The 55,929-nt window shown below is 62.9% G+C and carries 53 protein-coding genes (1 of these 53 cut by a window edge); 24 read left to right on the top strand and 29 right to left on the bottom strand.

Features of this window, described 5'->3' with window-relative positions; genetic code table 11:
- Positions 1-205: transposase family protein (locus BOO71_RS26950; protein WP_139322884.1), on the bottom strand; the 205-nt coding region annotated here is incomplete at its 3' end.
- A gap of 310 nt (positions 206-515) precedes the next feature.
- A complete protein-coding gene (locus tag BOO71_RS10850) occupies positions 516-1,667 on the bottom strand; it encodes a PQQ-dependent sugar dehydrogenase (RefSeq protein WP_083653337.1) in 1,152 nt (383 codons plus the stop codon).
- Between the two features lie 292 nt (positions 1,668-1,959).
- Here BOO71_RS10850 and BOO71_RS10845 point away from each other — a divergent pair, with 292 nt between their 5' ends.
- Complete coding sequence (locus tag BOO71_RS10845) at positions 1,960-2,175, top strand: hypothetical protein (protein WP_075832228.1); 216 nt, start codon at positions 1,960-1,962, stop codon at positions 2,173-2,175.
- Between the two features lie 88 nt (positions 2,176-2,263).
- Positions 2,264-2,680 carry an OsmC family protein gene (locus tag BOO71_RS10840; protein ID WP_075832189.1) on the top strand — a complete coding sequence of 139 codons (417 nt, stop codon included), beginning with the start codon at positions 2,264-2,266 and terminating at the stop codon, positions 2,678-2,680.
- Between the two features lie 7 nt (positions 2,681-2,687).
- Here the strand turns inward: BOO71_RS10840 and rdgB are convergent, their stop codons facing one another.
- The 5 genes from rdgB to BOO71_RS10820 all read right to left on the bottom strand — a co-directional run bounded on the left by rdgB (position 2,688) and on the right by BOO71_RS10820 (position 6,116).
- Entirely contained in the window at positions 2,688-3,272 is a 585-nt protein-coding gene (gene rdgB, locus BOO71_RS10835; protein ID WP_254843117.1) for an RdgB/HAM1 family non-canonical purine NTP pyrophosphatase, read from the bottom strand.
- 92 nt (positions 3,273-3,364) lie between these two features.
- Positions 3,365-4,054, bottom strand: a complete 690-nt coding sequence (locus BOO71_RS10830) for a hypothetical protein (protein ID WP_075832223.1) — start codon at positions 4,052-4,054, stop codon at positions 3,365-3,367.
- A 100-nt stretch (positions 4,055-4,154) separates the two neighbouring features.
- A complete protein-coding gene (locus tag BOO71_RS10825) occupies positions 4,155-4,862 on the bottom strand; it encodes a hypothetical protein (protein ID WP_075832187.1) in 708 nt (235 codons plus the stop codon).
- A 37-nt stretch (positions 4,863-4,899) separates the two neighbouring features.
- The gene (locus BOO71_RS26945) at positions 4,900-5,241 is read right to left on the bottom strand and encodes a hypothetical protein (protein WP_139322883.1); all 342 of its coding nucleotides are present in this window, start codon (positions 5,239-5,241) and stop codon (positions 4,900-4,902) included.
- Positions 5,238-6,116, bottom strand: a complete 879-nt coding sequence (locus BOO71_RS10820) for a hypothetical protein (RefSeq protein WP_075832185.1) — start codon at positions 6,114-6,116, stop codon at positions 5,238-5,240. The genes BOO71_RS26945 and BOO71_RS10820 overlap by 4 nt, the downstream gene beginning before the upstream one ends.
- Positions 6,117-6,356: 240 nt before the next feature.
- Between BOO71_RS10820 and BOO71_RS10815 the strand changes: the two genes are divergently transcribed.
- The 9 genes from BOO71_RS10815 to BOO71_RS10775 all read left to right on the top strand — a co-directional run bounded on the left by BOO71_RS10815 (position 6,357) and on the right by BOO71_RS10775 (position 15,059).
- Positions 6,357-7,739, top strand: a complete 1,383-nt coding sequence (locus tag BOO71_RS10815; RefSeq protein WP_075832221.1) for an RNB domain-containing ribonuclease — start codon at positions 6,357-6,359, stop codon at positions 7,737-7,739.
- 148 nt (positions 7,740-7,887) lie between these two features.
- Positions 7,888-8,250, top strand: a complete 363-nt coding sequence (locus BOO71_RS10810) for a MerR family transcriptional regulator (RefSeq protein WP_075832183.1) — start codon at positions 7,888-7,890, stop codon at positions 8,248-8,250.
- Between the two features lie 32 nt (positions 8,251-8,282).
- Positions 8,283-9,023 (top strand): MBL fold metallo-hydrolase, encoded by a 741-nt coding sequence (locus tag BOO71_RS10805; protein WP_075832181.1) that lies wholly within the window; start codon positions 8,283-8,285, stop codon positions 9,021-9,023.
- Between the two features lie 239 nt (positions 9,024-9,262).
- Positions 9,263-9,538, top strand: coding sequence for a hypothetical protein (locus BOO71_RS10800; RefSeq protein ID WP_075832219.1), 276 nt, complete (start codon positions 9,263-9,265; stop codon positions 9,536-9,538).
- A gap of 32 nt (positions 9,539-9,570) precedes the next feature.
- Positions 9,571-9,906, top strand: coding sequence for a hypothetical protein (locus tag BOO71_RS10795; RefSeq protein WP_075832179.1), 336 nt, complete (start codon positions 9,571-9,573; stop codon positions 9,904-9,906).
- An 84-nt stretch (positions 9,907-9,990) separates the two neighbouring features.
- On the top strand, positions 9,991-11,424 hold the full coding sequence (gene thrC / locus BOO71_RS10790; protein WP_075832177.1) for a threonine synthase: 1,434 nt from the start codon (positions 9,991-9,993) through the stop codon (positions 11,422-11,424).
- A 22-nt stretch (positions 11,425-11,446) separates the two neighbouring features.
- Complete coding sequence (locus tag BOO71_RS10785) at positions 11,447-12,505, top strand: agmatine deiminase family protein (RefSeq protein ID WP_075832175.1); 1,059 nt, start codon at positions 11,447-11,449, stop codon at positions 12,503-12,505.
- Between the two features lie 240 nt (positions 12,506-12,745).
- Positions 12,746-13,684: a glycosyltransferase family 2 protein gene (locus tag BOO71_RS10780; protein WP_083653336.1), complete on the top strand. Its 939-nt coding sequence runs from the start codon at positions 12,746-12,748 to the stop codon at positions 13,682-13,684.
- 217 nt (positions 13,685-13,901) lie between these two features.
- The gene (locus BOO71_RS10775) at positions 13,902-15,059 is read left to right on the top strand and encodes a GNAT family N-acetyltransferase (RefSeq protein WP_075832171.1); all 1,158 of its coding nucleotides are present in this window, start codon (positions 13,902-13,904) and stop codon (positions 15,057-15,059) included.
- 42 nt (positions 15,060-15,101) lie between these two features.
- Here the strand turns inward: BOO71_RS10775 and BOO71_RS10770 are convergent, their stop codons facing one another.
- Both BOO71_RS10770 and BOO71_RS10765 read right to left on the bottom strand, forming a co-directional pair.
- Positions 15,102-15,743: a DsbA family protein gene (locus BOO71_RS10770; RefSeq protein WP_075832169.1), complete on the bottom strand. Its 642-nt coding sequence runs from the start codon at positions 15,741-15,743 to the stop codon at positions 15,102-15,104.
- 60 nt (positions 15,744-15,803) lie between these two features.
- Positions 15,804-16,412, bottom strand: coding sequence for a carboxymuconolactone decarboxylase family protein (locus tag BOO71_RS10765; RefSeq protein ID WP_075832167.1), 609 nt, complete (start codon positions 16,410-16,412; stop codon positions 15,804-15,806).
- 41 nt (positions 16,413-16,453) lie between these two features.
- Here BOO71_RS10765 and BOO71_RS10760 point away from each other — a divergent pair, with 41 nt between their 5' ends.
- Together BOO71_RS10760 and BOO71_RS10755 are read left to right on the top strand one after the other, a co-directional pair.
- The gene (locus tag BOO71_RS10760; protein WP_075832165.1) at positions 16,454-17,263 is read left to right on the top strand and encodes a methyltransferase domain-containing protein; all 810 of its coding nucleotides are present in this window, start codon (positions 16,454-16,456) and stop codon (positions 17,261-17,263) included.
- Between the two features lie 59 nt (positions 17,264-17,322).
- Complete coding sequence (locus BOO71_RS10755; RefSeq protein ID WP_075832163.1) at positions 17,323-18,051, top strand: TM2 domain-containing protein; 729 nt, start codon at positions 17,323-17,325, stop codon at positions 18,049-18,051.
- Between the two features lie 36 nt (positions 18,052-18,087).
- On the opposite strand, the gene BOO71_RS10750 is transcribed toward BOO71_RS10755, so the two are convergent.
- Both BOO71_RS10750 and mscL read right to left on the bottom strand, forming a co-directional pair.
- On the bottom strand, positions 18,088-19,374 hold the full coding sequence (locus tag BOO71_RS10750; protein ID WP_075832161.1) for an aminotransferase class V-fold PLP-dependent enzyme: 1,287 nt from the start codon (positions 19,372-19,374) through the stop codon (positions 18,088-18,090).
- A gap of 113 nt (positions 19,375-19,487) precedes the next feature.
- On the bottom strand, positions 19,488-19,895 hold the full coding sequence (gene mscL / locus BOO71_RS10745) for a large conductance mechanosensitive channel protein MscL (RefSeq protein ID WP_075832159.1): 408 nt from the start codon (positions 19,893-19,895) through the stop codon (positions 19,488-19,490).
- Positions 19,896-20,034: 139 nt separating this feature from the next.
- Between mscL and BOO71_RS10740 the strand changes: the two genes are divergently transcribed.
- Entirely contained in the window at positions 20,035-20,454 is a 420-nt protein-coding gene (locus BOO71_RS10740; protein WP_075832157.1) for an isochorismatase, read from the top strand.
- Between the two features lie 97 nt (positions 20,455-20,551).
- The gene (locus tag BOO71_RS10735; protein ID WP_075832155.1) at positions 20,552-20,968 is read left to right on the top strand and encodes a pyridoxamine 5'-phosphate oxidase family protein; all 417 of its coding nucleotides are present in this window, start codon (positions 20,552-20,554) and stop codon (positions 20,966-20,968) included.
- A 60-nt stretch (positions 20,969-21,028) separates the two neighbouring features.
- Here the strand turns inward: BOO71_RS10735 and BOO71_RS10730 are convergent, their stop codons facing one another.
- Positions 21,029-22,732, bottom strand: a complete 1,704-nt coding sequence (locus BOO71_RS10730; RefSeq protein ID WP_439823024.1) for a copper amine oxidase N-terminal domain-containing protein — start codon at positions 22,730-22,732, stop codon at positions 21,029-21,031.
- 412 nt (positions 22,733-23,144) lie between these two features.
- Between BOO71_RS10730 and ftsH the strand changes: the two genes are divergently transcribed.
- Positions 23,145-25,019, top strand: a complete 1,875-nt coding sequence (gene ftsH / locus BOO71_RS10725; RefSeq protein WP_075832153.1) for an ATP-dependent zinc metalloprotease FtsH — start codon at positions 23,145-23,147, stop codon at positions 25,017-25,019.
- Positions 25,020-25,112: 93 nt separating this feature from the next.
- Here the strand turns inward: ftsH and BOO71_RS10720 are convergent, their stop codons facing one another.
- The 5 genes from BOO71_RS10720 to BOO71_RS10700 all read right to left on the bottom strand — a co-directional run bounded on the left by BOO71_RS10720 (position 25,113) and on the right by BOO71_RS10700 (position 28,363).
- The gene (locus BOO71_RS10720) at positions 25,113-25,757 is read right to left on the bottom strand and encodes a hypothetical protein (protein WP_075832151.1); all 645 of its coding nucleotides are present in this window, start codon (positions 25,755-25,757) and stop codon (positions 25,113-25,115) included.
- Positions 25,754-26,323 (bottom strand): GNAT family N-acetyltransferase, encoded by a 570-nt coding sequence (locus BOO71_RS10715; RefSeq protein WP_075832215.1) that lies wholly within the window; start codon positions 26,321-26,323, stop codon positions 25,754-25,756. Before BOO71_RS10715 ends, BOO71_RS10720 begins: the two co-directional genes overlap by 4 nt.
- Positions 26,324-26,420: 97 nt before the next feature.
- On the bottom strand, positions 26,421-26,807 hold the full coding sequence (locus BOO71_RS10710) for a diacylglycerol kinase (RefSeq protein ID WP_075832149.1): 387 nt from the start codon (positions 26,805-26,807) through the stop codon (positions 26,421-26,423).
- A gap of 2 nt (positions 26,808-26,809) precedes the next feature.
- Positions 26,810-27,277, bottom strand: a complete 468-nt coding sequence (ybeY, locus tag BOO71_RS10705) for an rRNA maturation RNase YbeY (protein ID WP_075832147.1) — start codon at positions 27,275-27,277, stop codon at positions 26,810-26,812.
- A gap of 81 nt (positions 27,278-27,358) precedes the next feature.
- On the bottom strand, positions 27,359-28,363 hold the full coding sequence (locus tag BOO71_RS10700; RefSeq protein ID WP_254843122.1) for a PhoH family protein: 1,005 nt from the start codon (positions 28,361-28,363) through the stop codon (positions 27,359-27,361).
- Between the two features lie 436 nt (positions 28,364-28,799).
- On the opposite strand from BOO71_RS10700, the gene aroE reads away from it, so the two are divergent.
- Genes aroE through BOO71_RS10685 form a run of 3 tightly spaced genes read left to right on the top strand, consistent with a single transcriptional unit; the run spans position 28,800 to position 34,626 of the window.
- Positions 28,800-29,654, top strand: a complete 855-nt coding sequence (gene aroE, locus BOO71_RS10695; RefSeq protein ID WP_075832143.1) for a shikimate dehydrogenase — start codon at positions 28,800-28,802, stop codon at positions 29,652-29,654.
- Complete coding sequence (locus BOO71_RS10690) at positions 29,651-33,391, top strand: CHASE domain-containing protein (protein WP_075832141.1); 3,741 nt, start codon at positions 29,651-29,653, stop codon at positions 33,389-33,391. The genes aroE and BOO71_RS10690 overlap by 4 nt, the downstream gene beginning before the upstream one ends.
- Positions 33,388-34,626, top strand: a complete 1,239-nt coding sequence (locus BOO71_RS10685) for a hybrid sensor histidine kinase/response regulator (RefSeq protein ID WP_083653334.1) — start codon at positions 33,388-33,390, stop codon at positions 34,624-34,626. Before BOO71_RS10690 ends, BOO71_RS10685 begins: the two co-directional genes overlap by 4 nt.
- A gap of 98 nt (positions 34,627-34,724) precedes the next feature.
- Here BOO71_RS10685 and BOO71_RS10680 read toward each other — a convergent pair whose 3' ends face one another.
- Complete coding sequence (locus BOO71_RS10680) at positions 34,725-36,095, bottom strand: serine hydrolase domain-containing protein (protein ID WP_075832139.1); 1,371 nt, start codon at positions 36,093-36,095, stop codon at positions 34,725-34,727.
- Positions 36,096-36,112: 17 nt separating this feature from the next.
- Between BOO71_RS10680 and BOO71_RS10675 the strand changes: the two genes are divergently transcribed.
- From BOO71_RS10675 to BOO71_RS10665, 3 genes are read left to right on the top strand one after another with little or no spacing between them, the layout of a single operon-like run.
- Positions 36,113-36,448, top strand: a complete 336-nt coding sequence (locus tag BOO71_RS10675) for a hypothetical protein (RefSeq protein ID WP_139322882.1) — start codon at positions 36,113-36,115, stop codon at positions 36,446-36,448.
- Positions 36,449-36,488: 40 nt separating this feature from the next.
- Positions 36,489-36,719, top strand: coding sequence for an antitoxin (locus BOO71_RS10670; RefSeq protein ID WP_075832135.1), 231 nt, complete (start codon positions 36,489-36,491; stop codon positions 36,717-36,719).
- A complete protein-coding gene (locus BOO71_RS10665) occupies positions 36,716-37,135 on the top strand; it encodes a type II toxin-antitoxin system VapC family toxin (RefSeq protein WP_083653333.1) in 420 nt (139 codons plus the stop codon). Before BOO71_RS10670 ends, BOO71_RS10665 begins: the two co-directional genes overlap by 4 nt.
- 219 nt (positions 37,136-37,354) lie before the next feature.
- Here BOO71_RS10665 and BOO71_RS26940 read toward each other — a convergent pair whose 3' ends face one another.
- Genes BOO71_RS26940 through BOO71_RS10655 form a run of 6 tightly spaced genes read right to left on the bottom strand, consistent with a single transcriptional unit; the run spans position 37,355 to position 46,766 of the window.
- Positions 37,355-38,425, bottom strand: a complete 1,071-nt coding sequence (locus BOO71_RS26940; RefSeq protein WP_139322881.1) for an N-6 DNA methylase — start codon at positions 38,423-38,425, stop codon at positions 37,355-37,357.
- Complete coding sequence (locus BOO71_RS26935; RefSeq protein ID WP_139322880.1) at positions 38,415-39,221, bottom strand: hypothetical protein; 807 nt, start codon at positions 39,219-39,221, stop codon at positions 38,415-38,417. Before BOO71_RS26935 ends, BOO71_RS26940 begins: the two co-directional genes overlap by 11 nt.
- Before the next feature lie 25 nt (positions 39,222-39,246).
- Complete coding sequence (locus tag BOO71_RS26930; protein ID WP_139322879.1) at positions 39,247-41,079, bottom strand: ORC-CDC6 family AAA ATPase; 1,833 nt, start codon at positions 41,077-41,079, stop codon at positions 39,247-39,249.
- On the bottom strand, positions 41,076-42,029 hold the full coding sequence (locus tag BOO71_RS26925; protein WP_139322878.1) for a phosphoribosyltransferase-like protein: 954 nt from the start codon (positions 42,027-42,029) through the stop codon (positions 41,076-41,078). The genes BOO71_RS26930 and BOO71_RS26925 overlap by 4 nt, the downstream gene beginning before the upstream one ends.
- Positions 41,987-46,003 carry a DNA polymerase III subunit alpha gene (gene dnaE, locus BOO71_RS10660; RefSeq protein ID WP_075832133.1) on the bottom strand — a complete coding sequence of 1,339 codons (4,017 nt, stop codon included), beginning with the start codon at positions 46,001-46,003 and terminating at the stop codon, positions 41,987-41,989. Before dnaE ends, BOO71_RS26925 begins: the two co-directional genes overlap by 43 nt.
- A gap of 58 nt (positions 46,004-46,061) precedes the next feature.
- Positions 46,062-46,766, bottom strand: coding sequence for an HNH endonuclease (locus tag BOO71_RS10655; protein ID WP_075832131.1), 705 nt, complete (start codon positions 46,764-46,766; stop codon positions 46,062-46,064).
- Positions 46,767-46,826: 60 nt separating this feature from the next.
- Between BOO71_RS10655 and BOO71_RS10650 the strand changes: the two genes are divergently transcribed.
- Together BOO71_RS10650 and BOO71_RS10645 are read left to right on the top strand one after the other, a co-directional pair.
- A complete protein-coding gene (locus BOO71_RS10650) occupies positions 46,827-47,810 on the top strand; it encodes an aldo/keto reductase (RefSeq protein ID WP_075832129.1) in 984 nt (327 codons plus the stop codon).
- 77 nt (positions 47,811-47,887) lie between these two features.
- Complete coding sequence (locus BOO71_RS10645) at positions 47,888-49,033, top strand: DUF2399 domain-containing protein (protein WP_075832127.1); 1,146 nt, start codon at positions 47,888-47,890, stop codon at positions 49,031-49,033.
- A 308-nt stretch (positions 49,034-49,341) separates the two neighbouring features.
- On the opposite strand, the gene BOO71_RS10635 is transcribed toward BOO71_RS10645, so the two are convergent.
- The 5 genes from BOO71_RS10635 to BOO71_RS10615 all read right to left on the bottom strand — a co-directional run.
- A complete protein-coding gene (locus tag BOO71_RS10635) occupies positions 49,342-53,346 on the bottom strand; it encodes an SbcC/MukB-like Walker B domain-containing protein (RefSeq protein WP_075832123.1) in 4,005 nt (1,334 codons plus the stop codon).
- A gap of 245 nt (positions 53,347-53,591) precedes the next feature.
- On the bottom strand, positions 53,592-54,737 hold the full coding sequence (locus BOO71_RS10630; protein ID WP_075832121.1) for a DNA cytosine methyltransferase: 1,146 nt from the start codon (positions 54,735-54,737) through the stop codon (positions 53,592-53,594).
- Between the two features lie 36 nt (positions 54,738-54,773).
- The gene (locus BOO71_RS10625; RefSeq protein ID WP_075832119.1) at positions 54,774-54,977 is read right to left on the bottom strand and encodes a helix-turn-helix domain-containing protein; all 204 of its coding nucleotides are present in this window, start codon (positions 54,975-54,977) and stop codon (positions 54,774-54,776) included.
- Positions 54,970-55,719, bottom strand: a complete 750-nt coding sequence (locus BOO71_RS10620; protein WP_075832117.1) for an Eco29kI family restriction endonuclease — start codon at positions 55,717-55,719, stop codon at positions 54,970-54,972. The genes BOO71_RS10625 and BOO71_RS10620 overlap by 8 nt, the downstream gene beginning before the upstream one ends.
- Before the next feature lie 6 nt (positions 55,720-55,725).
- Positions 55,726-55,929, bottom strand: the 3' portion of a protein-coding gene (locus BOO71_RS10615) for a DUF2398 family protein (protein ID WP_075832115.1). It continues 975 nt past the right edge of the window; 204 of the gene's 1,179 nt are visible here — the last part of the coding sequence; the start codon falls outside the window, past its right edge — the gene reads right to left on this strand; it ends in the stop codon at positions 55,726-55,728.

The raw sequence follows: 55,929 nt of genomic DNA, 5'->3' as shown, positions 1-55,929 counted from the left end.
TACCGGGCAAGCTGAGCCGCTGACACAGCGGCTCACGGTACATAGAGAGCCAGGAAGCGAGCGCCAGGATGTTCTCAGGGCCACTGAGTAGACCCGTGAGAATGAGCGCCCAGAGCGCATCCCAGGAATAAGTAATGCGGTTGGGATCGCGCCAGTCTGGAATTTGAGTTAGAAAGGGCAGTGGGCTGATCGGTTTTGGTTTCACACCTCAATGCTGATCGGCCCCGATCTTTTTTTGTACTCGCTTGAGATAAAAGCCTGGCCATGTACGGCAATGCTTCGGCCACACCCCGATGAATCCCCGCGCCGGGGCTGGGATCAATGCCCTCTCCCCGCCCCGCTGAGCGCCGCCGCCACTCCTGCACCAGCGCCCCCTTCCCCGCGCCGATGTCCAGCAGATCGGCATGTGGGGGAAGGTGCAGCACTTCCAGCAAAGGCTGATGCGGCCAGCCCACGGCAGTCAGGCGGGAAAGCAGGGCGTCTCGCCGCGCCAGCCTGGATTCAGCAGACACGGCTCAGGGCTGCTTGTACGTCACCCGGTACATCACGCCGTTGCCGTCGTCGGTGACAAACAGTGCGCCGTCCGGGGCCACCTGCACGTCGGCGGGCCGCCCGGAAGTGGACAGGCCCAGCGCCCCCAGAAATCCGGTCATGAAGTCCTTCGTCGCGCCCGTCTTGGGGTCCACGGTGATCACGCTGTAACCGCTCTTTTGCGGGCGGTTCCACGAGCCGTGCAGGGCCACGAACATCTTGCCCTGGTACTCGGCGGGGAACGCCTTGCCGGTATAGAACGCCATGCCCAGCGGCGCGGCGTGGGCGGTGGTGGTGGCAAAGGACGGCTGGGCCGCCTCGCAGACTGCCGGGGTTTTCTTCCCGAAGTCCTTGTCCCAGACCTGGGGTTCACCGGCGACCACCGGGTAGCAGTAGGGCCAGCCGTAGTTCTTGCCGTCCATCACGCGGAAGAAGGATTCGGGCGGGTTGTCGCTTCCGGCCATGTCGCGCCCGTTGGCAGTGGCGTACAGGGTGTCGCCGGACCATTCCAGACCCACGGCGTTTCGCAGGCCCGTGGCGAAGGGGCGCCCGTTCTTGCCATCGGCGTCGTAGACCCAGACGGTGGCGCGCTGGGCGTTTTCTTCCTCGCAGACGTTGCAGGTGCTGCCCATCGCCACGTACAGCTTGCCGTCCGGCCCGAAGACGATGGTGCGCGAATGGTGCCGCCCCCCGGCTTCTAGACTGATGATCTTCTCGGGCGCGGCCCCCGGCTTCAGATCGCCGTCCTTGTACGGCATGCGGATCACGCCGTCCGTGTTGGCGACGTACAGGTAGCCGCCGTGAAAGGCCAGACTGTTGGGCTGGTCCAGCGCCGAAAGATACGTCTGTGCGCCGTCCAGAACGCCGTTTTTATCGCGGTCCGACAACACCAGCACACGCCCGGTGCCGGGGTCCTTGCCCTCGTCGGCCACGAACAGATCGCCGTTGGGGGCAAAGGCCATCAGGCGCGGCTTGCCCAGGTCCTGGGCGTACAGGTCCGCCTGGAAGCCTGCCGGGAGGGTCAGTCCCGCGTTGGGTCTGGTGGTGTCAGGGCGCTGGACCACCGCGCAGGAGCCGAGGGCGAGGGTCAGCAGACCGCCCAGCAGGGCCGCGCGTCGTGTGTTGGGGGAGAGCATGCCCCATGAGACATGGGCGACATGAAAAAGGGGGGTCACTTGGTTAAACCGTGGCTGAGACTGCCTCCGGGCTTACGTTGTTGGCACGGATGCATCGGCAGAGAAGGACGTAGGAAGGATGGGCGGTAGACGGGGAGAAATTACAGCGCGAAACGTCATTCGAGGCCAGATCGCCAGCACCTGCTAGGACGACGTGGGGATATTCATAGAACGCTGGAACAACCTCAATCCAGCGCTGAGATTTGATGAAACCCCACGATTGATCCGTGGCAGGCAGGACACAGTGACCGCCATGAAGACTTCCAATGTGCTGTACATCCTCGGTTACGCCTCGATCATTCTCTCGGCCACCAACTTCCTGCGCGGCAAGACCAAGGACGGCCAGGAGCAGGACATCAAGGAGCGCGACGGCCTGTTCCTGGGCCACTGGGCACCCACCTTCTTCATTCTGGGCAAGGTGGCCGAGGACCGCGAGAAGGACGGGCGCAGCCTGCTGGACTTCAGCTAAACGCCATAAACTCAATTCACAGAGACCGCCGAGGCAGGTGCTTCCGGCGGTTTCATTTGGCCTGCCGCCGATGCTCTAGCCTTCTGGCATGACCTCTACCTCGAAAAAAACCCTGAATGTCACGTGGCTGGGCGAGCAGCGCTATCTGGGCGTCAGCGAGAGCGGGCACCAGCTTCTGATCGACAACAGCGCCACCAAAATCGGCGTTTCCCCGATGGAGGCGCTGCTGGGCGCGCTGGCGACCTGCACGGCCTACGACGTGGTGGAGGTGATGAAAAAACGCCGCACGCCGCTGGCCAGTTACCGCATCGAGGTAGAGGGCACGCGGGCCGACACGGACCCCAAACGCTACACCCACATCATCGTGCGCCACATCGCGGGCGGCGAGGGCATTACCGCCGAGGCGCTGGAGCGGGCCGCGCACCTGAGCCACGAGAAATACTGCTCGGTGGCCTCCAGCCTGAACAGCGAGATCAGCGTGGAAACGCGGGTAGAGACGGCTTAACCCGGCCTCAGCCCCTGCGTTTCGCTGCCTTGAGGGCCGCGAGCGCCTTGCCCCGGTGGCTGATGGCCTGCTTCTCGGCCACGCTCATCTCGGCCAGGGTGCGGGTCTGGCCGTCGGGAACGAACAGGGGATCATAGCCGAAGCCGCCGTCGCCGCGCGGGCCTTCCAGCAGGGTGCCGGACAGCTCGCCCCGGTACGATTCCACCTGCCCGTTGGGATGGGCCAGGACCAGCACCGAGACGAACCTGGCGCGTCGGTTGGCCTGCCCGCGCAGTTTTTCCAGCAGGTACACATTGCGTTCCAGATCGCTGTCGCGGCCCCCAAAACGGGCGCTGTACACGCCGGGTTCGCCGTTCAGCGCCTCTACCTCGATGCCGCTGTCGTCGGCCAGCGCCGTGGTGCGGGTCATCAGCGCCACCGTGCAGGCTTTCAGGGCGGCGTTCTCGGCGTAGGTGGCCCCGGTTTCCTCGGGCATGGGCACGCCCTGCACCGGCTGCAAGTCCCAGTTCAGATCGGCCAGCGCCGCCTCGATCTCGCGCACTTTTCCGGCGTTTCCCGTCGCCACCGTTACTCGCATCAGGCCATTGCTCATCACACTCCAGAGTGTACGGGGAAATGCACAGCAGCAGGTGCGGAAATCCGGTCCCTCCCCCCACCAGTCCCCCCCAACACCAGCCCCCGGCCTCAGTCGCCCAGCGGCAATTCGGCGCGCACCCGCCAGCGTTCCTGGCCCTCCGGTTTCTCGAACAGGGTCAGAGAGGTGTAATTCTGCGTGGTGAAGGGCTGAACACACGCCTCCAGTTCGCGGCGCAACTCCTGCGGGTCATTGCCCCTATAGGGCTGGACCAGCGTGAAATGCGGCTCCCAGGTATCCAGCCCGCGCGGCGTGTGCAGCAGCGACATGCGCGCGCCCTCGAACGGTCTGGCATACAACCCCTGGGCCACCTGCTCAGCAAAGGGTGAGGCGGTCACGAAGCGGGCGAGGCGGGCCAGCAGCAACGTGTGCGCCACCAGCAAGGCCGGGGAAGGGTCCAGGCGCAGCACCCACGTTTCGCCGTCGTCCCACACATCGATGCGCCCGTTGCTCAGCGAAAGGTCCGCGTCGGGCGAGAGGCAGGCCACGCAGGCGCGCGCCTCGGCCTCGATGGCGGGCCACCACGCCGGATCGGTGGAAAAGCCCTCCACCACCGTCAGATGAAAGCCGAACGGCCCCGCGTCGGTTTGCCACTCGGGACGCAGGAAGGTGGGCAGGGGGACGGGCTGGCCTGCACGCACATCGAAACCCAGCAGTTCGGACCCCATCTGGTACAGCGCCGATCCAGCGGGCGGACACAGGTAGACGGCGAAACGCGTTCCGGCGGTGGGGTCAGGCATGGCGCGATTGTGGCAGATGGCCGGGCGTGGACTGGGTGCCACAGACAGAAAGGTGGACGCAAAGGCTCTCTGCACCCCCACGCCCACAGTTCCAGCCCGTTCACTTCAGAGAAATCCGAACCTCGTTGCCCGCGCTGTCCTCGGCGCTGATCAGTTCGCCAGGGGGCGGATCGGCCTCGATCAGCAGTTGCAGGGTGTCCAGGCTGAATCCGGCACTCTCCAGCGCGCGGATGCCGTGCGGCGGAATCAGCTTGTGCAGGTGCGGCGCGAGGCTGACGGGCAGGTTGGCGCTGTACTCGTCGCCCGCCGAGGACTCCACCCGGATTTGCAGGATGCGGGCCGAGCCGGAGCGCGAGTTGCTATACTGATACTGGTAGTCGTACTGGGGTGTCTTGCCCTCGAACACGCCCTCGACAGCGCGTTCCACGGTATCGGTGATGCGGTCTACCATGCCCTCTATTCCTCCTCTGCCCGCGCGGGGGCGGCTGCCGGGGTCCCAGGCCCATTGCGGGCCGCGTTCGTCCTCTGTACGCGGGTTGCCGAAGCCTCCGGGGGGCTGGTTTCCAGGGAATGGGGGCGGACGGGGCGGCGGGGGCGGCACATCACGCACGCCGCGCAGCAGCAGCAGGTGTTCGGCCACCTGTCCGGTGTCCAGCTCGTCGCGCTTGAGGAGCGAGTCGATCAGTTCGCGGTCACTGTCGGTCAGGGCCAGTTTGGCGCTCAGGGCGGCCAGCAGCGGCCCGGCGTCCTCCAGGCTCAGGCGGCCCGCGCGGACCAGGTCGAGAAGACGTTTGACTTTCTCTTTCATGGGGTCCTCCCGTGGGCGGGCAGTCTCATCTGGATGGTCATGGCAGGTCACCCTGCGGAGGGCGGCGGCTGGACCCCGGCAGCTCCGGGGAGAACACCAGCAGGGCACGCTCGCCGGACATCACGGCCCTGCCGCACAGATCGCCCCCGTCCGAACCCGTCTGCCGGGCCAACTGATAGATATGCCACTGCTCAGGGGTGACGTGCAGCATGGCTTGCAGACGCTGCCAGAGCCTTCCGAGAGGGCTGGAGCGGGGCACTTCGACGGCAGCTTGCCGGACCCGGCGAATCACGCGGTAGCCCTTGCCGGAGCGGCCTATGGGGTGAGAAGAAACAGTGCGGGAGGAAGAAACAGTGTGGGGGGAAGAAGAGGCGCTCATCTCACATCCTCCGTGAGCAGCTTGACCTGTCCGGCGGCCACCTTGCACGACAGGTAAGCCGCGCCACTGCCCAGTTCCCCGGCGTGCTGCGTATTCATGAAGCCGCCGCTCTTACGGGTGGGAAAGTCGGCCTTGAACGCGCCCACGGTCACGTCGGCGTCCACGCGCAGGCTGCTGCCCGGAAGCAGATGCAGGGTGGCGTTTCCAGCGTTGACTTCCAACCGGTGATCGCCGCCCGCCAGCACCCCAGCCCATTTGAGGTTGCCGCCATTGACGCTGGCGTTCAGGCTGTGCGCGCCGCTCAGGGTCAGGTTGCCGCCATTGACGTTCAGATGCGTGGGGCCGTCCACCTCGGCGGCGGTCAGGTTGCCGCCGTTGACCTCGGCCTTCAGCGACGCGGCGCGGCCCATGCGGACGTTGCCACCGTTGACGTCCGCCCACAGCTCGCCGCCCAGATCGGGCAGGGTCAGGTTGCCGCCCTCCACCGAGGCACGTACATGCCGGGGCACGAAAGGCACCGAGAGGATGGCCTTGACATTGCCCCAGTGGCCTCTGGCGTGATCCACACGCTGAACCTGCCAGCCCTTCGGCGTGCCGGTCAGGCGCAACACGCCGTCCTCGTTGGCGCTCAGGTGCGGCGTGTCCAGCGAGGTGTCGTGCAGCACGGTCAGGGTGTAGCCGCTGACCCTGAGTGTCAGGTCGGCGGGAATATCGCTGACACTGCCCTGCTGGGCGGCGGGCATCACGGCTTCCGGCTCGTCGGCGGGCGTGCCTTCCAGCAGCCCGGCGGCTTCCTCGGCGGTGAGTTTGCCCTCGGCCACCAGACGCTGCACCTGCGAACGGAAGTCCTCTGCGGGCGATTGCTTTTCATTCATATCCGTCTCCTTGAGAGAATAGAAACATAGATTTATCAGAATGTCAATACAGAGCTTAGTGTCTGATTCTTGCGAATAGGACTTTTACTGTCCTGCACACGAATTGAGATATGAGTCTCGCCCGCCCTTGACGCCTATAGCAATCTCGATCTTCTATTCGCTCATTCCCGCTGCGATCATCCTGCTGCAAATCAGGCCGTCTGCCGCACCCGTCCTTCCCTCTCCCCTATGCTTGACGCCATGACATTGCCCGAACTCACCCCTGCTCAGCGCACCGATGTGGAACTGCTGGCGCGCGGCAAGGCGGAAAAGAGCCGCACCCTGCGCGAGATGAACCTGCCCGAGACGCCGGAATCCGCCCACACGCTGCTGCTGCGCCTGGGCATCTGGAACGAGGCCAAAACGCCCTACGCGGACCGTCTGGGCGCAACATTGACCCACCTGACACTGGACGTGCCGGATTTTGCCGACGAGGACCGGCTGGACCTGACCCACCTGCCCGCCTACGCCATCGACGACGAGGGCAACCGTGACCCGGACGACGCGATAGGCATTGAGGCGCTGGAGGGCGGCCTGATCCGTCTGTGGGTGCATGTGGCGGACGTGGCCGCGCTGGTGCCGCCCGAGAGCGAACTGGACCTGGAGGCCCGCGCACGCGGCGCGACCCTGTACCTGCCGGACCAGACGATTGGCATGCTGCCCGACGCCCTGATCGAGAAGACCGGGCTGGGCCTGCACGACACCATGCCCGCGCTCTCGATCTCGCTGGATCTGGACGCCGACGGCAACGCCGACGCCGTGGATGTGGCCCTGACCACCGTGCGGATCACGCGCCTGACCTACATGGGCGCACAGGCCAAGCTGGAAGCGGGCGAGGAACCCTTCGTGACGCTGGCAAGACTGGCCCACGCCAGCAAGGAACTGCGCGACTCCGAGGGTGCGCTGAGCATCGAACTGCCCGAAGTGAAGATCAGTGCCGACGAGAACGGCGCGTCCGTGACGCCGCTGCCCAAGCCGGAAATGCGCTTCGTGGTGCAGGAATGCATGACGCTGGCGGGCTGGGCCACCGCCATCTACGCCGACGATCACGACATTCCCCTGCCGTTCGCCACCCAGGCCGATCCCAGCCGTGAGGTGCGGGGAGAGGGGCTGGGCGTGCAGTGGGCGCGGCGCAGGACGCTGGCCCGCACGCGCTTTCAGCCGTCGCCGGGGCCGCATTCCGGCATGGGGCTGGATCTGTACGCGCAGGCCACCAGCCCCATGCGGCGTTACCTGGATCTGGTGGTGCATCAGCAACTGCGCGCCGCGCTGACGGGCCGCGAACCGCAAGGCGGCAAGGTGGTGGCCGCCCACATTGCCCAGGCCACCCTGAACGCCGACGCCACCCGGCAGGCCGAGCGCCTGAGCCGCAAGCACCACACCCTGCGTTACGCCGCCGCCCAGCCGGACCGCGAGTGGGAGGCCGTGGTGGTGGACCGCCGGGGACCGCAGGCCACCCTGCTGATTCCCGAACTGGCCTACGATCTGCCCTTCAGCACGCCCGCGCCCGTGGGAACGGTGCTGCGGGTGCGGCTGGTAGACATCAACCTGCCCGCGCTGAGCATGCGGGCGCGTTTGGTGTGAACCGACGCTGAAAGTTGACGGTTGATGGTTGATGGAAAACAGACCGCGCTCCATCTTTTTGCAGCCATCACTTTCCACTCACCAAACCGCCTGTGGGCTTGACTCTGCCACAGATGTCAGGGTTTAGAGTCTGGAGGCGGGGGGCCACATGCGAATCGGCGAACTTTCCCGCTTAACCGGGGTCAGCGTGCGGGCCATTCGGCACTACGACGGCCTGGGCCTGCTGATTTCCCGGCGCGAGGACAACCGTTACCGCGTCTTTGGGCCGGACGATGTGGAGCGGGTGCGCCTGATTCAACTGTTTCTGAGCGTGGGCTTTCGGCTGGAAGAAATCCGCGAATATGGCCCGTGCTGGCAGGGCGACGCCTCCGTGACCCAGACCATTCCGGCGGATCAGGTGGCCGCCTTCTATGGGCGCAAGGTGGCCCAGATAGACCGCCAACTGGCCGCGCTGCACACCCTCCGCACCCAGCTTAAAGAACAGATGGACCGCCTGCCCAACGCGGATTAACCCCCTTCAACACGCCCCAGACAGGAGAATCCATGCAGCTTCAACTGATCAGAAATGCCACCCTTCGTCTTGAGTACGCCGGACACACGCTGCTGATAGACCCCTTTCTGGCAGAAAAACATAGTCTGCCACCGTTCGCGGGCCTGGAGAACAACCCCACCACCGGGCTGCCCGTTACGCCTTCTGCCGTGCTGGACGGCGTGGAGCTGACCCTGATTTCCCACCTGCATGCCGATCATTTTGACCCGGCAGCGCAGGAGCTGTTGCCCAAGGACATGCCCATTTTCTGCCAGTCGGGTGATGAAACTGCGATTCAGGGCTTCGGCTTTCAGCAGGTCACGCCGCTGGCGGGCGAAGTCCAGTGGAAGAACATCACGCTGCGGCCCACGCCCGGACAGCACGGCTCCGGCCCGATTCTGGAACAGATGGGTTCGGTGATAGGTCTTGTTTTGCAGGGTGAAGGCGAACCGACGGTGTACTGGCTGGGCGACACCATCCTGACGCCAGAAGTGCAGGGCGTCTTGCAGGAGGTTCAGCCCAATGTAGTGATCGTCCATGCAGGGGGCGCAACGCTGGGCGGCACAGTGCTGATCATGGACGCCGGGCAGACGCTGGAGGTGTGCCGGGCCGCTTCTGGGGCGACGGTGGTTGCCACGCACCTGGAATCGCTGGACCACTGCACCGTCAGCCGTGCGGCCCTGAAAGCCGCCGCGCAGGACGCAGGCATCCAGAATCTGCGGGTTCCCGAAGACGGCGAAACGCTGAAGCTGTAGCCCTCAACCGAAAATTCAGGATACGACTCGGCCAGTGTGGACCCGTCACGCTGGCCGTTCGTACCGCACTCCAATGGAGGCACGCCCTGTCTGTACTCAGTTCAGTACATCTACAGCGGAAATGTACTCGGGACATTTAACCCACAGCCGAAAAACAACGTTGAACACGCACATTTCGTGCAGCCAAACCTGCTTCATCTTTCATTCATATGCCCCCCTCTCTGCTTAAACTGCCAGACATGACCGCCGTGAGCCGGGTATTGAACGACATCGTGTCACTGCGAATGAACCATTGCCGAGCTGAGCAGGCCGCGCAGGCCGCGCAGTATCACCTGGCCGTGCAGAACTACCGCGCGTGCCTGGAAGCCGCCGAATGCCGCGAGGATTGCCAGGCGGTGCAGTTCTTCGCCCTGAAACTGTCGGGCTGCTACGAGCAGATGCACCTGCACGACAAGGCCGCCCAGTTCCGCGCCCTGGCAGACGTGGAAAACGAGTTGCCGGGCCTGCTGGGCTGAAACTCAGAGCGCCTGCGAACCGTACTGGCAGCATGTTGAAGCTGCTGCTCTTGACTGCCGTGCTGGCCCTGCCCGTCGCCTCTGCGGCTTCCGTGACGTTGGGAGCCGGACAGACGGTCATGGTGGACGGCGCAAAAATCACGCTGCTGCGCTTCACCGACAGCCGCTGCCCCGAAAAGGCCATCTGCGTGATGGCGGGCAATGTGAAGGCCAGTCTCTTTGTGGTTCGGGGAAAATCCGCGCGCCTGCACACGGTCTACCTGCCGGGTATACCTGTTTCGACGGCTGCCGGAGAGTTGAGCTTGAAGGCGGCGACGCGGCGGGAGGGCAGCGGGGCGCAGAAACTGACGTTCGTGGTGGAAAAATAGGTGGCTGCGGCGGGAGGCTTGCGCGCACCAATCCCCCTAGCCCCCACCGCCCACCCCTCAACCACACTCGCTAGAGTGACCCCCATGAAGTACGTGTCTACCCGTGGCCTGCGTGATCTGGGGGGTTTTTCGGATGTTCTGCTGATGGGGCTGGCCCCGGACGGCGGCCTCGCCATGCCCGAGCGCATCCCGACTTTTGGCCCGGACGAGCTGGAGGGGCTGCGCGGCCTGGAGTACTCAGCGCTGGCCTACGCGGTCATGCGCCCGTTCATCGACGACATTCCCGAGGCTGACCTGCGCCAGATGTTGCGTGCCACTTACCACCCAGACGTGTTCCACAGCGCCGAGATCACCCCGCTGGTCCGGCTGGGCGACTCCGATCTGTACCTGCTGGAACTGTCCAATGGCCCCTCGCTGGCCTTCAAAGACATCGCCATGCAGTTTCTGGGTCACGTTTTTGAATACGTGCTGGAGTGGCGGGGCGAGCATCTGAACATTCTGGGCGCGACCTCGGGCGACACCGGATCGGCGGCGGAATACGCCATGCTGGGCAAGGCCCGCGTGAACGTGTTCATGCTCTCGCCGCACGGGCGCATGAGCGCTTTTCAGCAGGCACAGATGTTCAGCATCGACGAGCCGAATATCTTTAATATCACCGTGGACGGCGTGTTCGACGACTGCCAGGATCTGGTCAAGGAGGTCAATGCCGACGCCGAATTCAAGGCCAGATACACCATCGGGGCCGTCAACTCGATCAACTGGGCGCGGGTGCTGGCGCAGGCGGTGTATTACTTCAAGGCGTATTTTGCGCTGAACCTTCCTACTGGGCAGACGGCGGATTTCAGCGTGCCGTCCGGCAATTTCGGCAACGTGTTCGCCGGGTATCTGGCTAAACGCATGGGCCTACCGATTGGACAACTGGTGGTGGCGAGCAACGAGAACGACGTATTGCACGAGTTCTTTTCCACCGGGGTCTACCACGTCCGGCGGGCGGCGCAGGTGGCGCAGACCTCCAGCCCCAGCATGGACATCGGCAAGGCGTCCAACTTCGAGCGGTATCTGTATCTGGTGGCCGGGGCGGACGGCGTGCAGACCCGCGCGTGGTGGGACGAGGTGGGCGGCTCCAGACCCGTCGACCTGCGCGATTCGGGCCACTGGGACGCCGTGAAGGCCAGCGGTTTTGTCGGCGGACGCAGCAGCCATCAGGACCGGTTGGACACCATTCGCCGCGCCGATGGGGAGTTTGGACGCTTGATCGATCCGCACACCGCCGACGGCCTGCTCGTGGGTGAGCGGTACGCGCGGCCCGGCGTGCCGATGGTCTGCCTGGAAACCGCCCTGCCTGCCAAATTCGAGAGAACGGTGGAGGAAGCCGTGAACCGCATCCCACCGCGCCCCGAACGCTTTGAGGGCATCGAGAAGCTGCCGCGCTATTTCACAGTGATGGACAACGACGCGGCGGCGTTGAAGGCGTTTGTAGTAAAGAAGTTAGAGGCGACTCTAAAAGCAGCGCCCTGAACCCCGCACTAAACTCCGGGGCATGAAGCACCTCTCCGCCACCGATGCCACGCCGCGCAGCCTGGGCTTTGCCATGCCTCCGGAATGGGAGAGACACGCCGCCACCTGGATGAGCTGGCCCGCTGACGACGAGTTGTGGTTCGGCCATCTGGAGGCCGTGCGCGCCGAATTCGCTGAGCTGGTCCGCACGATTGCCCGCTTCGAGCCGGTGCAGTTGCTGACCCGCGATGCCCACAGCCGTCAGGACGCCGCCGAGCGTCTGGCCGGGGCCGACGTGACCTTCCACGACGTGCCACTGAACGACGTGTGGATCCGCGACAACGGCCCGCTGTTCGTTACTCGCGCCTCCGGCGAGGTTTCCCTGGTCAACTGGCGCTTCAACGCCTGGGGCGGCAAATTCGACTCCGCCGAGGATGACCGCGTGCCGGAAGCTGTGACCCACATTCTGGACGCCTCTCACTGGGATGTCCCGGTGGTGCTGGAGGGCGGCGCACTGGAAATCGGCGGCGCGGGCGTGGCGCTGACCACCCGCTCGTGCCTGCTGACCGATACGCGCAATCTTGGCCTGGACGCGGGCAAATACGCCGACTGGCTGCGCGAATACCTGGGCGTCAGCAAGCTGCTGTGGCTGGGCGCGGGGCTGGAGAATGACCACACCGACGGCCACATCGACACCATCACCCGCTTTACCGATGAGCGGACGATTGTGACCAGCGTGGAGGCAGATGAGACGGACCCCAACCACGCGGTCATGTCGGCCAATCTGGCGGCGCTGCGGGAGATGACGGACGCGGACGGCCAGCCTTTCCGTATCGTGGAATTGCCGCTGCCCGCCGAGTATCTGGAAGGCGCAGAGGGAAGATTGCCGCCCACCTACGCCAACTTCTACATCGGCAACGGCTTCGTGGTGGTGCCGCAGTACGGCGATCCCAACGACGCCCGCGCCCTGGACATTCTGGCTCCCCTCTTTCCAGGGCGAGAGGTCATCGGCCTGAGTAGCCGGGCGATCATCGAGGGCGGCGGCTCGTTTCACTGCATCACTCAACAGCAGCCAGCGGGGGCAGTGTGGACGGGCGAGTAGAATCGTGATCCCGATTAAAAGGTTCTATGCGAATTTATGATATTTTAGATCTATAAACGTAGATAAATCATATCTACAAGCTATAAAAAATATTTCTACATGCTCTAAGACGTCGGTCAGCGTTTTAACTATCTAATCCCTATTCTCAAAGCTATATCTCCATCTGATACACAGCCCAATAAAAGATATTTTTGCTTTTTAGATCCCTATTGAGGAATATAAAGAGGAAGTCTCGAATTTATGAAAAAAAATTCTATGGACTGCGAAATCGTTCTGGCAACTTTCAACGGTGATAGATATCTCAAAGATCAGTTAGATAGCCTAGAAGCACAAACAGTCAGGTGTAATATCCTATGCCATGATGATGGTTCTAGCGATAACACGCTAGTGCTGTTAAAAGAACATGCGCTGAATAATAATCATCTTCATATCATTTCTGGTCCTCCTTCAGGAAGTGCGGGTCAGAATTTCTCTTTCTTACTTGAAAATACAACAGCCAATTACGTTTTCTGTGCAGACCAAGATGATGTATGGCTACCGGATAAAGTCGCGCATGGATTGAAAATCATTCAATTTTATGAACAGGTCTATGGTTCCGATATGCCGTTGATTGTGCATAGCGATATGACGCTCATTGATGAACATGGCAAAAATATTGCCAGCTCAATGTGGGAATATCAAAATATAGACCCCGATTGGGGAAGTCAATTTAACTTACTTTTGACACAGAATGTAATTGCCGGCTGTTCGATGGTCGTCAATCGGGCATTGCTCAATTTAGCTTTGCCTGTACCAGCGACGGCAATCATGCACGATTGGTGGCTTGCCCTGGTTGCCTGCGCCTTTGGCAAAGTTATATGGGAAGCAGAGAGTAAAATACTTTACAGGCAGCACACGAAAAACGTGATGGGGGCAGAAAAATATGACGAACGATTTCTACTCCTGAAGCTGATCTCCTTCGGTCATTCCGGCAAGGTGGCGTACCGCAACGACTGTCGATTACGCGACGCAAAACAGGCCGAGGCTTTTGTTGAGCGATTTCCGACATCCTCATATGCAGTTCAGGCCAGTCTCTTTGCACAACTTCCACAAATGCACACATGGCAACGTCGTCACATGATCCTGCAACAAAGATTTTTTAAGATCAGTATAATGCGTAATATAGGCTGGCTTATCTAGATGCAAGCCGTATTTACACAGCTTCTATGATTCGGCGTGGTGCAGCAAAATTTTCATTTGTTGGGCACCATCCGCCACGGACGCTTCCGACGCGGCAGGTCAGGACGCATGACTTCATTGGGGCCTTGCCACACGACTCTCACACCGATATCTGGCAAAGCGGCGTCCAACCGTCTGACTGGTATAGAAGAGGCTCCGGGCATGCTTGAATGCCAGGATGTCCGTTTTTGATCTCGGCGGCGGCTACAGTGCCCGGCCCATCCCGCTGGAAACCTACCGCGACGCCTGCATCCGATTGGGAGGCCAAATTTTCGGCGGCACTTCGCTGTATGCCTTCGGGGCTGACACCAAAGCGCCACCCCCACTGGGCGAGACTTTTACCTGGGGCATCTACGCGGCTGAGGAATTGATCGGCTGGAGCTTCGCCTATCAGCAGAGTGAACGCGCGGTGTACATGGCCGACACGGGAATCCTGCCCGAACATCAGGGGCGCGGGTTGTACACCCGACTGCTGCCGCACCTGCTGGCCACCTTCCGGGCGGCGGGCTACACGCTGGTGCAAAGCCACCACCGCGCCACCAACAACGCCGTGATTCTTCCCAAACTGCGCGCCGGGTTCTTCATCCAGGGCCTGAATCTGTACGAAGGCGGAATGAGCGTTCCCATGACGCTGAGCTTAGACGACACGTATCGGGACGCCATGCACGTCCGCAGCGGTTTTCAGGCAGCAAGGGGGGAGCTTGCGCGGCGGCTGGGATTGCCGTCCGCACCTCAAGCCGAGAGCGTCCCTTTTGAGGCCGTCCCCATGCCAGAAGCTCAGGGCGACGACACCGATTTAGGCGGCGGCTACGTCCTGCGCCCCGTCGCCTACGAAACCTATTACGACATCTATAGCCAGCTAGAGGACGCCGTGTACAGCAGCGTGTCGCTAAACTGGCCCGCGCCTGCCCGCCCCGAACCCGTGGAACACCCGCGTTACGCCTGGCTGATCGGTCACCAGAACGAGGTGGTGGGCTGGCACTATTCCCGCCAGTGGGACGCCCGCACGGCCTACATGGTCAACACCGCGCTGCTGCCCGCACACCGGGGCCGGGGCCTGTACCCACGCGTGCTGCCGCCTGTGTTGAGGACGCTGCAAACCCAGGGCTACGATCTGGTCCGCAGCCACCACCACGCCACCAACAACGCCGTGCTGGTTCCCAAACTGCGCGCGGGCTTTCGCTTGCAGGGTCTTCAGGTAGACGATCACGGCGTCATGGCGGTGCTGATGCTCAGTTTTGGCACGCTGTACCGCGACTACATGGACGTTCGCAGCGGTCTGAAGCAGCCGGGGGGCGAGGTGGCGCGGGCGCTGGGCATGAATTGGAAGCCATAGAAAAAGCCCTCTCCGTGAAGGAAAGGGCCGATTGAACGAACTTTACGCCTTCTTCGCCGGACGGTTCTTCGCGCGCTTGATCGTGGCTATGCCCGCGCCAGAGTGCAGCACCTCGCCGTACAGCTTCCACCACTGACGGGCCGTTTCCAGATCGCGGGTCAGGTTCTCGAAGCGGTAGTAGGCGGCTTCCCCGCCGGGCAGGACGAAGGTAGGCGTGCCGAACACACCAATCTCGGCGGATTCGGCCAGATCGCTGCGGAGGCTGGCGCGCAGGGCGTCCTCGTCCTTGCGGTCAGCGGCGAACCCGTCCAGGTCCAGATTGGCGGCCTTCGCTGCGGCCATCACGGCGTCCTCGTCCAGCGATTTCTTGTCCTCGTGGACCGCGCGGAACAGGGCCAGACTGAACTCCCAACTGGCTTCCTCGCCCTGCCTCGCCGCCGCCACCGCCGCCAGAAAGGCCAGCAGACTGGATTTCTGGAAACGCTCGCCCGCGTCGCCCGGCTGATCGGTCAGCCACCAGACGGGTTCCTTCTGGCCCGCGTTGTCGGGGTGGTTGCCCTGCACCAGCGAGAAGTGTTTCAGGGTGAACTGCTGCTCGCCCGCCTTTCGCAGCACCTGCGCCAGTTCCAGGCCGCGCCAGGCGTAGGGGCAGACAAAATCGAAGAAAATGGTGTTGGAAGTCATGGCGGGACGCTAGCACGCGCCCTGAACGGGGACTGTCAGCTTTCTAGCCCCCAAGCCCCATTACGAATGGTTCCAGTTCCCAGTATCGTCCGAGTCGCCGGGCGAGAGGCCCAGCACGTCTCCGTCTATGGAGCAGCCCAGCCCCAGCACCGTGCGGTTGGCGTAGGCGAAGTAGGCCGTGACCTGATTGATCTCCAGAATCTCGCCGTCGGTGAAGCCAGCGCTTCGCAGGGCCGCCACATCCGACTCGGCAACAGTAGACGGATTGACCGTCAGCTTCTCGGCATAGCGCATGGCCTGTTTCTGGGCATCGGTCAGCGGGGCGGCGTCGGGATCACGCGCTTCTATCGCGCGGCGAATCGCGTCGGCCCGCGCGTCGTCTTTGAGCAGCCGCCTCAGCCCGGCAAAGTGGTGTTCCACGCAATAGTCGCAGGCATTGAGCGCACTGACCCAGACGCCCAGCGTTTCCAGCAGCCATTTGGGCAGCGTGTTGCCGCTGTGGTGCAGCGCGGCCTTGTACAGCGCCATGTGCCCCTCCATGCTGTGGGGCCGCAGCGAGTGCATCGCCATGATGTTGTCCACGGCATTGCCCGGCCCCTTCACCCGGTCATACAGGGTTTTCAGGCGGCCTGTGGCGTCGGCGTAGGGAACGGTTTCAATCCAGGGCATAGGGCAGTCTAGGCTGCCGGGAGGATTAAGCTGAACCCACCATGAACCCAGACGAGCGCGCGGCACAGAATGTCCGGCTGTTCGACACCCTCTCGGCCCACTATGACCGCATGGGCTTTTTACCCTTGACGGCGCTGTATCTGGCGCAGAGGTTTAACGCGCAGCCGGGCGAGACCGTGCTGGACGTGATGTGCGGCACCGGCACGCTGGCGCTGGCCCTGGCCGACGCGGTGGGCGCGGGCGGGCGGGTGGTGGGCGCGGACCTGTCGCCGGGAATGCTGGCGGTGGCGCGGAACAAGGCGGCGGGACAACCCCAGGTGTCCTTTGTGGAGGCGGACGCGACGGCCCTGCCCCTGGCAGACGCGGAATTTGACGGCGTGGCCTGCGCCTCGGGCCTGTTCTTCGTGCCGGAGATGGACGCGGCCCTGCGCGAGTGGCGGCGGGTGGTGCGGCCCGGCGGGCGCGTGGTCTTCAGCTCGTTCGGCAAGGGCCTGATGGGCGACCTGCCGGGGCGCTGGCGCGCGGCGCTAGAAGGGGTGGGCTTCCATCCGGGCTTTCCACCGCTGGGCCGCCTGCCCTCGCCAGACGCGGCGGCTCAGCTCCTGCGGGAAGCGGGTTTCGAGGAGGTCACGGTGGACCTTCAGGAACTGCCCTACCCCCTGCCCACGCCACAGGACCGCTGGGACGACATCGAGGCAGGCATGGAAGGTGCGCCGCTGGCCGCCCTTCCGCCCGAGGTCCGCCGCCAGCTTCAGACCGAGCATCTGGCCGAGCTGGAACTTCTGTTCGCCGGGCAACCGCTGACCGTGCCCGTTCCCGTGCTGGTGGCGACAGGTGTGAAGCCGGGGTAAACGCGGCTGCCCCTTTTGACGGACGCAACCCAGGTCATGTTTGGGGCGTAATGTGAACCATGACGAATCCTGACGATCAGAAGACCCCGGCGGCAGGCAGGCCACAGGGCAACGGCAACGCCCCGTCGTGGGTGGACGACGTGCTGGGCAGCCCAGGTGGCAGCGCACAGACGCGCACCCCGGATTCAACCCGGCCCAACCTCAGCAAGACGCCTTCATCGGCGGGCGATCTGCGGATTCCTGAACCCGCACGCGCCGCCCCGGCCCCGGCAGCAGAAACGGACGACTGGATTTCCCGCGTGACCGGCAGCCCGCCTCCGGCCCGCGCCAACGCGCCGCACAGCGTCCCCCAGCCCAGCAGTCCCCGCCCCACTGCCCCGGATCTGGATGCCTGGGGCGAACCGCAGCGGCCCACCATGCCCATAGCCGACGAACGGCCCGTCACGCCCTATACGCCAGTCCCCACCTACGCGGGCGATGTGGCCCAGAAACGCCTGATCGCTGGCCTGCTCGCCATTTTCCTGGGCAGCCTGGGCGTCCACAAGTTCTATCTGGGCATGAACACTCAGGGCATCATGATCCTGGGGGCCAATATCGGCGTCTGGATTCTGGCGCTGCTGATCGGTGTCGTGACGCTGGGCTTCGGCCTGATTATCACCCTGCCGCTGGCTGGGCTGGTCAGCGCGGCGCTGGGCCTGCTGGGACTGGTGGAGGGCATCCTGTACCTGACCAAATCCGACGCGGACTTTGGGCGCGACTATCTGGTGGGCAAGAAGCCCTGGCTGTAACGAGTCTTCTGACCGCCTCTTCCACCTTACTTACTCTTACAGTGCCGCCGCAATATCCGCCTTCAGGTCCGCCACCCCTTCCACGCCCACGCTCATGCGGATGGTCTGGGGCGTGACCCCGGCGGCGTGGCGGGCGGCCTCGGGGACGCGTCCGTGGGTGGTGGTCCAGGGGTGGACGACCAGGGTGCGCACGTCTCCCAGGTTGGGGGCCACGCGCAGCACCCGCAGGCGCGACAGGAAGGCGGCGGGGTCCGGCACCTCGAAGGCCAGCACCGCGCCGGAGCCGTTGCCCAGGTAGCGCTGCGCCTGCGCGTGGAAGGGATGGTCCGCAAGGCCCGGATAGCTGACGTGGCCCACCCTGGGATGTGCCTGGAGCCACTGCGCCAGCTCCAGCGCGGTCTCGCACTCGCGGGCCATCCGCAGCGCCAGCGTTTCCAGGCCCTGCGCGATCAGAAAGGCGCTGTGGGGGGCCAGGGTCATGCCCAGTTGACTGGCCCCCAGCCAGCGCTGCCGCCACGCCAGAGCGTTGTCGCCACGCACCTTTAGCACACTGTTCTCGCCGCCCTCGGTGTAGATGGGATTGCGGGTCAGATCGTGCCGCGTGCCCACAGTGACGCTGCCGCCCATCACGCTGCCGTGGCCGCCGGCCCACTTGGTCAGCGACTGCGCCACCATATCCGCGCCGTGGTCCAACGGACGGCACAGGTAGCCCACGCCGCCGCAGGTGTTGTCGATAGCCAGCAGCGCGCCGCGCTCATGTGCGGTCTCCGCGAACGGCCCGATGTCGGCGATGTCCCCGGCGGGGTTGCTGATCATCTCGGCCCAGACCAGCCGGGTGTTGTCCTGCATGGCGGCGCGTACGGCGTCAGGGGTGTTGTCTACCAGCGTGGCGGAAATGCCCATCAGCGGCAGGATGTTGTTCAGCATCCCGGTGGTCCCCCCGAACAGGCTGGAGGCCGACACCACATGGTCCCCGGCGCGGCACACGCTCAGGATGGCGGTCAATGTGGCGGCCTGTCCGCTGGCGAGGGCCACCGTGTCTGCCCCGCCTTCCAGCGCCGTGATCCGGGCTTCCAGCGCGCGGGTGGTGGGGTTCTGGATACGGGCGTAACTGAGGCCGGTGTTGTTCTGGAACTCGCTCTGCGCCTGCTCCAGCGTGTCGAACTGGAAGGCGGCGGCGGCGTGGATGGGAAAGCCAATCGTCTGGCCCAGCCCGCGCGGAATGCCGGACTGGACGGCGGCGGTCTCATAGCCCCAATCGGCATCGGTCCAGTCGGGACCGGGCGCAGCGTCGTTCATGGGGCCAGCAGCAGAATCGCTCATCCACCCACGCTACGCGCCCCCGCGCCCGAACGTGCGGGACATGTCCGCATGACAGGACAGCAACAAGGCGCGGTCCCTAACTGGAAACCGCGCCTCACCTTCAAACAGATGCTCTAGAGCCTGGGTGGCACGCTGCCCACAGACTGGGCCTTGAGGGCGTCGCGAATCTCGGCCAGCAGCTTTTCCTCGTTGCTGGGTTCGGCCACAGGCGGCTTCTCCTCACGCTTGAACCGTTCCATCAGGTGATTGAAGGGAATGATCACGAAGAAGTAGATGATGGCCGCCGTCAGCAGGAAGCTGAGCGCATTGGTCAGGAACAGGCCATATTTGAAGACGCTGCCGTTGATGGCAAAGGTCAACGCCGAGAAGTCCGGCACCCCGCCGAAAATGCCGATGATCGGCAGAATCAGACCGCTGGTAAAGGAATCCACCACCTTGCCGAAGGCGGCCCCGATCAGGACACCGACCGCCAGATCGATGAGATTGCCACGCAATAGGAACTTCTGAAATCCGCTGACCATCTGTGAATTTTTACACTGAATGGATAGGAATGCCAACCTGGATACTTTTCACTGTCTAGACAGACTCTCCGGCCCCTTCTAGGGTCTGCGTCCCTCCCTGTGAGACTGCCGTGAACCCGACTCCGCTATGCTCCGGGCCATGTCCCTGACGCCCACGGCCCTGATGCTTCTCGGCGTGCAGCGCTGCCGACTGGAAGGTCACCCACACGAGCGGGAACTGGCGCGGCAGTGGGCGCACGCGGTAGATGAGGCCCGTGCCGTGGGCCAGTTGATCGTGCTGATGCAGTGGGACGGCCTGCCGGACACGCCCGGCGAGACTTTCGGCAAGGGCTGGACCCTGCACCCGGATTTCCGCGTGGAGGCGGGGGATCTGCCCGTGCGCGCCGGGCTGCCGGACGCCTTCTGGCACACCGATCTGGCCGCCGAACTGCATGCCCGCGCCGTCCACGAGGTGGTCCTGCTGGCCCTGCCCGACGTGCCCGAACTGGCTGCCACAGCCCAGGCCGCGCAGGAAGCCGGATTCACCGTGCGCGTGCTGGATGCCCTGATGCCAGCCTGAACTGAGCGCCGAACGGCAACAGGTTTCGGCCCGGAACTTAAAACGGCGTTAAGCCAACTTGAACTCAGTGCGGCCCCTGCACTCCCAGACTGGCGGCATGGCTGACAAAACACTGGCGGACCTTTCCGAAAACATGCGCGAGATCGACATTGCCATGCTCTCCACACACAGCAAGGGCGGCAATATCGCCGGGCGGCCCATGAGCAACAACGGCGAGGTGGAGTATGACGGCACCTCGTATTACTTCACCTACGAGGCCGCCCATACCGTGGGCGAAATCGAGGCGGACCCCAAAGTCTCGCTGGCCTTCATGGGCCAGAAGGGCTTCTCTGTGGCCGTGGAAGGTAAGGCCAGGCTGAGCCGCGACAAGGCGCAGATGAAAGACCACTGGTCCAAAGACCTGGACAAATGGTTCAAGAACGGCATCGACACGCCGGACATCGTGATGATTCAGGTGGACGCCACCCGCGTGCATTACTGGGACGGCGAGGACGAGGGCGAAGTCAAGCTGTAAATCCACACCAAGAAAGCCAGCGGAGGAATCTCCTCGCGCTGGCTTTTTCTATTTCCGCACTTACGGCTGGTACGTTTTCAAGCCGTCCATCACGCCGCCCATTCCCGTTTGCCCGGCGCGGTAAAAGACCAGACTGATCGGCAGGTTGCTGCCACTGGCCGGAATGAAATCGATGTTGAGGCGGTCCGATCCCGCGCGCCACAGCAGCACGGGTTCCTGCGGCTTGATGGCGTTGCCGGTTTTGGGCAGCTTGATGGTCTGGCTGATCGGGCCGTCCTGCACGTTCATGGCCCCCCGGTACAACCCCCCGCGCGGGCTGAGGGCCACCGCCGTGCCCGCCGCACCGTTGACCTCCAGATCGTACAGGACGCCGTAATTGCCACTCAGGCGAACGGGCTTGTTGGTCAGTTTGTCGATGCCGTCGATGGCCGGATCGAGCTGCCCATCCCCGATCACGATGCGGGCGGGCAGCGTGCCCAGATTGACGCGCAGGTGGCGCACAGCATTGGGAAAGGTGCCGCGCACATGCTTGCCGTCTGGCTCCAAATAGGGCAACTGCTGAGACACCTGCGCGCTGGGCGGCAGACCGTCCTCCAGCATCAGAAAGGTCAGTTCCACGCGGCCTGCGGCGGTCAGGTCCTGCATCATGTTCGCGCCGCTGCCTGGGCTGAGGGTAGGGCTGGCGTAGACGGCGGCGGCCTGACCGGGGGCCAGGGTCAGCGTGGGGCCGCCCGTGCTGGCGAAGTAATCCAGCAGCGTGACCTGTCCCAGCAGGCCCTCGACGCGGGTGGGCGCGGTCTCGCCCTGCCGCAGCGTGCGGACCTCTACCGGACGTTCCTCGGTGTTGCGGGCCAGCACGTACAGCCGCGCGGGTTTGCCCAGGCCGTTCAGGTGATAGCCCAGCAGGCGTACTGGCCCCGAAACCGTGTCCTGATACAGCACGCCGCTCTGGGTGGGCACTTCCGGGCTGTCACTGAAGATCAGCGGGAAAGAGGGTCCGGCCACCGGCACCGCCGCCACCGACGGGTAATTCAGCACCTGCAAGTCGGGAAAACGGTCACCGGGAGCGGCGTACTTGAGGGCATAGGTGAGCGGGCTGTCCAGCGGCGCGCCCTGCACGGTGATGGTGCGGTTAAACGGCTTGCTGCTCAGGCCCCGGCTGTTGGTGACGCCCAGGCCCACCGTGTACGTGCCGGGTTGAAAGAAGGCGTCCTGGCGGCCTGCCCATTTGCGAGACGTGATGTCCGCGCCGTCCGGGTCATAGGCATATTCGGTGTACACCACGCGCTCACCGGGGGCGTAGACCAGTTTGTCGGTGGAAAAACGCGCCTGTGGGGCCAGCGGATTGCCACCGTCGCGCAGGGCCGTCAGGGTCAGCGTGCGGCCCGTGTCGTCGGCGGAACTGAGATTGGCGTCCAACGCGTCGGCCAGCGTGCGGGCGCTGAGGTAAGCAACACCGTCGATGATCAGCGCCGTGCCCGCAGGCTGCGGCACCCCGGCCAGCGAGGCGTTGCCGTCGGCGGTGACCACCACGCGCCCCACGCCCAGTTGCCCGGCACTGCCCACCTGCACGGGGCGGCCCAGCAGCGCCGCCGTCTCGCGCAGCGGCAGCAGCGTGCGCCCGCCGATCAGCCGGGGCGCGGCCTGCCAGCGCGCGGCGTCGCCGTTCACGTTCAGGTCCGGGGCGTCCACCGTGAAGGTGAGTTGCACCGATCCGGCAGTCACCGTGGCGGCCAGCGCGGGGACGCCTGCCGTGGACAGCAGGGCGCTCAGGACGAGAGAGGCGGGATTTGGACGTTTCAGGCGCAGGGCATGACCCCGGAGCAACAACGGAAGGAAGAAGGGGGCAACACGCACCGTGGGAGTATGCCCGCCGCGTCTGACCCGAATCTGTGCGGATTGTCCCCCCAGCCATTCATGAACACTACGGTGAGGGCCGTGTAAGACGCATTTCTATCGGTCTGCCCTTTGATCTGCACTTCGACTGGAGAATCAGGATCACAACAAAGGGCACATGCGGGGCCAAAAACCTGGCCGGGCACAGCCTTCATTAACGGTTTCAGCCGCCTGCCGAGCGCCGTCAATGTCCGCTTTCATTCCAAACTTTTTGAGTTCCAGCGGACTAGACTGAGTTCATGTCGTCACGCGCAAAATTCAACGTCGCCAGCAGGCCCGCATGAAGAAATTGCCGTGGGGCTGGGGCCTGCTGGCCAGCGTGCTGCTGGTGCTGGTGGTCATCAGCCTGACCCTGCCCAGGGGCAACAGCAACGAGATGACCCTGACCGATTTTGCCGCTGGCGTGCGCGGGGGGCAGGTGCAGAGCGCCAACATCACCTATCAGAACGGTACCGCGCTGGTCAGCGGTCAACTCAGAGACGGCCAGACGTTCCGAACCCGCACCCTGGCCAACGATCCGCTGATCGATCTGACCCGCCTGCAAGACCGGGGCGTCACGGTGGCCTACACCGCGCCCTCCCGCCTGAGTGTGTTCGGCGTGCTGAGCGTGCTGCTGACCCTGGCCCTGATCGTGGGTCTGGTGATCCTGCTGATGCGCAGCCGCCAGAACTCGGGCACCGACGCCGCTGGCGCTTTTGGCAAATCGAAGGCTGCCGTGATTGCCGAGGGCCAGATCAAGACCAACTTCACCGATGTCGCCGGCTGTGACGAGGCCAAGCAGGATTTGCAGGAAGTGGTGGATTTCCTCCGCCAGCCCGAGAAATACCACCAGCTCGGTGCCCGCATTCCCCACGGCGTTTTGCTTGTCGGTCCTCCCGGTTCCGGCAAGACCCTGCTGGCTAAAGCGGTGGCTGGAGAGGCCAAAGTTCCGTACTTCTCCATCAGCGGCTCTGACTTCGTGGAAATGTTCGTGGGTGTGGGTGCTGCCCGTGTGCGTGACCTGTTCGAGCAGGCCCGCAAGAGTGCGCCGTGCATCGTCTTTATCGACGAGATCGACGCCGTGGGCCGCAAACGTGGTGTCAGCATGCAGGGCGGCAACGATGAGCGCGAACAGACCCTCAACCAGTTGCTTGTCGAGATGGATGGCTTCGGCAGTGGGCAGGAAGTGATCATTCTGGCGGCCACCAACCGCCCGGACGTTTTAGATGCGGCACTCTTGCGTCCAGGCCGTTTTGACCGTCAGGTGGTGGTGGACGCCCCAGACGTGCGCGGACGCGAACACATTCTCAAGATCCATGCCCGCAAGAAGCCGCTAGATGTGAGCGTGGACCTGAGCGTGATCGCGCGGCGCACGGCGGGGATGGTGGGGGCGGACCTCGAAAACCTGCTGAACGAGGCGGCGCTCATGGCGGCAAGAGATGGCCGGAATCGCATCACTGGTAAAGATGTGGATGAAGCCAGGGACCGGGTCTTGATGGGACCGGAGCGGCGCAGCATGGTGGTGCGCGAGGCGGATAAGAAGGTGACGGCATACCACGAAGTCGGGCACGCTTTGGCCGCACAACTGTTGCCGCACGCTGACAAGGCGCACAAGCTGACCATCGTGCCGCGTGGACGCAGCCTGGGATCGGCGCTGTACACCCCGGAAGACCGCATGCACTACACCACGGGCGCGCTGCTGGACCGCATCTGTGTGGCGCTGGCCGGGCACGCCGCCGAGCAGGTGGCCACCGGGCAGGTCACCACGGGCGCGGCCAACGACTTCCAGCAGGCCACGGGCATCGCCCGCCGGATGGTCACCGAATGGGGCATGAGCGAGGTGGGCCAACTGGCGCTGGCGCAGGAAAGCAGCGCCTACCTGGGCTACGGCCCCCAGCAGGGCGTCTACAGCGATCACACCGCCCAGCAGATCGACCACGAGCTGAGCCGCATCCTGAACGGGCAATTTGACCGGGCGGTGGACCTGCTGACCGAACACGTTCATGTGCTGCACCGCCTGACCGACGAACTGATCGCCCGCGAGAGCCTCAGCGGCGAGGACGTGCAGGCCGTGCTGGCGGGAGGCACCTTGCCACCGCTGGAGCTGCCGGGGCCGCCCATGCCCGCCAGCGACGATCCGGCGACAACGGGTGGGCTGAAACCCGGTCCAGCCTGAGCCGACGGCTTTCCACGCAAAGACAACGCCTCACTTTCAACAGTGAGGCGTTCTGCTGCCGATGCCGAAACCACCAGCAGATCATTCCGGCCATCACTCCCAGTCCCACTCGCGCCAGTCGCTGACCTTTGCCTTGCCTTTTTTAGGTTTGGAGTCGGCCTCTTCCTTCGGGGCGTTCTTCGGGGCGTTCGGGTCTGGATACCACGCGTAGGCGGCGGCCAGCGCCTCGTCCAGCCGTTCGCGCAACAACTCGCCCAGGCGGGCGTCCTCTTTGACAGTCAGTTTCTCGATCTCGCGCCGCAAACGGTCCAGCGCAGACTCCAGGCCCTCCAGATACGGCTCGCGGGCCTTCTTGACCGCGCCTTTTCGGAGTGGCTCCGGGTGGATGGCGGGCGTGTACGATTGCGCCGCCGCCTGCAACAGCGCCTCCCGTTTGGCCTCACGGACGGCGCGGTTGCGTTCGGCGCGTTCGCGGGCGTCGGCGGCGCGGGCCTGGGCCGCCAGAAAGGTGTCGTCACGCTCTACCTCATGCACGCGGGCCTCGGCGTACAGCTTGACGGGTGGCAGACGGCGGCGGCCCATCTTGAGGCCGTTGGGGCGGGTCTGGTCATGCTCGCCCAGATAGCGCCCGATCAGCGTGGGCGTCCAGCCCCGGTCCTTGAGGTCCTGCGTCGCCAGGAAGCCGGGGGGATTCAGCGGCGGCTTGTCCTTGCGGCTCATGGACTCTGCGCGGCTCATGAACTCTGCGGCGACTCCTGCAAACTGGTCCACTCGCGGCGCAGCAGGTCCAGGCGCACACTGTCGTGCCGCTGGCCGTCCACCATTCGGGCCTCACGGATGCGGGCCGCCTCCCGGAAGCCCAGTCTCTGCGCGGCGTGGATCATGCGTTCGTTGCCGCCCCAGGTGGTGAAGGTCAGGACGTGGGCGTCGGTCTCATTGAAGGTGGCCGTGACCCACAGAGAGAGCGCCCGCGTGCCGATGCCCTGATTCCAGTGGGCCGGGTCATAGATCAGGATGCCCAGGTCCCACCAGCCGCCCCCCGCTGGTTCCTCCTGGCTGCGGTTGACCATGCCCACGCACTCGCCGTCCACGTCGATCACACGTTCGTCGGAGCGGGTGGGCGTGCGTTCCAGCCGCTCCACGTAGGCTTGCAGCGTGGCGGTGGTGGACGCCGCATGGAAATACGGCGCGTCCCACTTGCGCCACTCGGCCAGTGGATCGGCCAGCCAGCGCCGCAGCACCGGCAGGTCGCGGGGCCGCCGTCCGCGCAGGGTCACGGTTTGGGCGTAGGGAAGGGAAGTCATGGGATCAATCATCTCAGACGGGGCGAGGATACGGTGAGAGGGGGGATTCAGTTGGGGCGGCGAGTTGGAAGGAAGCCGAGAACCGTCGGACTCCGCGTTATCCCCAGCCACCCACCCACGCCCACAGCGGCGGCAGCAGCACCACCAGACCCACCACCAGCGCTCCGGCGGAGGCGATCAGCACGGCCCCGGCGGCGGCATCCTTGGCAACCTTCGCCAGCGGGTGCAGTTCAGGACTCGCCAGATCCACCACCGCTTCCAGCGCGGTATTGACCAGTTCCAGCCCCAGCACCAGCGCGCAGGCCAGGGCAACCGGGGCCAGCGGAGCGCGCAGCAGCGCCGCCACCACCAGCGCCAGCACCCCCGCCCAGACCTCGATGCGGAAATTGGCCTGGGAACGGTAAGCGTGCCGGATTCCGGCCCAGGCAAAGCCCGCCGAACGCCACCAGCGGCGCAGATTCAGGGCCGAGCCGTCCGAGCGCATAGTTAGATGCCAGCAGGCAGGGCGGACTCGGCAGCCTTCCAGGCCGCGTGAAACACGTCCCATTCGGGGCCAGTCGCGCCTTCCTCGTAGCCCAGGCCATCCGCGTGGGGGTGATCGTGGCCCACCAGATGGGTCAGGCCGTGGCTGGCAAGCAACGTGACCTCGCGGGTCAGGCTGTGGCCGCGCGCCGCCGCCTGCCGCCCCGCCGTATCCAAGCTGATGATGATGTCGCCCAGATGCGGCGGCATGAAGGGATCGCCCGGCTCCCAGGTGGGAAAACTCAGGACATCGGTGGCGGCGTCCTCGCCCCAGTGTTCAAGCTTGAGCTGCCGGATGGTCCGGTCCCCCACCAGCACCAGCGTCAGCTCGCGGTCCTGCACGCCGAAATGGGCCATCGCCGCCTCCAGGCCCATGCGTAACGTGGGGCGCAGGCCAGGGGGCGGGGTCTTGCGGGCCAGGAGGTCGATCATTGGGGCACAGCGTAATACAGGAGTGGGCAAAAAGAGAGGACTGACGCGACTTTCACGCGCCAGCCCTCCTGGTTGGGGTGTTCAGCCCTGCGGCTGCGGATCGCCCTCGCCCTCGGGGATGCTGGCAAACTCGCCCCGGCGGGCCGAACGCTTGTCGTCCTCGGCGTTCTCGGCTTGCTCATAGGCCCGGATGATCTTGCCCACCAGCGGGTGACGCACCACGTCCACATCGGTAAATTCGTGCCACGCGATGCCCTCGATCTGGCTCAGCACGCGCTTGGCCACCGCCAGACCGCTGGTGATGTGGCGCGGCAGATCGATCTGGGTCACGTCCCCGGTGATGACCACGCGGCTGGAAAAGCCCATGCGGGTCAGGAACATCTTCATCTGCTCGCCCGTGGTGTTCTGCGCCTCGTCCAGGATGATGAAAGCGTCATTCAGGGTGCGACCCCTCATGAACGCCAGCGGCGCAATCTCGATCACCCCACTGGTCAGGTACGCCTCGAACTTGTCCTGATCCAGCATGTCCTGCAACGCGTCGTACAGCGGGCGCAGGTACGGATCGATCTTGGCCTGGAGGTCACCGGGCAGGAAGCCCAGCTTTTCCCCGGCCTCCACTGCCGGGCGGGTCAGGATGATGCGTTTGACCGTCTTGGTCTTGAGGGCCTGAATCGCCATCGCCACGGCCATGTATGTCTTGCCCGTCCCGGCTGGCCCGACGCCGAAGGTGATGTCGGAGGCGGCGATCCGCTCCAGATAGAGCTTTTGCCCCGGCGTCTTGGGCTTTAATCCGCGTGGCAGGCTCAGGCCCGGCATCTGGGTCTCGGCGGCCAGACTGCGGCCCTCGCCGCTCATGCGGGCGCTTCGCAGCAGGCTCTCGGGGGTCAGTTCGCCACCGCCGCGCACCACGTCCAGCGCGTCGCGGACCATGCGCTCGGCCTGCTGAACCTCGGCTTCGGTGCCGGTAATGGTCACGGTCTCGCCGCGCGCCACCAGTTTGGCGCGGGTCAGCTCGCGCATGCGGCGCAGGTTGGCGTCGCCCGTGCCCAGCAGGCCCAGGGCCTCGCGCTGGTCTTTCAGGGCAATGACAGCGCTGGCGGCGGGAGAGACGGCATGGGTCTGGCTCTGGTCTTGCTGTTGCGGGTCCTGCTGTTGCGGGTCAGTCACTCGGCTCCTGTGGTGGGATCAACGCAGTCCGGCGTGGCGTCCACGCGCGGCGCAGCCTGCCCCAGAAACAACTCTGGCGGCGGGAAAAGAGGAAGGGTCATTCGGATGCCCCCATTGTCGGCAGTGTGCCGGAAGTGTGGCGTGGTCTGCGGCACATTCCGCCCGCCGCGAACCTGAACGCAGCCCGATCCCCGGACCCTGGTCGATCCTTCAGTCTTGATGACCGTCTGCACAGCAAAACCGCCCCGTCCGCCCGGATCGCCTGCTTAAAGTTGACAGGGAGGTGAGGAAACCCCCAACCCGCCCTGTACGCCACGCAAGAGTTCCGTCACGGCGCGCGGCTACACTGGGAGCTGTGAACGTGCCGGACCATCCCCAGACCCCTGCCCAGCACGCCTTTCTTTTTGCAGACCCGGCGGCCCATTCTCTGTCGCCCCTCATGCACCGCGCCGCCTTCGCGTATGCCGGAATCGACGGCGACTACGCCGCCCGGCGCGTGCTGGCCCCCGATCTGCCAGATGCGGTCGCCGGATTGCGGGCCTCCGGCATCCTGGGGGCCAACCTCAGCCTGCCGCACAAGGAAAGCGTGCTGGCGCTGCTGGACGAACTGACCCCAGCGGCGCGGGCCATCGGAGCGGTCAACACCATCGTCCACAAGGGCGGCAGACTGCACGGCGACAACACCGACGCGCCCGGTTTTCTGGCGGCCCTGGCCGACGCAGAAGCGCCGAAAGGTGGCCTGAGCGTGGTGCTGGGCGCGGGCGGCGCGGCGCGGGCGGCGGTCTACGCGCTGAAACAGGCAGGTCATGAAGTCCTGATCGTCAACCGCACCCACGCCCGCGCACAGGCGCTGGCTGCCGAACTGGGCGGGCGGGCGGCGTGGCCCGAAACTGCGCCGTGGTCCGCCGTGACCCTGCTGGTCAATGCCAGCAGCGCCGGTCTGGACGCGCCAGAGGACTCTCCCCTGTCTGTCTTTCCGCCGCTGGACCCCTCGGCCCTGGTCTACGACATGGTCTACCGCCCCGCCGAGACCCGGCTGCTGCGGGACGCCCGCGCGGCGGGCCTACGCACACAGAACGGGCTGGGCATGCTGGCGCATCAGGCGCGGCTGGCCTTCGCGGCGTGGACCGGGGTGGACGTGCCGGTGTCGGTGTTTCTGGAGGCGCTGAATCCCCCGGCTGGCGATCTGGCTGGAGCCGCCGCGCCGTGACCGTGCCCGCCGCCCCAGCCCCGGTGGCTGACCGCGCCTCGCGGCGTGCGCCGCTGCTGGTGCTGGGGTTGATCCTGCTGCTGTCGCTGACTGCCGCGCTGGTCATTTCCGGCTTCGTGCAGGCGCAGCAGCGCGGGCGCTTCGAGCGCGAGACGCTGGCCTACACCCTGGCCCTCAAGGACCGGGTCAACGACTATGACCGCCTGCTGCGGACGGCGCGGGCGGCGTGGCAGGTCCATCCCGATCTGCTCAACGAGACCGAATTCGTGCGCTTCGTGGACGGCATCGACCTGATGCGGCGCTATCCCGGTGTGCAGGCGCTGGCCTTTGGGGTCTGGCTGCCTGACGGCGATACCGCTGCCCTGACCGCGCGGCTTCGGCGCACCGTGCAACCTGATTACACCGTTCGCCCGGATGACACGGTGCGTCCAGGTTCCAGCCTGGGTGGGGGCGCATCGGCGCGGGTCGCCCGCGTGCCGGTTTCGGTAATCGCCCCGGCCAGCGCCGAGAACCTGGGGGCGCTGGGTTTCGATCTCTACAGCGAGCCAGTGCGCCGCGCCGCCCTGGATGGGGCCAGGCAGCGCGCAGATCTCCAGGTCAGCGGGCGCACCGAACTGGTGCAAAAAGATGATCTGGGGCGGCCCCTACCCGGCTTCCTCCTGGCGTTGCCGGTGTGGCGGACCGCCCAGGCAGGGCCGCCGGAGGGCTTTCTGATCCTGGCGGTGCGCGCCGACGAATTTCTGAGCAACCTGGGACCGGCAGGGCTGGAAAATCGCCTGTCGGTCAGTGTCCGGCTGGACGATCAGCCGCTGACAGGGGCCATTCAACCCGGTTACTTTCAGGACAGCACCACCCTCATGCTCGCCGGGCGGCCGTGGACCCTGGCCTACGCCGCCCCGCGCAGTTTTGGGCAGGACGCCGCCGCTGGCGTGCCGGTGCTGGTCATGCTGGCGGGCCTGCTGGTGGCCGGGCTGGCCTACCTGCTGGTGGGTTCGCAGGTGCTGGCCCGCCGCCGCGCCGAGACCCTGAACGTCTCGCTGGGCCAGGCGCAGGCGCAACAGGAGCAGGCCCGCGCCGAGTTCGAGTCGATCTTCCAGTCCATGCAGGACGCCGCCGCCTTTACTGATCCGCAGGGGCAGATCCGGCTGGTCAACCGCGCCCTGGAGCGGCAGTTTGGGCACCCGGCCTCTGCGCTGATCGGCCAGCCGCTCTCGGCGCTGCATCTGGACACGCGGCTGGAGGAACGCCAGACCTTTCAGGCCCTGACCACGCCGTACCGCCGCGCCGACGGCAGCGTCTTTTCCGGCGAGGCCCAGCGCAGCGCCGTGCAGGACGCGGGTGGCGAGCGCCTGGGCCTGCTGGAAGTGGTGCGCGACGTCAGCGAGCGCGTGAGTGCCGAACAGGCCGTCGCGCGCGGTGAGCGGCGCTACCGGGGCGTGCTGGACGCCATCCCACACATCTTGCAGGTCAGCGACGGCGTGGGCCGGGTCACCTATGTCAACACCCAGCACCGTGACCTGCTGGGCGGCCAGGACCTGAGCGCCCGCATGACGCCCGAGGGCCGCGCCGCCTTCGAACATCTGTGGCAGGAAGTGCGTGAACGCGGCGCAGTGGGCCAGTACGCGGCCAGCGCCGAGGTCCAGCTTCAGGTGGGCGGCAGTGAGGTAGGTGGAGAGCCGGAAAGCGCTGGAAGCCGCCGCTGGTTCACGGTGCGCCTCTCCCCCATCCGTATCGGCGACAGCGCCGAGGGCAGCGTCGGGCAGGGCCAGGACGGAACGGAGGGGGGCGAAGCAGACCAGACCGAGGAATGGATCACCTCGGCCACCGACATTCATGACCGTCTGATCGCCGAACGCCGGGCGCAGCGGGGCGAGGAACGCCACCGCAGCGTGCTGGAGGGCCTGCCGCAGATCGTCTGGCAGGCCGATCCACAGGGCGATTCGCTGTCCTTCAACCGCCGCTGGGAGCAGTACGTGGGGCCGGAGCGGGCATCTGGCGGCTTCCTGGGGCTGCTGCACCCCGAGGACCGCGCCGACTACCAGCGCGGCTGGGCGGCGGCCATCCGCAGCGGGCGGCCCTTCGAAGCCGAACACCGCCTGCTGTCGGCGGGGGGGCGCTACCGCAACTTCGTGACGCGCGGCCTGCCCGTGCTGGACCCGGCGGGCGCGGTGCTGGAATGGGTGGGCACCAGCACCGACGTGGACGACTCGGTCTACGAGGAAAACGCCGCCCGCCTGCTGGCCGACGTGGCCGGAGATCTGGCCACCCGCCGCCCCGAGATCAGACCCACCACCAGCCGCCCACACGTCATGGCCCCGCTGCTGATGCCACCGTACCTGACGGCCCCCAGCCGCCCGGCGGTCTACCGCGCCGCGCTGGGCCGCCTGACTGCGCGTTTCGCGGAGGGCGCGGCACTGTGGTCCATTCGGGACGGGTCTATCCGGGATGGGTCCATTCGGGACGGGTCAGCCCAGGAAAGGGCTGCCCAGACCACGCTGCCCGAACTGCTGGCCTCGGCCTCACTGCATTCGGCGTGGCAGACCGGGCACATGCGCGCCTTTCTGGACGGCCTGCTGGAACAGGTGATCCGCAGCGAGGACCCGCTGTTCATTCCGTCGCATCCGCTGCTGCACGGGGTCAACGCCACCGGGGCGCTGCTGTACCCGCTGCTGGGTGCGGGCGGGCGGCTGTGCGGCGTGCTGGGGCTGTTCTACCGTCAGGAACTGACCGGGCGCGACCACGATCTGGCCCAAGAGATCAGCGGACGTTTTGCCGCCGCGCTGGACAACGACGCGCTTCAGGAACGGGTGGCCGGGGCGCAGCGCGAGTTGCAGGCCCTCAACCTGTCCCTGGAAGACCGCGTGCAGCGCCGCACCGAGGAACTGGAACACGCCAATCAGGAGCTGGAAGCCTTCAGCTACAGCGTCTCGCACGATCTGCGGACGCCGCTGCGGCACATCGTGGGCTTTGGTGACCTGCTGGGCAAGGAACTGCTGAACCAGCAGACCCGCAGCGAACAGGAGGGCGCGGCAGGGGGCGGTGGCCTGAGCGCCAAGGGCCAGCGTTACCTGAGCATCATCACCGAGTCGGCGGGGCGCATGAGCCAGCTTATCGACGATCTGCTGGAGTTCTCGCGCATGGGCCGCCAGGAACTGCGCCGCGAACGGGTGGACTTATTGACCCTGCTGAAGACCGGCTGGGAGCAACTGGAACCGGACCGCGAGGGCCGCCACATCACCTTCACGCTGCCCGACACGCTGCCCGCTGTGCCCGGCGACGCGGGGCTGCTGGGGCTGGTGGTCACCAACCTGCTGAGCAACGCCATCAAGTACACCCGCACCCGTGACCACGCCACCGTGGACGTGAGCGCGCAGGTGGACGCCGGGGCAGGCCGGGGAGGGGCCATCACGTTAACGGTTCGTGACAACGGTGTGGGCTTTAATCCCGAATACCTGGATAAACTGTTCGGCGTGTTTCAACGTCTGCACCGCGCCGATGAATTCGAGGGCATTGGCATCGGCCTCGCCAATGTCCGGCGCATCGTGACCCGCCACGGGGGCCGTGTGGGGGCCGACGCCCGCCCGGACGAGTGGGCCGAATTCTGGATCACCCTGCCGCTGGATGCCGGGACGCTCGATGCCGGGACGCTTGATGTAGGTGCGCTGGCCGGGTCACCCGACACTGCCAGCACCGCCAACACCGAGACCGCAGGCCAGACCAACGTGGAGCGCGCATGACCGATACAGAAGTGAAACCGGCGGCGCTGGACGCCGCGCCGCCCGTACCCCAGCGCAGCTACCGCTTCCCCGGCCCTGGTGAGGCCCTGAACGTCCTGCATCTGGAAGACAGCGAACTGGACCATGAGCTGGTGGTGATGCATCTGGACGGCGAGTTGCCGTGGCAGTTGCGGGTGCGCCGGGTGGAGGACGAGGCCGGATTCCTGGCCGCCCTCGACAACGATCCGCCCCACCTGATCCTCAGCGATTACGCGCTGCCCAGCTACGACGGCCTCAGCGCCTACCGCGCCGCCAGCGCCCGGCTGCCCGAGGTGCCGTTCATCATCGTGACCGGCGCGCTGGGCGAGGAAGTCGCCGTGGACACGCTGCGGCAGGGCGTCACCGATTACATCCTCAAGCAGCGCCTGGACCGGCTGGCCCCCACCATCCGCCGCGCCGTGGCCGAGGTGGAGGCCCGCGCCAGCCGGGAGCGCGCCGAGCAGGAAGTGCTGAGCCTCAACAGCAGTCTCCAGGCCCGCCTGATTGAGGTGGAGCGGCTGCGGAACACCGCCGAGCGCCAGAGCCAGCGCCTGGAAATTCAGGCCAGGCAGCTTGAAGAAGCGCTGAACATGCAAAAGACCTTCCTGGCGGAGACCAGCCATGAGCTGCGGACCCCCCTGACCGCCCTGCACGGCTACCTGCGCCGCGCCGAACGTGAGGCAGGCGGCTCCCAGACGCTGCTGGACGCCCAGCGCGTGGCCGAGAACATGACCCGGCTGGTCAACGATCTGCTGCAACTCTCGCGCGGGGAATTGGTGCAGGGGATAGAAATGCACTTCATGAACCTGGGCAAGGTCATCTCGCAGGTGGGGCGCGACTACGGCGTCAGGGCCACGCCCGAGAACATCGAGATCGTGGGCGATCCGGTGCGGCTGAGTCAGGTGTTCATGAATCTGGTGACCAACGCCATCCGTGTCAGCGGTTCGCCGGAGCTGGTGCATCTGGAAAGCAGCCTGCGCCCCGGCGAGGTGGAGGTGCGCGTGGTGGACCGGGGTCCCGGCGTGCCAGACGCCATCAAGCCGCGCATCTTCGACAAGTTTTTCCGGGGCAAGGAGGCCGGTTCGGCGGGCCTGGGCCTGACCATTGCCCAGCAGGTGGTGACCTCGCACGGCGGCACGCTGGACGTGACCGACACCCCCGGCGGCGGGGCCACCTTCCGCGTGCGCCTGCCGCTGCCCGACGAGGAAGACGAGTAGAGGGGAATTAGCACTCGCTGGATTGCCCCCTCACCCTTCCGTCGCTGCGCTCCCGCCTCTCCCGCAGATGGAGAGGCAAAAAGTAGGTCAGCCCAGCTTCAGTCCAATCCTGCACCCGCCTGGTAAGCCTCCAGGGGCCAGCTCCGCCCGCCGCCCTGACGCACCCACTGGATTTCGCCGTTCTCCGCGCGCTGGAAGTGATACGGCTCGCCCACGGAGCCGAAGCCGCCTTCGGGTTCCGGGCACAGGGTAGTGGCGTCCTGCACGGTCAGCTCTACCGCGCTGGCGGACGGATCGCCCAGTGGGGTCAGGGCCACCAGCCGCCCACCCAAGTTCACGATGTCGAACAGGCCCCAGGCATTGGCGAAGCGTCCGGTGAAGGAGTCCAGATCGTGCGCGGTGTCCGCCGTCTTCCCCGCGTTCTTGTGCGCCAGATCGATCAGGCGGATCAGGTTGTTCGCCCATTCGGTGGCCGGGCCGCCCAGGGTGTTGGTCAGCACCGAGATGGACAGTCCGGTTTTGGGGTCCAGCCACGACTGCGTGATGTGGCCGGGAAAACCGCCGGAGTGGCCCACCAGCCCACGCCCGCCGATCTCGTCCAGAATCAGGCCCAGGCCGTAGCCGCGCCGGGTGGGCTTGGTGATCTCGGATTCGCGGCGCGCCATCAGGCGTTTGGAGGCGTCGGAGATCAGGCCGTCGCGGCCCAGGGCGTGCCGTGCCCAGTAGGCGGTCAGGGCCTCGGCGGTGCCGTAGAAGCCGGTGGCCGCCGCCAGCGCGCGGGTGTCGGAGGACGGCAGCGTGCGGCGGACATCGTTGCCGTAAAGGCGTGCGCCGTGGCCGGTTGCCAGCTCGGCCTCGCGTTCCGGGGGCAGTTCCGCGCCCAGGTCCGTCAGCTTCAGCGGGCCGGTGATGTGCGCCTGAATGTAGTCGCCGTAGCCCTCGCCCGCCACCGCCTCCACGATCAGGCCCAGCAGGCCGTAGCCGATGTTGGAATATTTGAAGTGCTGGTTCTGCGGGAACACGGCCTCGGCGCGGGCAAAGTCCAGCAGGGTCTGCCGATCCGGGAAGGCGTGCATCTGCTGCCAGTAATCGCTGTCGGCCCCGTCGCGGTTGATGCCGGACTGGTGGCCCAGCAGCGCCCGCACGGTCATGTCGGCGGCGGGCGAGCCTTCCAGCTCCGGCAGCCAGTGGCCCGCCGTGTCGTCCAGACGCAGCTTTCCGGCCTCGATCAGTTGAAAGACGGCGGTGGCCGTAAAGGTCTTGGAATGCGAGGCGATGCGGAACAGGTGCCGGGTGGTCAGCGCCTCGCCCGTGTCCTCGTTGGCTTTGCCCAGCGCGAACGACGCCGCCAGTTCGTCGCCCACACGCACGGCCACCTGCACGCCGGGAATGCGCTGGTAGTCGCGCCCGTATTCCAGCCAGCGTTCCAGGTAGGGGGCGATGTGCCGGACGGTCTCCAGAAGGCTCATGCCCCAGACTCTAGAGCGTGGGAGTGGTGGGGGTTGCCGGTGCCGGGGCGTTAAGCTGGCCCATGAACCCAGATGACATGAGGAAGCAGGATGGTGGGGCGATATTTGCCGCCCTGACCGCCTTTGAAGGCATTCCTGAGCGCGAGCAGCCGGAAAATCAGGAGCGGGAACCTTTGTCGGATGAGGCGGAACCTGGCACGCCGAACGCCGAGCCAAAGAAAGCTCTGACGCAGGCCGAGCGGGAAGCCTTGATTCGCTCCGTCATGGGAAGTCTGGCGCGGGATGACGGGCGGGACATGACGCAGGAGCTGCTGGACGAGCAGCGCGCGGAGGCGGAAAGCAAAGGTTGGTAAACGGGTATATACGGTATATACTCAAATCTGAGGTGACCATATGACCCGTTCCAAGACATTCAAGAGTGGCAACAGTCAGGCCGTCCGCATTCCGCAGGAATTTCAACTGCCTTACGGGGAAGTTGAGATCACTCGGCGGGGTCTGGAACTGGTTATCACGCCGATCATCAAGCAGGATGGTGGGGCTATTTTTGACGCCCTGGCCGCTGTCGAAGGCCCGATCTACCGGGAACAGCCCACAGGAGAGCAGGAACGGGAACCCATTTTGTGACTCGCCCAAGCCTGTTTTTGCTGGACACCAACACCTGTATTTACATCATGAACAGTGAGCCTCAAGCCGTCCGCGAACGGATGCTAGAAACCACGCGGGCCGGAAACGCACTGGGGGTTTCCAGCATTACGCGCCACGAGTTGTGGTTTGGCGTGTGGCGCAGCGCCCGCCATGCCACCAATGCAAAGCGTGTAAGCGAGTTTCTTGACGCTATCCACACTTTCCCATTTGGGGACAGCGCCGCCGAAGCCTCCGCAGAGGTTCGGGCCAGTCTTGCCAGCACGGGTCAGCCCATCGGCCATTACGATGTGCTGATCGCGGGCCACACCCTGAGCCTAAACGCCGTGCTGGTCACCAACAACACGGGCGAGTTCAGCCGCGTGGCAGGCTTGAACTACGAGGACTGGACAAAATAGCCTGATGCCGCCTGCCTGGGAAGCGCCGAAGCCTACGGCCTGAGCATCCTGACGGCAGAGAAGAACTGGGCGAAGTTGCCAGAGTTGAGAATGGGTGTGGAACTGATTCGGTGGGCCAGCCGCCGCACGCCTCCACATTATAATAATGCAGCATATGATTTTTATAATGCATTCAAAACTATTAATTAGTCGCAGATCATATGATTAATGCTTATAATTCTATATTTTATTCAGATTCTCATATTCTAAAATCAAATTGTTGATCCGTGTCAGAGTTGTGTATTTCGCACAATGACCGGAGAACAAGGATTTCACTCTTTCGTAGTCTTCCCGCATCATTTTTAAGAGGGAATCCACTTCATTCCCCGTTATAACTATAATACAATCAGATACTATAAATCTATCATATTCTACTAATACTAATTTCTCTATTGATAGAGTTCCAACTCTAGGCATTAAAATACATTTACCTGAGAATACGCGATGAACTATATTTTGTTTAATATAGTGTAATTTTTTACCAGTCATGTTTGTAGTATGGATGAATCTTACTCTATTTTTACCTTCATATTCGTGTAGTGAACCATCTAATTTATGTATGCTAACATTTCCTCTTTCGACAGTAAACTTCGACGGAATTTTCTTCTCAAAATTTGCAGAAACTTCTTCACCTAATAATTTAAAGAAAGCAGATTCGTCGTAATTTTTTATGCGTATCAGGACAGTTTCTACGCTAGCTGACGTAAAATGACCTCTACCAAATTTTTCGATCTTATCTATTGTTGCCGCTGCGCTTAAAGCTCTTATTGACCTTTGGTCAGTTTCGGACGAAAATATATTTGTCGGGACAATACAGTATATAACCCCTTCGCGTGAGATCAAACTCAGAGATTGAAGTATATGCTTCAAGACTCTACTCGATTTTATTATTAGATCACCAATTTGTGTAGTATATCGCTTATTTCCTCTAATACTATAAGGTGGATTTATAATGATTAAGTTATAACCCTCGGTTTGGTGTAATTCTTGGGCAGATAAATCATTCTCAAAATCTAAATTGTATGCCTCAAGATTCTCTTGTAGGAATAAATCATAATCTATGACTTCTCCATCTATATCGTTGAGTACAATTTTTGTAAATTCGACATGATCTATAATCTTTCTCATTAGTCTACCGCTTGCGCAAGAGAAGTCTGCGGCTATTCCACCGCGTAGGTCATCATTTTGTGATATATCATTTACTATATAATTTGCTATGGTATCTGGTGTTAAATGGCGATCAATTTTCATTAAGTGCCTCGAATTTTATTTGGAATTTTTTTCTTTTGACTATTTCTCTTGTGGTATGGGTTTCAGGATGGTCATAAATCAGCTCAAACTTCTCTGGCAGTTTTGACGCACATACGACAGCAGCTAGACACTGTATTCTCGGCCCTAAAAGACCAATTCTAATTTTACATTGTGGAAATCTAGTGGATAAATTCTGCAAATATGCCAAAGTATCTGAATAACCAAATACATAAACATGTTTGATCTGCCTGTATATGCTGTCTCTCATTAAAAATATACGGTTAGATATTAGTGCGTCCTGATAATGTAACGGCCTAATTCCTGGAAGTGTAATGATTGGGAATGTGTAAGCGGGTTTTGACTCTATAGCGTTGTATAAATATAATGCTCTACTACCTTGAAATCCAAGAATTGGTACGAATATTTGTGGCATTTCTGAGGAAAAAATTGGCCCAAAACCGTGTATAGGCTCTATCCTTGTGCTTATTTTGGATTTTACTTCTTGCTCTTTGTCATTCAAAGGGAGTACATCCCAATAATATGTTGGGGCACTGTATTCGATATCGATCTTTATGTCTCCTAAAATACATGCACGAATTATAGGCGCCCATATTGCAAGGGGAATATTCGTAATATCTAGCAAGAACCGAGAATTATGCCCTGCTAAAAATTGCTGTATCTCAGTTTCATCAAAAAGGGCGATACTGTGCGTGGTTCCGTTAAAAAGTACCGTCAGCGTTCCGCTTAATTGATCGAGATCTCCAATATAAATAGTACATTCATCTTCAAGAAACATGAGATCGACTATAAGTCTTTTAATGTTAATCAAAGAGACCACTCTGTTCGTTTTTGCCCTTGCTATCGTGGATCATTGCCTTAACGCCCGCTTCAGGAGCATCTATTAATTTATTAAATGTCTCAGTAGTAATATTAAATTTCCTACCCTTTCTACTACTAAAGCTAAATTTAGGAGCAAATATAGGATGCAATGAATAGTCGTATTCGCTAACCTCATCTCTTTTTGTCTGCTTAGTTTCTCTAGCTTCCAATAAGACATAGTGCATGACGCAGCTTCTTATAAAGTCTTCAGTAGATTCGTTCGTAGCAAGGTCTTCTATGTTGAATTGGTTTAGCTCTGGAGTTTTCTTTATGATTGAGCTTGCGAAATATCCAAATAATTTCCCAAATGCCAATACAACATTCTGATATTGTGGGCCATCATAAGAAAGACCTGCAACTTCATCAAACACCGACTGAGCTACAGATTTGCAGGACTTAGTTTGAGTATCCGCATCTATTACGGCAGGTAGCCTTCCATCGTTATTTTTTACCGATCTCAACAGCGTACTTTCCAAAAGCATTAAAATAAATCTAATGTTATTTCCAGATAAACTGATATAAGTTTCCCATCCATTATAGTATTTAGATATTCCAACTTTACCTTTTCTAATTTTAAACAAAAGATCAAATTTATAGTTTTCATAGTTTACAATCCATTGATTTCTATTCGTTAAAAAATGCGTTAATTCGCCTTCCAAGCTACTACTATTTTTTTCTACTAGATAAGAAAGGTAAAATTTCTGTAATTCAGTAAGTTTTGATATCAAGTCTATATTGGCAACTTTCGTAAGCCTAAGCAGTGCCTCGCTAATAATTTTATTTTCTTTATCGACACCTAACTTGATCGCTTCTGAATCCATGTCAAGTTTTTCTAGCAAATTTTTAATTCTCGTTTCTGGGCATCGATCATGACTACTCCCCTTTTGAATTCTACCTAGCCGTATATCACAAACCTTGGCTGCAAATTCGCTGAACTCTGATGTCGATACTCTCTCATCAATATCAATCTTCGCATAATCTTGAGGCGAGAACAAAGGCTCATTATTTGCTGAAGTGTACTTGGTCTTTATACCATTTCGCTTAGAGCCAACTTTATAAACAAAATTGCCTCCACAATGTTTTACTAAAGTATTGAATATTTTTTGCTGCCAATTATGAAGATTTTCAAACTCATCAAATATAAGGTAAAAAAACTTCTCATGTAAAATGCCCGAACTCGCAATACTATAAAACAACTCACTAATTGGCATATTTAGTATAGATGTCTCTGTTCCGCTAGCCAGCCTAGGGTTATTTACTACTCGAGAAAACCTAGAGATTTCTAAACGCAAACCATCGAATACACCTTTTATATCAGCAGATAGCTCTATGCCTAAGCTAGCGAGCATCGGGGCCAAATCAAAATCGTTATTATTAACTATACCGTCAGATACTAAATCTTTTAATAACTCTAATGTCATAAGACATATCCTAAGATTCAAGTAATGCTCAAATAAATGAATCCAGTCTTCATCACTGACACCCTTTCCGTGAAATGAATTGGCAATACCAATCTCAAATTTATGATAAACGCCAAAATAATCTTTAGAAGCGACACCGCCTCCTTCTTCCCGCTGATAAGTATATGCCATAGATTTTAATACTGTAGTTTTCCCGGTACCGCGTCCTCCAATTAAAAAACAAGGACGATGAGTCACTAATTCAGGAAAATATCTAGGCTCGGTGTAATAGGAGTGCAAATCTTTCATCCACTCACTTCTATAACTAGAGAACGCTTCGGTAATTACCGACTCTATAGCCAATTCTTTAGTCACGAATGCCTCCTAAGCAGATGCACTTCGCTCGCCTCAGATGACCAAAGCAGAGGGAGGCTGGAATCTGGTGTAGAATTAAAAAATGCTACTGATAGGGCCAGATTACCTTGACCAGCTAATCCAAGGCCAGACCTGTTGAACTTTCCATCAATATTTTTTATTGTTTCAAGAACATCAACTGAACTTAGCAGCCAAGAGGGAAAATATCGATCTAAGTTATTCAAAATATTGTATTCATGATTTAGCGTATAACAAGGGAAAACTATAGATTCAAGATGATCGAATCGTTCTAACGCATATTCCGTGGCAATGATAGGGACATAAGAAATTTTAGCGATCCTGCGTTTCCTAAGCTCATTGAGAGACATCACTTGATTATCAAACGTAAAACTCTTATTCATTAACGCATCAAATTGTTGACCCGTAGACATGATGTCGTCCACAAATATGATCTCGATACTTGATCTGGCTGTAGAAGTGCTGAGGAGTGAATCCAGCGAGGGAAAATATCTATCATCCATAAAACGGCCCATTTTGCGTATTAGGCTAATAAAGCGATAGCCACTGTCAACAGTTGACGTCGAACTACCGGAAATAGGAAGGAACTTAACATTATCAGAATATTTGCCATTCCTCATCAATTTATTTAAACTAAATGAAAGAGAAGATTCGCAAAAATTTTCACTTAGGAAAATAACAGAATTGACCAAATAAATCGCCACCAGCTTCTCTGAGACGTCATCAAATGAATCAATAAAATTTCTATATTTGAATCTATTCCATTCAATTTCGCCAAGAGAAATCAATGCTTCTATTTTAATCTGAAGATTTTCGTAACATACATCAGAAATCTGGTCAAGTGTTCCGCCCTCTACATGTACATTTCCATTTCCTTGGTCAATCAACGTCACGCCCGCATTCCTCCGCCCCCGTTCTGCTTGTTCATCCATGCCGGGGGCTTGGGCGCGAAGCGGCCCAGGATGGTCTGCTGATCGTAGGCTAGGTAGGCGTCCATCCACGGGAAGGTCTGGTTCAGCACCCGAATGGCGTCGGCGCTGCCCATGCCGTGATCGAGCTGGTAGACCACGAACTGCTCCGGCGTTTGCAGCCGCAGGTAGGTGGGCATGCTGCCCGCGTGTTCGTCCAACACGCTCTGAAACTCGCCCACCGCGTCCGGGCTGGCGGTTTCCAGATCAATGTTCACGTACATGACCTTCGGCACCTCGGCCAGTTGCTCGATGCTCACCAGTTCCTCGGCAATGGCGCGCAGGCCGCCGTCCTCGGATTCCAGCTCCACGATCACCAGGGCGGGCGTGTCGTTGATCAGCTTTTCCTGAATGCGGTCATAGGCGCGCGAAAAGGCCACCAGCTCGGTCTGCCCGGACTCGTCGGCCAGGATGAAACGGGCCATCATGCCGCCGGACTTGGTGGGCTTGCGAACCACGTTTTCCACCATGCCCGCCAGCACTGCCTTGATGCGCTTGCCGGGGGCGACGTTCTGGGTGGTAAACCAGGTGTCCAGGTCAGAAATGCGGCAACTGGCCGCCTCGCGCAGCCCCTCGTGCTGCTCCAGCGGGTGGCCGGAGATGTACAGGCCCAGCGCGTCCTTCTCGATGCTCAGGCGTTCCAGATCGCTCAGCGGGGTAAAGGTTGATTTGAGCGGCGGCTCCGGCGCGGTTTCCTCCAACCCGAACAGCGCGTCCATGCCGCTGCTGATCATGGAGGCGGCCCCCTGCGCCCAGGCCAGCGTCACTTCGAGGCTGTCCAGCAGTTGCCGCCGCTCCCCGAAGGCGTCGAAGGCCCCGCTCTTGATCAGGTTTTCCAGCGCCTTGCGGTTGCAGGTCTTGTTGTCCACGCGGGAGCAGAAATCGGCGAACGACTTGAAGCGCCCGCCGCGCTCACGCTCCTCCAGAATGCGCTGCACGGCGGCCTCGCCCAGTCCCTTGATGGCGTACATCCCGAACAGAATTTCCTCGCCCGCCACCGCAAAATCCGGCGCAGAGCGGTTGATGTCCGGCGGCAGCACCTTCACGGCCATCTTGCGCGCGTCGGAAATATACTCGGCCACCTTGTCGGAATCGCGCCTTTCTACGGTTAATAGAGCCGCCATGAATTCAACGGGGTAGTTTGCTTTGAGCCAGGCGGTTTGGTAGGTAATAACGCCGTATGCGGCACTATGAGACTTGTTGAACCCGTAGTTCGCAAACGCATCCAGCAAATCAAAGAGCTTATTAGCCTCATCCTTCGGAACTTCATTGGTCTTAGCACCCGCCACAAACAAGTCGCGCTGTTTCGCCATCTCCGCCACGTCTTTCTTGCCCATCGCGCGGCGCAGCAAGTCGGCCCCGCCCAGACTGAAACCCGCGACTTCAGAGGCGATCTGCATGATCTGTTCCTGATAAACCGGAATCCCATACGTTTCCGACAGGATCTTTTCCAGAAACTGCGCGGAATTGGGGAAACCGTCGCGCACGTAATCCACTTCCTCAAGTCCGTGGTGGCGGCGAACATAGGTGGGAATGTTCTCCATCGGGCCGGGGCGGTACAGGGCGCTCAGGGCGATGATGTCGGCCAGACGGCGCGGTTTCAGGCGGCGCGACGCATCGGCAATGCCCGCGCCCTCCAACTGGAACACGCCCTTGGTGTCGCCCCGGCTCATCAGTTCGTAGGTTTTGGCGTCGTCGAAGGGAATGGCGTCGAAGTCGATCTCGATCTTCTGAGACTCGCGCATGATGCGCTTGGCCTCGTCCAGAAAGCTCAGCGTTCGCAGTCCCAGGAAGTCCATCTTGATCAGGCCGATGTCCTCCACGGCCTTCATGTCGTACTGGCAGACCATGCCCATGCCGGAGGTATCGCGCATGACGGGGACCAGATCGGTCAGTTTGTTGCGCCCGATCACCACCCCGGCGGCGTGGACGGAGGCGTGGCGCGTCAGCCCCTCCAGCTTCTGCGCGAACTCGTAGGCTTCCAGCAGTTGCGCGTCGCTTTCCAGCATCTGCGCGATATCCGGCACGGCGTCCCGCGCCTGCTCCAGCGAGTAGCTCTTGCCGAATTTGATCGGAATCAGCTTGCTGACCTTGTCCACCTTGGCGTATTCCAGGCCCATCACGCGCGCCACGTCCTTCAGGCAGGCCTTGCTCGCCATCGTCCCGAAGGTGGCAATCTGCGCCACCTTGTCCTCGCCGTACTTGTCCTGCACGTACTGGATAACCTCGATGCGGCGGGCGTCGTTGAAGTCGATGTCGAAATCGGGCATCGAGATACGATCAGGATTCAGGAAGCGCTCGAACAGCAGCTCGAATTCCAGCGGATCGAGGTTGGTGATCCGCATGGCGTAGGCCACCAGCGATCCCGCCCCCGAACCGCGCCCCGGCCCCACGCTGATGCCCTGGTCCTTGGCCCAGTTGATGTAATCGGCCACGATCAGGAAGTAGTCGGGAAAGCCCATGTTGTTGATGACGCTCAGCTCGTACTCGGCGCGGCGCAGCAGCACGAGGGCGTGCGTGTGGTGCGCGCGGCAGGTGGTCTCTTCCTCGCTGCCAGGATCGAGCTGAATGGCCGTGTCGCTGGCCTCCCCTTGGCTGCGCTGCCAGTCGGTGCAGGCGTAATCGGGGAGTGGACCTTCTTCCGCCGCCCGCTCCATCACTTCCAGCGCCGGGTAGAGGGTGTATTTCTCGCCCGCCGCCTTGCCGCGCGCCTCCCACTCGCTGCCCAGGAAGGCGATCAGCGTCAGCAGCGTCGCCTCGTCACAGGTGCGGGCGTCGCAGCCCTCGGTGCGATCCAGTACCCGTTCGCGCTCCCCAACTTCCAGCGCCGCCAGACTCCGCACGGCGTACTCGCGCAGCAGTGCCCCCGTGACGTGGTGCGGGTAGCGCTTGAGGCTCCCGGCATACGTCTGGATACGCAGTTCCTCGGCCATCGTGCGGCCCTCGGGAATGGGCAGCGCGGGCATCTGGTACACGCGCTTCTTTCCCACCGGGAGGTCTACATTGCACAGGTCAGCGATCCGGGCGGTGTTGTCGAAGACTTCCTCGCCCCACTCGGACGGCGGCAGGGCGCGGCGCATCTCGTCCAGATCCTTGACGTAGAACTCGTCGCAGGGGAACTTGAAGCGGTTCTCGTCGGCCAGCGTGGCTTTCGTCTGGATCGCCAGCAGCGTTTCGTGCGCGGTGGCGTCGGACTTCTTGACGTAGTGGCCGTCGTTGGTGGCCACCATGCCGATGCCCAGCTCCTGCGCCCAGGCTTTCAGAATCGGGTTGTTTTTGGCCTGTTCGGGTAGCCCGTGATCCTGAATCTCAATGAAGTAGTTCTCGCCAAAGAGGTCTCTGTACCACAGCATCCGCTGCTTGGCCTCAGCCTCGCGCCCCTGCATCAGCAGTTGCTGCACCTCCGAACCCAGGCAGCCGGAGAAGGCGATGATGCCCTTGTGGTGTTCGGTCAGCAGCTCGTGGTCAATGCGCGGCTTGTAGTAATAGCCCTCAGTGTAGCCCCGGCTGCTCAGGCGGCACAGGTTCTGGTAGCCCTCGAAGTCGCGGGCCAGCAGCGTCAGGTGAAAGATGCCCTTCTCACCGCTGACGCCGGGCTTCTTGTCGCGGCGCGTGCCCATGCCCGGCACCACGTAGGCCTCGTAACCCAGGATCGGCTTGACCTCGGCGGCCTGCGCGTAGTTGTAGAAATGCACTGCGCCGTGCATGTTGCCGTGGTCGGTCATGGCGCAGGCGGCGTCCTGGCCCTCGGGCGTGACCTGCTTGACCCACTTCAGCAAGTCCTTGAGCTTGGCCGCGCCGTCCAGCAGGCTGTATTGCGTGTGCTGGTGCAGGTGCGCGAAGCGTCCGCTGTACTCGGTGGGCGCGCAGCACGAGCCGTCCAGCAGGTGAATGTGGCCTGTGCTGGGCGGTTGGGCTGGATCGGCGGGCGCGGTCATGCTTTAAGGATAGGCCGGGGCGGGAGCGGGTTTCAGTGACGGGGAGGGGTTGACGGTGTTAGCGCGTCAGGTGCTGCCTGACTTCTTCCACAGTCCACATCGGTGAGGCGCGGTGGATCATGCGGTGGCAGTTGGCGCAGACAATCGCCAGCTCGTCCAGGCGGGTTTTTCGTTCGCCAGCCTCGCTCAGCGGAACGATGTGGTGGCACTCTGCAAAGCCCTCGCCCCGTTCCCCATACATAGCCTGAAAGTCGAATCCGCAAGCCTCGCAGGCCAGCTTGCCAGTGGCAGCCAGAACCTGAGCGATCTTCTTTCGCACCGCAGTTCTGTTCCGCTCATGCCGCCTGTGAAGCTGTTCCAAAACGCGGCCTTCATTAAAACCGGCATCCTCCTCGTTGGCGTCGAGAAGGGCGAAGGTCTCTGGCTCCACGCTCACGGCTGATCGGATGGCGGCAGCCAGTTCGTGGACATGTTCCGGCTGATCCCGAAACTCCAGGGCAACCGCCTGAACAATCAAGCTGATGGAAGCAGGCTTGCGTTCCTCTTCATAATCTTTGAGCTGCCTCAGCTTCATTGCTGTCGCTACTGGATTGCGGAAGGCGTCGTCCTGCCATGATTCCCGGTGCCAGGGAAGCCGCTTGAGATAGTCGCTAAGTGCGATCACATCGGGGTTGCGTGCTGAAAGCGTCCTGCGCCCCTGCTGGAAATAAAAGTCGTAGAGCAAAATGACTTCATCACGGTTCCAGGTTGGATTGATAGGCATGTTTCAGCTTATCGCTGCTCAGAACACAGGCAACCATTGCCCCGCGCTATAACTCCCCCCATGCAATACCGCACACTCGGCAAAACCGGCTACGACGTGTCCAGCATCAGCTTCGGGGCCTGGGCCATCGGCGGCACCTGGGGCGAGGTCAGCGAGGCCGACGCGATGGCCGCGCTCCACAAGGCACTTGACCTGGGCATCAATTTCTTCGACACCGCCGACGTGTATGGCGACGGGCGCAGCGAACGCCTGATCGCCCGGCTGCGGCGTGAGCGCCCGGAAGCCTTTTACGTGGCGACCAAAGCCGGACGCCGCCTGGACCCGCACACGGCGGGCGGCTACAACGCGCAAAACCTGCGCGGCTTCATCGAACGCAGCTTGCAGAATCTGGAAACCGAGACCATAGACCTGCTTCAGCTCCACTGCCCGCCGCCGGAGGTCTACGAGCGGGATGAAGTCTTCGGCGTGCTGGACGGCTTTGTGGGAGAAGGGCTGCTGCGGGCCTACGGCGTCAGCGTGGAAACGGTAGACGAGGCGCTGACCGCGATCAAGCATCCCAACGTCTCCACCGTGCAGATCATCTTCAACGCCTTCCGCCTCAAGCCTGCCGAACAGTTCTTTGCGGCGGCGCGGGAAGCGAATGTGGGCATCCTGGCCCGCGTGCCACTGGCAAGCGGTCTGCTGACCGGCAAGATGACCCCCCAGAGCAGCTTCGCCCCGGATGACCACCGCAATTTCAACCGCCACGGCGAGGCGTTCGACAGGGGCGAGACCTTCTCCGGCGTGGACTTTGAGACGGGCCTGCAAGCGGTGGAGGAGTTGCGCCCCCTCGTCCCCGAAGGCATGACCCTGGCCGAGTTCGCCCTGCGCTGGATTCTGATGTTTCCCGAGGTGAGCTGCGCCATACCGGGGGCCAAAAATGCCGCCCAGGCCGAGGCCAATGCCCGCGCCGCCGATCTGCCGCCGCTGAGCGAGGAGGCGATGCGCGGCGTTGCAGCCGTGTATGACCGCCTGATCCGCCCACAGGTTCAGGATTTGTGGTGAGTGGGGCAACGGTGGCAGGCGTGTAACGACGAGGGCTACCGGGCAGGGTCACCCATCCGCATTACACTGGCCGCGCCATGCCCCCCGACGACATCCTGAGCGCCCTGACCCATGCCGGGCTGGGGCCTGTGCTGGACGCCGCCCTGCGCCGCTACCGCCGCACGGGCGAACTGGGCCGCTCGCGCCCGGAGCTGAGTGCAGACGCCTGGGCCGCGCTGTCACGCCTGACCGGACGGCAGGAACGCACGACGCTCGATCTGGCCGTGCTGGACGCCGCGCTGAGGGCCAGCCGCTATGCGGTGTCCTTGCCAGAACTGCTGGACACCCTGAACGGTTCGCCCGTGGTGGTTCGGCGGCAGGCCAGACAGGACTTTGAGACCCAGTGGGCAGAGCTTCTGGCAGGCATAGAGGATGTGCCGTGGCAGACAGCATTGCGGAGGGACGGGGCAGGCGCATTAATGCTTCGGGGAGCGTTGAAAAATGGGACTGCGGATTTGCAGGCCACCCTCCGACTCGTCAGTGACGCGCTGGAGGTCACGCGGGCCGAAACGCTGAGCTATCCGGTGCTGGCCGCCCGCCTGAGCGGCGACGCACACGCGCTGGATGCGGGAACGCTGGCGGGCAACTTACTGCGGGCCGCCCTGAAATCGCTGAACATCCCCGAGCCGGAGCGCGACGGCGTGAGCAGCACCGTTCTGGTTGCCAATCTGCTCGGCCCGGCGTGGCTGAACGCGGCGGCGGGACACTGTCTGGCGCTGCCGTGGCGCGAGATTCAGACCAGCACCTTTCAAGCGCCCGAAGGCATGCTGTGGGCGGTGGAAAACCCCAGCGTGTTCGAGGCACTGCACGCCGCGCACCCACACGCGCCGCTGCTGTGTACCAGTGGGCAACCCAGCGCCGCCGCCTCCGCGCTGCTGTCGCGGCTGCCCGCAGATACCCGCGTTTATCTGAGTTGTGACCTCGATCTGGGCGGGCTGCGAATCGCCTCTTCCCTGCTGCGCCGACATGCGCTGAACTGGCAGCCGTGGCACATGGACGCCGCCGCGCATGCCCTGGCCTGCTCTCGCGGCGCAGCCCCATTGCGCGGCGATCCCGCGCCGTACCGCGCAGAGTTTCCGGGTCTGGTGGAGACGCTGGCTATAAGCGGTGTAGGCGCGCATCAGGAAAACTTGCTGCCGGAACTGCTGGCGGATGTGGGGCGCGGTCTGTCTGGGGTGGAATGAAGGCGTTGCATCTTTCTCAGGTTGGGGCCTGCCCGGTGGCCCCCTCACCCTTCCGGCGCTTCGCGCCACCGTCGATCTCCCACAAGGGCTTGCTGTGCATTGCAAAAATCAGATGCAAGGCCATCAAGTAATCTTTGTTTTTCGGCACGAGAGGCAGGCTTCGCCCGCCACCCCCCTCCCAGCCTCCCCCGCAAGGGGGGAGGAGCAAAAATCCCTCGTCTACGACAACGAATTTTCTATTGCACACCAAGCCTCGCAAGGGGAGAGGGGACAAAGCGACACGCCGCCCTCCATCAACCCTTCTCCCGCTAATCCGCCAGCCCGTATTTACGCCCCTCCTGCGCCGAATGGCCGTCCCAGACGAAGCACAGGCTGCCCACGCTGCTGCCTCTGGCGGTGGCGACGCGGATCAGTTGATAGGTGGCGGCTCCGCTCAGGGCGGGGGACAGATCGATGCGGCGTTCGCTGGTGGCGATCCAGGACAGTTCCAGATCGTCCATGACGCGGTACAGCGCGCCGATGTTGGCGAGGTCCATGCCCGCAAACGCCTCGTCCAGCCCGATCAGGCGCGGCACACGCGGCCCCAGTTGGTCAAAACGCGCGCCCAGGGCGGCAAACAGGAAGGTGTACAGCACGGCGCTGCGTTCGCCGCCGCTGCGCTGGGCGAAGGTGCGGTCCGTGATTTCCTTCTTGCCCGACGGCGTGACCGACAGGAAGGTGAAGTCGATCCACTCGCGGTAGTCCAGCGCCCGCTCCAGCTCCTGCGCGAAGGACAGCATGGAATCCGCGCCCGCGCGGGCCTGGAGGTCACGCACCACCGTTTGCAACTCATCGCGCACGCCTGACCACCACGCCTCATTCTGGTGGCTGGGGTCAATCCGGCCATTGACGCTGCGGGCCAGCGCCTCGGCAGGCTGCCCGGCGGGGGCGCGGGGGCGGCCTTCCAGATCCAGGCGCTCGTCGTGGAAACGCAGTTTGTCCAGCGTGGCACGGATGCCCGCCACCCAGTTGGCAGTCTCACGCTGCTTGGCGTCCAGTTCCTCCACCAGTTCGCGGATCAGCTCGGCGTGGAAGACACGGGCCTCCTCCTCGGTCAGCAGGGCGCGGGCGGCGTCGAGTTCCCCGGCCAGATACGACAGCAGCGCGTCGGACGTGAGGGTCTGGCCGTCGTGCGAGAAGCGGGGGCCTTCGGGGGTAAAGCGCGGGTGGTAGCTGAACGGCGCTTCCAGCAATGGCCGCGCGGCGTCGTACTCCTCGCGCAGCGCGTAGTCGGCGGCCTGCCGGTCTGTTTCGGAGACGTTGAGGGTGAGATCGGCGGGTTCGGGATGGTCTTCCGCGAGGCGCGGGTGGGCGGCGCGGCGTTCGTCCAGCGTGCGGACGGCTTCGGCCAGGGCCAGGGCGGCGGCTTCACTGGCCCCCTGCAAACCGGGCAGGCGTTCGGCGGCCAGGCGTCCGCGTTCCTCGGCAGCGATGCGCTGGCGACTGAGGTTCTGACTGCTGCGCTCCAGCTCGCGCGCCCGGCCCCGCAGCTCGTTCAGGCGGGCGCGCAGTTTGGCGGCGTCGGGGGCGTCGTGCTGGGCGCGCAGTTGCAGCAGCGTGGCCTGGAGGGCGTCGCGGGTGGCCTCGGCGGTCTGGCGTTCGGTTTCCAGCTCAGTCAATTCGGCGGCGTGTTCGAGCAGCTCCTGCGCCAGCGTCTCCAGATCAGCCCCGGCACGTTCCAGCCGTTCGAGCAGATTCCGGGTCTGCGTCCACTGGGCGGCGGCGTCGCGGTAATCGGCCTGCGCGGCGCTCAGGCTGTCGCGCCCAGCGTCGGCGTTCAGGGCCAGCGGCGCGAAGGCCAGTTCCAGCGCCTCGCCTGCCCCAGCGGCGCGGGCCTGGGCCTCGGCCAGTGCAGCCAGCGCCAGCTCCTGCGCCTCGCTGCGGAGGGTCAGGGTGTTCAGGGCCTCGTCACGCCCACGGGCGGCGGTGCGGCGCTGCCCGCTCAGGTCACGCGGGCCGCGCAGGTAATCCAGCTCGCTTTCCAGGGCCGCCAGCGCGGTTTCCAGCATCTCCAGCTCGGCCTGCGCACTGTCCAGGCGGTCTTCCACCAGTTCCAGCCCCTCGGCCAGCAGAGCTAGTTGGCGTTCGCGCTCCCGTTCGCGCGCCACCGCTCCCAGAAAGCGCAGGCCCTCGTCGGACGCGCCGCCCGCCAGTACGCCGTTGTGCCAGTGGCCCAGTGCGTCCAGACCCGCCGAACTGCTGCCCGGCTTCAGGGAGAGGCTGCCCAGAATGTCCAGCACGCCATCCGGGGCGTCCTTTTCTGACTCCAGCACGGCGCGCAGACTGTCTTTCTTGGCTTTTATTGCCGCACCCGCAGACAGCAGCGCGTCGGCCAGATTCGCGCGGCGCAGCACATCCAGCGCCCCCGCGTGCTGCTCGGCAGGCACCACCAGCGCCGTGAGCAGCCCGGAGGCCAGCAATGCGCCTTCCAGCAGACCCAGCTCACCCGCGCCTTTCAGTGGTTTGACCAGACGGTAGAACGGCTGGGCCGCGATCCCCGCGCCGCGCAGTTCGTCCAGCGCACGGGCGCGGGCGGCAGGCAACGGCGGCTCGGCCCCGCTCTGGTTCTGGAGGCGATTCAGGCGGTCTTGCAACTCGCTCTGCTCAGCCTGGAGCGCCCGCACGCGCTCCCGCGACAGCGCGCCGTCCTCACGGGCCATGCCCAGCAGCTCCGTGCCCGCCTCTGCGATGGACGTGAAGGCATCGGCAATTTCCACCGTCGTTTCCAGGGCGGTTCCGTAGGCATCGGTGGCCTCGGGCGGCAACCCCTGACCCGCCCAGTTCAGCGTCTCCGCGCGGGCTGTCAGTTGCGCGCCCGTATCGGTCAGGACGGCTTCCAGCGCGGCAGTTCGGTCTTCGAGGTTCTGACGGGCCAGTGTCGATTGCTCGGCGGCCCGCGCGGCGGCGTCCTGGCGTTCGCTCAGGCGTTCGGTGTCTCGCTCGTAGACCTTGAGGGCGGTTTCGGCGGCGTCCAGGGCAGCGGTGCGGACGGGCAGGCTGTCCTCACCATCCCACCAGGGCCGGGCGGCGATTTCGGTTTCCAGGCCAGCCAGCGCCGCCGTATCGGTTTCGCGGGCGGCGGTGGTTTCGCTCTGGTGGGTGCGGGTGCGTTCCTCTCGCTCGCGCTCGCGGCGAATGCGGCCCCGGTTCTGCTCCAGCGCGGCGCGCACCTCGGCCAGCTTGCGCTCGGTGTTGCCGAGCTGGTTTTCCTGCCCGCTGGCGGCGTCTTCCAGCGCCTCCAGTTCCACGCGCACGGCCCCGGAATCGTGGATCAGCGCGGCTTCCTGCCCGGCCAGTTCGGTCAGGAGGGTTGCCTGGGTGGCCGCCTCGGCACGCGTTGCCTCCAGTTCGGTCTTTGCGATGTCTGCCCGCACAGCGCTGTCATGGCGGCGTTTCCAGGCCAGGCGCGCGGCAGTCAGGGCGGCGTGAAAGTTGGCGGTGGCGACGCGGCGCGCGGCCTCGGTCTGGGTGTCCAGCAGGCGCAGGCGTTCGGAGTGGCGGTCCAACCTCTCGATGCCGTCGGCCAGCTTGCCGGTCACGCCCGCCGACAGCGAGGGCAATGAGCGGCGCAGCAATTCGGCGATCTGGGCGGGGCGGACCTCGCGGCCCAGTTTGCTGCCGCGCACGGTCAGCAACAGATCCAGGGTGTCCTGAAAATCGCGCTCCCCGGCCCCGTAAATGCGGCGGCGCACCACGCCCGCGTACTCGCCCTGCCCGGAGGCGAACTCGCCCGGCTGCGGCTCCAGGCGCGTGACCCGTTCGCGCAACACCCGCTCGGTCAGCGGCTGGCCCGCGTCCACCAGATCGAGGCTGACGCCGTCTTCCTCCTGTCCAGTTCCCACCCGGCCCGGCACCCAGAAGCCCCATTTGCCGATGTTGGTGCTGCCCTCGCTGGCCGACAGCCCCAGGCCGATGGTCTGGTATTCCCCCTCCGGCGTGCGGAATTCCAGCGCCAGATACGAGCGCCGCCCGCGCTCCTGGAATCCGGCGTCGGGGCCGCCCAGCAGGTAATAGCGCAGATGCCGCCGCTGCCCGCCGAAGGGGTCTAGGCGAGCGGGCGCGCTGTCGCCGTCCAGCAGCAGCGTGATGGCCGCTGTGAGCGCCGTGGACTTGCCCGAACCGTTGTGGCCGGTTAAAAACAGCCGTCCCGCCACGAAATGAAACACCTGCACCGGATACAGCCAGTAATTGACCAGGATCAGCCGGGTGGGCAGCAGCCCGCGCGCCGGGCGCGTCAGCAGGCCCTGAACGTCCTGGGCGGTAAAGAGGGTCATTGGGGTTGAGTTTAACGGGTGTTGGGGGGGGATGGGTCAAACCGCCAAACCGTCGAACAGTCTAACCGCGCAGAACGTGGGGATATTTGGTGCAGGAAGGCAGCGGGGCATGCTGGTTAGGTTGAGATTGCCGGGTGGCCCCCTCACCCTTCCGGCGCTTTGCGCCTCCCTCCGTCTCCCACGAGAGGAGAGGGGGAAAAGCCCGTGTTCAAGATTTGATTTGGCTTGGTCTGGACGCTCTCAGATCACGAATTCAACGCCGCCGCCACACTCCGGGCCACCGCATAAGCCAGATCGACAGGCACGGCATTGCCAAGTTGCCGCATGGCCTCACCCCACGCGCCACTCAGGACATAATCGTCGGGAAAGGTTTGAAGCCGCGCCGACTCGCGCACACTGAAGTACCGCACCGAACCGTCTGGCCTGACCAGCATGTTCTCGCCGCCGGGAACGCCGTGATCCCCGGCCTTGAGGGTCTTGCTGGGCGCATCCAGCGGGCTGCCAGTGTGTCCGGGATAGCTTCTGGCCCCGGCGATGAAGTGGTGGTTGGCAAAATGATGATCCGGCTGCGTTTCGGGATCGGGCAAATCTGCCAGTGCGTCCCGGACGGTTCGCCAGGGCGCAAGTGGCGAGGCGAACAGGGATGGGGCGGGCCTTTTGCCCGACTGACTGGGCGGCTGCGGTAGACCGTGCCGTTCCCAGTACGCGCCGCCTGCCTGAGCCTCCAGCAGCCGCGCCCGCGAATGCGTCGGCATGGGGAAATGCCAGTGAGCTGCAACATCACTGCGAAAGCCCACGAAGAACACCCGCTCGCGCTTCTGCGGCACACCGTAATCTGCGGCCTGCAAGACCTCGGCCACTACGCGGTAGCTCAGGCCGCCGCGTTCACCGCTCAGGTGATGCCCCTCCAGGCGGGCCAGATGCGCCGTCCAGTCCTGCCCAGCCCTGACAGTCAAATCGGGATACTGAAGCTGCAATTTCAGGTACTCGAAATAATTGCGGAAGGTGGCCCGCGTCAGCCCTTTAACGTTCTCCAGCACAAAGGCGCGCGGGCGGATTTCACGCACGGCCCGCACCGCCTCGGGAAAGAGGTTGCGGCTGTCCCCGTGACTGGCGTGCTTGCCCCCGATGCTGAACGGCTGGCAGGGCGGCCCGCCAGAGACCAGATCAACGCCCTCAAAAGCGCTGAAATCGATATCCCGCACATCAGTTTCCACAATCGGCCAGCCGCGCAGCAGCTCGGAGCCGCGCGCCTGGTTCTTGCGCAGTGACTTGCAGGCATCCCGGTTCCACTCGGCCACCAGACGCGGATGAAACCCGGCGCGGGCCACCCCCTGCGCCAGCCCGCCCGCCCCCGCGAACAGCTCCACCGAACTGAGTTGGGCCGTCATGGTGAATAGCCTAGCACAAAAAGACTAACGCTACCGTTAATAATTTTGAGGCCGCCCCCGAACGGGTTTCTCGGCCTGCTCGAATGCCTCCACACTTTCAATGCTGAACAGGTGGGCGCGCAGGCCCGTCCTGAGCGGCAGCAAGCGCCCCTGCCCCACCAGTTGCCGCACGCGCGAGGGTTTGACGCCCAACCTGAACGCGACTTGCTCAGTGGTCAGGAAATTATGTTCTTCAGTCATCCAGATCAACCGGCAATGACAGGCGCAACTCCCGCTGGAGGCGGTCAAGGTCATACGGCGCAAGACTTTCCATGCGGGTGGCCCAGGTCCGACCAGGATGCAATTGATCCCAGATGGAGCGGGCCTGCGCGTAACGGCCCTTGCCAGGATCGTGGTTGCCAAACCCGGAAATCTGAGCGTTCCAGATGGGCCGCAGCCGCTTGATCATCACCGCCTCGGCCCATTGCACCAGGGCGTCGGCCATTGGAATCACGCGCACCTCGAAGTCGGCAATGTTCAGCGTGTCGTGTGCCCTGCGGATGTTGCCCGCATGTTCGCCCAGCCGTTTGAACAGGCTGTTGCTCTGCGGCCCGCGAGTCCCCACCGACAGAACGCGCTCTGCCAGATCAAGGCTCATTTCCTCCGGCTCGCCCTGATCCCCTTCAGAGGACGGCAGCGCCGCCCCGCGCCTGCCCCCGGTGCGGCTGCCGGAGCTGACCGCCTTGCCCACGTAGATAGGCTTGACCGCCTCGCCACGGTTCACCTCGGCCAAGTCGGCATACAGCGGAAAATCACCCCTGTAATACAGGACATACACGCCGAAATGCCGCGAGAGTTCGGCCTTGTACGGGTCTGCGGCAGGGGCGCGCGGGTTGATCGCCGTCAGCGGAAAGCTCTGCTGCTGGCGAAAGAACGTGATGAGATTACGCTCGATCTCGGCGGGGATCTCGAAAGTGGGGAACACGTCTGACGATACAGCCATAGAGTCTCAGCCCTTCCGCCGTCCCCGCCGCGCCGGGGTCAACAGCGTGCGGCCCTCGTCCTCGTACCCGGCGTCGAAGCGGGCCAGGTGGGGTTCCAGGGTCAGGCTGCCCTCGTCCATGCGCGCCACACTGCCCCACTCGCGCCACAGTTGCAGGACGCCGGACAGCAGCTTCTCGCCGCCCTGCTTGCCCTGTTCGCCCCAGCGGGA

Origin of the sequence: Deinococcus marmoris (assembly GCF_001949125.1) — a bacterium.
Classification (GTDB): Bacteria; Deinococcota; Deinococci; order Deinococcales; family Deinococcaceae; genus Deinococcus; species Deinococcus marmoris_A.
Note: the sequence above shows the minus strand (reverse complement) of the source record. Positions and strands in the feature narration are given on the sequence as shown.

Excerpts from the sequence above, each read along its gene's own strand:
- BOO71_RS10850 (WP_083653337.1), bottom strand. The coding sequence starts at position 1,667 with ATGCTCTCCCCCAACACACGACGCGCGGCCCTGCTGGGCGGTCTGCTG.
- BOO71_RS10845 (WP_075832228.1), top strand. The coding sequence starts at position 1,960 with ATGAAGACTTCCAATGTGCTGTACATCCTCGGTTACGCCTCGATCATT.
- BOO71_RS10840 (WP_075832189.1), top strand. The coding sequence starts at position 2,264 with ATGACCTCTACCTCGAAAAAAACCCTGAATGTCACGTGGCTGGGCGAG.
- rdgB (WP_254843117.1), bottom strand. The coding sequence starts at position 3,272 with ATGAGCAATGGCCTGATGCGAGTAACGGTGGCGACGGGAAACGCCGGA.
- BOO71_RS10830 (WP_075832223.1), bottom strand. The coding sequence starts at position 4,054 with ATGCCTGACCCCACCGCCGGAACGCGTTTCGCCGTCTACCTGTGTCCG.
- BOO71_RS10825 (WP_075832187.1), bottom strand. The coding sequence starts at position 4,862 with ATGAAAGAGAAAGTCAAACGTCTTCTCGACCTGGTCCGCGCGGGCCGC.
- BOO71_RS26945 (WP_139322883.1), bottom strand. The coding sequence starts at position 5,241 with ATGAGCGCCTCTTCTTCCCCCCACACTGTTTCTTCCTCCCGCACTGTT.
- BOO71_RS10820 (WP_075832185.1), bottom strand. The coding sequence starts at position 6,116 with ATGAATGAAAAGCAATCGCCCGCAGAGGACTTCCGTTCGCAGGTGCAG.
- BOO71_RS10815 (WP_075832221.1), top strand. The coding sequence starts at position 6,357 with ATGACATTGCCCGAACTCACCCCTGCTCAGCGCACCGATGTGGAACTG.
- BOO71_RS10810 (WP_075832183.1), top strand. The coding sequence starts at position 7,888 with ATGCGAATCGGCGAACTTTCCCGCTTAACCGGGGTCAGCGTGCGGGCC.
- BOO71_RS10805 (WP_075832181.1), top strand. The coding sequence starts at position 8,283 with ATGCAGCTTCAACTGATCAGAAATGCCACCCTTCGTCTTGAGTACGCC.
- BOO71_RS10800 (WP_075832219.1), top strand. The coding sequence starts at position 9,263 with ATGACCGCCGTGAGCCGGGTATTGAACGACATCGTGTCACTGCGAATG.
- BOO71_RS10795 (WP_075832179.1), top strand. The coding sequence starts at position 9,571 with ATGTTGAAGCTGCTGCTCTTGACTGCCGTGCTGGCCCTGCCCGTCGCC.
- thrC (WP_075832177.1), top strand. The coding sequence starts at position 9,991 with ATGAAGTACGTGTCTACCCGTGGCCTGCGTGATCTGGGGGGTTTTTCG.
- BOO71_RS10785 (WP_075832175.1), top strand. The coding sequence starts at position 11,447 with ATGAAGCACCTCTCCGCCACCGATGCCACGCCGCGCAGCCTGGGCTTT.
- BOO71_RS10780 (WP_083653336.1), top strand. The coding sequence starts at position 12,746 with ATGAAAAAAAATTCTATGGACTGCGAAATCGTTCTGGCAACTTTCAAC.
- BOO71_RS10775 (WP_075832171.1), top strand. The coding sequence starts at position 13,902 with ATGTCCGTTTTTGATCTCGGCGGCGGCTACAGTGCCCGGCCCATCCCG.
- BOO71_RS10770 (WP_075832169.1), bottom strand. The coding sequence starts at position 15,743 with ATGACTTCCAACACCATTTTCTTCGATTTTGTCTGCCCCTACGCCTGG.
- BOO71_RS10765 (WP_075832167.1), bottom strand. The coding sequence starts at position 16,412 with ATGCCCTGGATTGAAACCGTTCCCTACGCCGACGCCACAGGCCGCCTG.
- BOO71_RS10760 (WP_075832165.1), top strand. The coding sequence starts at position 16,454 with ATGAACCCAGACGAGCGCGCGGCACAGAATGTCCGGCTGTTCGACACC.
- BOO71_RS10755 (WP_075832163.1), top strand. The coding sequence starts at position 17,323 with ATGACGAATCCTGACGATCAGAAGACCCCGGCGGCAGGCAGGCCACAG.
- BOO71_RS10750 (WP_075832161.1), bottom strand. The coding sequence starts at position 19,374 with ATGAGCGATTCTGCTGCTGGCCCCATGAACGACGCTGCGCCCGGTCCC.
- mscL (WP_075832159.1), bottom strand. The coding sequence starts at position 19,895 with ATGGTCAGCGGATTTCAGAAGTTCCTATTGCGTGGCAATCTCATCGAT.
- BOO71_RS10740 (WP_075832157.1), top strand. The coding sequence starts at position 20,035 with ATGTCCCTGACGCCCACGGCCCTGATGCTTCTCGGCGTGCAGCGCTGC.
- BOO71_RS10735 (WP_075832155.1), top strand. The coding sequence starts at position 20,552 with ATGGCTGACAAAACACTGGCGGACCTTTCCGAAAACATGCGCGAGATC.
- ftsH (WP_075832153.1), top strand. The coding sequence starts at position 23,145 with ATGAAGAAATTGCCGTGGGGCTGGGGCCTGCTGGCCAGCGTGCTGCTG.
- BOO71_RS10720 (WP_075832151.1), bottom strand. The coding sequence starts at position 25,757 with ATGAGCCGCGCAGAGTCCATGAGCCGCAAGGACAAGCCGCCGCTGAAT.
- BOO71_RS10715 (WP_075832215.1), bottom strand. The coding sequence starts at position 26,323 with ATGACTTCCCTTCCCTACGCCCAAACCGTGACCCTGCGCGGACGGCGG.
- BOO71_RS10710 (WP_075832149.1), bottom strand. The coding sequence starts at position 26,807 with ATGCGCTCGGACGGCTCGGCCCTGAATCTGCGCCGCTGGTGGCGTTCG.
- ybeY (WP_075832147.1), bottom strand. The coding sequence starts at position 27,277 with ATGATCGACCTCCTGGCCCGCAAGACCCCGCCCCCTGGCCTGCGCCCC.
- BOO71_RS10685 (WP_083653334.1), top strand. The coding sequence starts at position 33,388 with ATGACCGATACAGAAGTGAAACCGGCGGCGCTGGACGCCGCGCCGCCC.
- BOO71_RS10680 (WP_075832139.1), bottom strand. The coding sequence starts at position 36,095 with ATGAGCCTTCTGGAGACCGTCCGGCACATCGCCCCCTACCTGGAACGC.
- BOO71_RS10670 (WP_075832135.1), top strand. The coding sequence starts at position 36,489 with ATGACCCGTTCCAAGACATTCAAGAGTGGCAACAGTCAGGCCGTCCGC.
- BOO71_RS26940 (WP_139322881.1), bottom strand. The coding sequence starts at position 38,425 with ATGAAAATTGATCGCCATTTAACACCAGATACCATAGCAAATTATATA.
- BOO71_RS26935 (WP_139322880.1), bottom strand. The coding sequence starts at position 39,221 with ATGTTTCTTGAAGATGAATGTACTATTTATATTGGAGATCTCGATCAA.
- BOO71_RS26925 (WP_139322878.1), bottom strand. The coding sequence starts at position 42,029 with ATGGATGAACAAGCAGAACGGGGGCGGAGGAATGCGGGCGTGACGTTG.
- dnaE (WP_075832133.1), bottom strand. The coding sequence starts at position 46,003 with ATGACCGCGCCCGCCGATCCAGCCCAACCGCCCAGCACAGGCCACATT.
- BOO71_RS10655 (WP_075832131.1), bottom strand. The coding sequence starts at position 46,766 with ATGCCTATCAATCCAACCTGGAACCGTGATGAAGTCATTTTGCTCTAC.
- BOO71_RS10650 (WP_075832129.1), top strand. The coding sequence starts at position 46,827 with ATGCAATACCGCACACTCGGCAAAACCGGCTACGACGTGTCCAGCATC.
- BOO71_RS10645 (WP_075832127.1), top strand. The coding sequence starts at position 47,888 with ATGCCCCCCGACGACATCCTGAGCGCCCTGACCCATGCCGGGCTGGGG.
- BOO71_RS10635 (WP_075832123.1), bottom strand. The coding sequence starts at position 53,346 with ATGACCCTCTTTACCGCCCAGGACGTTCAGGGCCTGCTGACGCGCCCG.
- BOO71_RS10630 (WP_075832121.1), bottom strand. The coding sequence starts at position 54,737 with ATGACGGCCCAACTCAGTTCGGTGGAGCTGTTCGCGGGGGCGGGCGGG.
- BOO71_RS10625 (WP_075832119.1), bottom strand. The coding sequence starts at position 54,977 with ATGACTGAAGAACATAATTTCCTGACCACTGAGCAAGTCGCGTTCAGG.
- BOO71_RS10620 (WP_075832117.1), bottom strand. The coding sequence starts at position 55,719 with ATGGCTGTATCGTCAGACGTGTTCCCCACTTTCGAGATCCCCGCCGAG.